Annotated in this window: 57 protein-coding genes, 1 tRNA gene and 2 pseudogenes (1 of these 60 running past the window's edge); 21 read left to right on the top strand and 39 right to left on the bottom strand. The window is 69.0% G+C overall.

Translation table 11 applies throughout. The features are described 5' to 3' along the window. Together A5648_RS05790 and A5648_RS05785 are read left to right on the top strand one after the other, a co-directional pair. On the top strand, positions 1-1,028 hold the 3' portion of the coding sequence (locus A5648_RS05790; protein ID WP_065023622.1) for a PrsW family intramembrane metalloprotease. 100 nt of this gene lie to the left of the window's left edge; 1,028 of the gene's 1,128 nt are visible here — the last part of the coding sequence; the start codon falls outside the window, past its left edge; it ends in the stop codon at positions 1,026-1,028. A 137-nt stretch (positions 1,029-1,165) separates the two neighbouring features. Next, positions 1,166-2,044 carry an alpha/beta fold hydrolase gene (locus A5648_RS05785; RefSeq protein WP_065023621.1) on the top strand — a complete coding sequence of 293 codons (879 nt, stop codon included), beginning with the start codon at positions 1,166-1,168 and terminating at the stop codon, positions 2,042-2,044. A gap of 20 nt (positions 2,045-2,064) precedes the next feature. Here A5648_RS05785 and A5648_RS05780 read toward each other — a convergent pair whose 3' ends face one another. Together A5648_RS05780 and polA are read right to left on the bottom strand one after the other, a co-directional pair. Continuing rightward, positions 2,065-3,246 carry a carboxylate--amine ligase gene (locus tag A5648_RS05780; protein ID WP_065023620.1) on the bottom strand — a complete coding sequence of 394 codons (1,182 nt, stop codon included), beginning with the start codon at positions 3,244-3,246 and terminating at the stop codon, positions 2,065-2,067. A gap of 115 nt (positions 3,247-3,361) precedes the next feature. Then, positions 3,362-6,088: a DNA polymerase I gene (gene polA / locus A5648_RS05775; protein ID WP_065023619.1), complete on the bottom strand. Its 2,727-nt coding sequence runs from the start codon at positions 6,086-6,088 to the stop codon at positions 3,362-3,364. Positions 6,089-6,184: 96 nt separating this feature from the next. Here polA and A5648_RS05770 point away from each other — a divergent pair, with 96 nt between their 5' ends. Then, the gene (locus tag A5648_RS05770; protein ID WP_065023618.1) at positions 6,185-6,628 is read left to right on the top strand and encodes a Zn-ribbon domain-containing OB-fold protein; all 444 of its coding nucleotides are present in this window, start codon (positions 6,185-6,187) and stop codon (positions 6,626-6,628) included. A gap of 60 nt (positions 6,629-6,688) precedes the next feature. After that, the gene (locus A5648_RS05765; protein ID WP_065023617.1) at positions 6,689-7,885 is read left to right on the top strand and encodes a lipid-transfer protein; all 1,197 of its coding nucleotides are present in this window, start codon (positions 6,689-6,691) and stop codon (positions 7,883-7,885) included. Between the two features lie 51 nt (positions 7,886-7,936). Here A5648_RS05765 and A5648_RS22460 read toward each other — a convergent pair. Beyond that, a pseudogene (locus A5648_RS22460) lies at positions 7,937-8,144 on the bottom strand (type II toxin-antitoxin system VapC family toxin); the annotation flags it as partial. A gap of 26 nt (positions 8,145-8,170) precedes the next feature. Next, positions 8,171-8,287, bottom strand: a pseudogene (locus A5648_RS22455) (antitoxin); the annotation flags it as partial. 12 nt (positions 8,288-8,299) lie between these two features. On the opposite strand from A5648_RS22455, the gene A5648_RS05760 reads away from it, so the two are divergent. The 3 genes from A5648_RS05760 to A5648_RS24815 all read left to right on the top strand — a co-directional run bounded on the left by A5648_RS05760 (position 8,300) and on the right by A5648_RS24815 (position 12,471). Then, positions 8,300-8,536 (top strand): DUF167 domain-containing protein, encoded by a 237-nt coding sequence (locus tag A5648_RS05760; protein WP_065023616.1) that lies wholly within the window; start codon positions 8,300-8,302, stop codon positions 8,534-8,536. A gap of 380 nt (positions 8,537-8,916) precedes the next feature. Next, complete coding sequence (gene gjpA, locus A5648_RS05755; RefSeq protein ID WP_065023615.1) at positions 8,917-9,984, top strand: outer membrane porin GjpA; 1,068 nt, start codon at positions 8,917-8,919, stop codon at positions 9,982-9,984. A gap of 48 nt (positions 9,985-10,032) precedes the next feature. Continuing rightward, the gene (locus A5648_RS24815; protein ID WP_065023614.1) at positions 10,033-12,471 is read left to right on the top strand and encodes a PGRS repeat-containing protein; all 2,439 of its coding nucleotides are present in this window, start codon (positions 10,033-10,035) and stop codon (positions 12,469-12,471) included. 61 nt (positions 12,472-12,532) lie between these two features. On the opposite strand, the gene A5648_RS05745 is transcribed toward A5648_RS24815, so the two are convergent. From A5648_RS05745 to A5648_RS05720, 6 genes are all read right to left on the bottom strand, one after another. Then, complete coding sequence (locus A5648_RS05745) at positions 12,533-13,198, bottom strand: GntR family transcriptional regulator (RefSeq protein WP_065023613.1); 666 nt, start codon at positions 13,196-13,198, stop codon at positions 12,533-12,535. Positions 13,199-13,206: 8 nt separating this feature from the next. After that, positions 13,207-13,953, bottom strand: a complete 747-nt coding sequence (gene prcA / locus A5648_RS05740; protein WP_065023612.1) for a proteasome subunit alpha — start codon at positions 13,951-13,953, stop codon at positions 13,207-13,209. Next, positions 13,950-14,849, bottom strand: coding sequence for a proteasome subunit beta (gene prcB / locus A5648_RS05735; RefSeq protein WP_065023611.1), 900 nt, complete (start codon positions 14,847-14,849; stop codon positions 13,950-13,952). Before prcB ends, prcA begins: the two co-directional genes overlap by 4 nt. Beyond that, positions 14,846-15,040 carry a ubiquitin-like protein Pup gene (locus tag A5648_RS05730; protein WP_013828730.1) on the bottom strand — a complete coding sequence of 65 codons (195 nt, stop codon included), beginning with the start codon at positions 15,038-15,040 and terminating at the stop codon, positions 14,846-14,848. Before A5648_RS05730 ends, prcB begins: the two co-directional genes overlap by 4 nt. 87 nt (positions 15,041-15,127) lie before the next feature. After that, positions 15,128-16,636, bottom strand: coding sequence for a depupylase/deamidase Dop (gene dop / locus A5648_RS05725; RefSeq protein ID WP_065023610.1), 1,509 nt, complete (start codon positions 16,634-16,636; stop codon positions 15,128-15,130). 22 nt (positions 16,637-16,658) lie between these two features. Continuing rightward, complete coding sequence (locus A5648_RS05720; RefSeq protein ID WP_234787294.1) at positions 16,659-17,249, bottom strand: TetR/AcrR family transcriptional regulator; 591 nt, start codon at positions 17,247-17,249, stop codon at positions 16,659-16,661. 165 nt (positions 17,250-17,414) lie between these two features. Between A5648_RS05720 and A5648_RS05715 the strand changes: the two genes are divergently transcribed. Then, the gene (locus tag A5648_RS05715; RefSeq protein ID WP_065023609.1) at positions 17,415-17,822 is read left to right on the top strand and encodes a hypothetical protein; all 408 of its coding nucleotides are present in this window, start codon (positions 17,415-17,417) and stop codon (positions 17,820-17,822) included. 9 nt (positions 17,823-17,831) lie between these two features. Here A5648_RS05715 and arc read toward each other — a convergent pair whose 3' ends face one another. Further along, entirely contained in the window at positions 17,832-19,655 is a 1,824-nt protein-coding gene (gene arc / locus A5648_RS05710) for a proteasome ATPase (protein ID WP_065023630.1), read from the bottom strand. A 155-nt stretch (positions 19,656-19,810) separates the two neighbouring features. Here arc and A5648_RS05705 point away from each other — a divergent pair, with 155 nt between their 5' ends. From A5648_RS05705 to A5648_RS05690, 4 genes are all read left to right on the top strand, one after another. Further along, a complete protein-coding gene (locus tag A5648_RS05705) occupies positions 19,811-20,299 on the top strand; it encodes a hypothetical protein (RefSeq protein WP_065023608.1) in 489 nt (162 codons plus the stop codon). Between the two features lie 11 nt (positions 20,300-20,310). Further along, positions 20,311-20,841: a hypothetical protein gene (locus A5648_RS05700; protein WP_065023607.1), complete on the top strand. Its 531-nt coding sequence runs from the start codon at positions 20,311-20,313 to the stop codon at positions 20,839-20,841. A gap of 2 nt (positions 20,842-20,843) precedes the next feature. Next, positions 20,844-21,137 carry a DUF503 domain-containing protein gene (locus A5648_RS05695; RefSeq protein WP_065023606.1) on the top strand — a complete coding sequence of 98 codons (294 nt, stop codon included), beginning with the start codon at positions 20,844-20,846 and terminating at the stop codon, positions 21,135-21,137. Positions 21,138-21,205: 68 nt separating this feature from the next. Next, a complete protein-coding gene (locus tag A5648_RS05690) occupies positions 21,206-21,628 on the top strand; it encodes a hypothetical protein (RefSeq protein ID WP_131810528.1) in 423 nt (140 codons plus the stop codon). A gap of 4 nt (positions 21,629-21,632) precedes the next feature. On the opposite strand, the gene A5648_RS05685 is transcribed toward A5648_RS05690, so the two are convergent. Then, the gene (locus A5648_RS05685; protein ID WP_065023604.1) at positions 21,633-22,466 is read right to left on the bottom strand and encodes a tRNA (adenine-N1)-methyltransferase; all 834 of its coding nucleotides are present in this window, start codon (positions 22,464-22,466) and stop codon (positions 21,633-21,635) included. 65 nt (positions 22,467-22,531) lie between these two features. Here A5648_RS05685 and A5648_RS05680 point away from each other — a divergent pair, with 65 nt between their 5' ends. Both A5648_RS05680 and A5648_RS05675 read left to right on the top strand, forming a co-directional pair. Continuing rightward, positions 22,532-23,344 carry a RecB family exonuclease gene (locus A5648_RS05680; protein ID WP_207511606.1) on the top strand — a complete coding sequence of 271 codons (813 nt, stop codon included), beginning with the start codon at positions 22,532-22,534 and terminating at the stop codon, positions 23,342-23,344. Beyond that, complete coding sequence (locus tag A5648_RS05675; RefSeq protein ID WP_065023602.1) at positions 23,341-24,126, top strand: thioesterase family protein; 786 nt, start codon at positions 23,341-23,343, stop codon at positions 24,124-24,126. The genes A5648_RS05680 and A5648_RS05675 overlap by 4 nt, the downstream gene beginning before the upstream one ends. A gap of 10 nt (positions 24,127-24,136) precedes the next feature. On the opposite strand, the gene A5648_RS05670 is transcribed toward A5648_RS05675, so the two are convergent. From A5648_RS05670 to metH, 5 genes are read right to left on the bottom strand one after another with little or no spacing between them, the layout of a single operon-like run. Beyond that, positions 24,137-24,616 carry a glycine zipper 2TM domain-containing protein gene (locus A5648_RS05670; protein WP_065023601.1) on the bottom strand — a complete coding sequence of 160 codons (480 nt, stop codon included), beginning with the start codon at positions 24,614-24,616 and terminating at the stop codon, positions 24,137-24,139. 45 nt (positions 24,617-24,661) lie between these two features. After that, positions 24,662-25,522 carry an ATP phosphoribosyltransferase gene (gene hisG / locus A5648_RS05665; protein WP_109470691.1) on the bottom strand — a complete coding sequence of 287 codons (861 nt, stop codon included), beginning with the start codon at positions 25,520-25,522 and terminating at the stop codon, positions 24,662-24,664. A 2-nt stretch (positions 25,523-25,524) separates the two neighbouring features. Continuing rightward, the gene (locus tag A5648_RS05660) at positions 25,525-25,806 is read right to left on the bottom strand and encodes a phosphoribosyl-ATP diphosphatase (protein ID WP_065023599.1); all 282 of its coding nucleotides are present in this window, start codon (positions 25,804-25,806) and stop codon (positions 25,525-25,527) included. Positions 25,807-25,812: 6 nt separating this feature from the next. Continuing rightward, positions 25,813-26,514 (bottom strand): HAD family hydrolase, encoded by a 702-nt coding sequence (locus A5648_RS05655; RefSeq protein ID WP_065023598.1) that lies wholly within the window; start codon positions 26,512-26,514, stop codon positions 25,813-25,815. Between the two features lie 3 nt (positions 26,515-26,517). Next, complete coding sequence (gene metH, locus A5648_RS05650) at positions 26,518-30,258, bottom strand: methionine synthase (RefSeq protein WP_065023597.1); 3,741 nt, start codon at positions 30,256-30,258, stop codon at positions 26,518-26,520. A gap of 204 nt (positions 30,259-30,462) precedes the next feature. On the opposite strand from metH, the gene A5648_RS05645 reads away from it, so the two are divergent. Further along, on the top strand, positions 30,463-31,329 hold the full coding sequence (locus A5648_RS05645) for a PAC2 family protein (protein WP_065023596.1): 867 nt from the start codon (positions 30,463-30,465) through the stop codon (positions 31,327-31,329). A gap of 66 nt (positions 31,330-31,395) precedes the next feature. On the opposite strand, the gene A5648_RS05640 is transcribed toward A5648_RS05645, so the two are convergent. Genes A5648_RS05640 through A5648_RS05605 form a run of 8 tightly spaced genes read right to left on the bottom strand, consistent with a single transcriptional unit; the run spans position 31,396 to position 37,708 of the window. Further along, entirely contained in the window at positions 31,396-32,274 is an 879-nt protein-coding gene (locus tag A5648_RS05640; protein WP_065023595.1) for an SDR family oxidoreductase, read from the bottom strand. 40 nt (positions 32,275-32,314) lie between these two features. Continuing rightward, positions 32,315-33,550 carry a cysteine--1-D-myo-inosityl 2-amino-2-deoxy-alpha-D-glucopyranoside ligase gene (gene mshC, locus A5648_RS05635; RefSeq protein WP_065023594.1) on the bottom strand — a complete coding sequence of 412 codons (1,236 nt, stop codon included), beginning with the start codon at positions 33,548-33,550 and terminating at the stop codon, positions 32,315-32,317. 24 nt (positions 33,551-33,574) lie between these two features. Further along, a complete protein-coding gene (locus tag A5648_RS05630) occupies positions 33,575-34,348 on the bottom strand; it encodes a 3'(2'),5'-bisphosphate nucleotidase CysQ (protein WP_082966333.1) in 774 nt (257 codons plus the stop codon). Positions 34,349-34,394: 46 nt separating this feature from the next. Next, a complete protein-coding gene (locus A5648_RS05625; protein ID WP_065023592.1) occupies positions 34,395-35,192 on the bottom strand; it encodes an SCO1664 family protein in 798 nt (265 codons plus the stop codon). Continuing rightward, positions 35,176-35,769 (bottom strand): DUF3090 domain-containing protein, encoded by a 594-nt coding sequence (locus tag A5648_RS05620; RefSeq protein WP_065023591.1) that lies wholly within the window; start codon positions 35,767-35,769, stop codon positions 35,176-35,178. Before A5648_RS05620 ends, A5648_RS05625 begins: the two co-directional genes overlap by 17 nt. Positions 35,770-35,819: 50 nt before the next feature. Continuing rightward, positions 35,820-36,506, bottom strand: a complete 687-nt coding sequence (locus tag A5648_RS05615; RefSeq protein ID WP_065023590.1) for a histidine phosphatase family protein — start codon at positions 36,504-36,506, stop codon at positions 35,820-35,822. Further along, positions 36,503-37,357 carry an undecaprenyl-diphosphate phosphatase gene (locus A5648_RS05610; protein ID WP_065023629.1) on the bottom strand — a complete coding sequence of 285 codons (855 nt, stop codon included), beginning with the start codon at positions 37,355-37,357 and terminating at the stop codon, positions 36,503-36,505. Before A5648_RS05610 ends, A5648_RS05615 begins: the two co-directional genes overlap by 4 nt. A gap of 57 nt (positions 37,358-37,414) precedes the next feature. Then, positions 37,415-37,708: a hypothetical protein gene (locus A5648_RS05605; protein ID WP_064855941.1), complete on the bottom strand. Its 294-nt coding sequence runs from the start codon at positions 37,706-37,708 to the stop codon at positions 37,415-37,417. Between the two features lie 119 nt (positions 37,709-37,827). Between A5648_RS05605 and A5648_RS05600 the strand changes: the two genes are divergently transcribed. From A5648_RS05600 to A5648_RS05590, 3 genes are read left to right on the top strand one after another with little or no spacing between them, the layout of a single operon-like run. After that, positions 37,828-38,853 (top strand): YncE family protein, encoded by a 1,026-nt coding sequence (locus tag A5648_RS05600; protein WP_428844310.1) that lies wholly within the window; start codon positions 37,828-37,830, stop codon positions 38,851-38,853. Beyond that, on the top strand, positions 38,850-39,116 hold the full coding sequence (locus A5648_RS05595) for a DUF5703 family protein (protein WP_064855942.1): 267 nt from the start codon (positions 38,850-38,852) through the stop codon (positions 39,114-39,116). The genes A5648_RS05600 and A5648_RS05595 overlap by 4 nt, the downstream gene beginning before the upstream one ends. A gap of 4 nt (positions 39,117-39,120) precedes the next feature. Continuing rightward, on the top strand, positions 39,121-40,188 hold the full coding sequence (locus A5648_RS05590) for a quinone-dependent dihydroorotate dehydrogenase (RefSeq protein WP_065023589.1): 1,068 nt from the start codon (positions 39,121-39,123) through the stop codon (positions 40,186-40,188). 71 nt (positions 40,189-40,259) lie between these two features. On the opposite strand, the gene A5648_RS05585 is transcribed toward A5648_RS05590, so the two are convergent. After that, the gene (locus A5648_RS05585) at positions 40,260-40,790 is read right to left on the bottom strand and encodes a YbhB/YbcL family Raf kinase inhibitor-like protein (RefSeq protein ID WP_065023588.1); all 531 of its coding nucleotides are present in this window, start codon (positions 40,788-40,790) and stop codon (positions 40,260-40,262) included. Between the two features lie 21 nt (positions 40,791-40,811). Continuing rightward, positions 40,812-42,164: a M20/M25/M40 family metallo-hydrolase gene (locus A5648_RS05580; protein WP_207511604.1), complete on the bottom strand. Its 1,353-nt coding sequence runs from the start codon at positions 42,162-42,164 to the stop codon at positions 40,812-40,814. 95 nt (positions 42,165-42,259) lie between these two features. On the opposite strand from A5648_RS05580, the gene A5648_RS05575 reads away from it, so the two are divergent. Next, a tRNA-Leu gene (locus A5648_RS05575) sits at positions 42,260-42,345 on the top strand. A gap of 181 nt (positions 42,346-42,526) precedes the next feature. After that, positions 42,527-43,210 (top strand): phosphoribosyltransferase, encoded by a 684-nt coding sequence (locus tag A5648_RS05570; RefSeq protein ID WP_065023586.1) that lies wholly within the window; start codon positions 42,527-42,529, stop codon positions 43,208-43,210. On the opposite strand, the gene A5648_RS05565 is transcribed toward A5648_RS05570, so the two are convergent. Both A5648_RS05565 and wag31 read right to left on the bottom strand, forming a co-directional pair. Then, complete coding sequence (locus tag A5648_RS05565) at positions 43,211-43,570, bottom strand: hypothetical protein (RefSeq protein WP_065023627.1); 360 nt, start codon at positions 43,568-43,570, stop codon at positions 43,211-43,213. It abuts the gene before it with no gap. A gap of 63 nt (positions 43,571-43,633) precedes the next feature. After that, positions 43,634-44,431 (bottom strand): DivIVA-like cell division protein Wag31, encoded by a 798-nt coding sequence (gene wag31 / locus A5648_RS05560; RefSeq protein WP_065023585.1) that lies wholly within the window; start codon positions 44,429-44,431, stop codon positions 43,634-43,636. Between the two features lie 356 nt (positions 44,432-44,787). Between wag31 and A5648_RS05555 the strand changes: the two genes are divergently transcribed. Next, entirely contained in the window at positions 44,788-45,588 is an 801-nt protein-coding gene (locus A5648_RS05555; protein ID WP_065023584.1) for a DUF2249 domain-containing protein, read from the top strand. 30 nt (positions 45,589-45,618) lie between these two features. On the opposite strand, the gene A5648_RS05550 is transcribed toward A5648_RS05555, so the two are convergent. From A5648_RS05550 to mraY, 10 genes are all read right to left on the bottom strand, one after another. Beyond that, positions 45,619-45,909: a YggT family protein gene (locus tag A5648_RS05550; RefSeq protein WP_019735026.1), complete on the bottom strand. Its 291-nt coding sequence runs from the start codon at positions 45,907-45,909 to the stop codon at positions 45,619-45,621. 72 nt (positions 45,910-45,981) lie between these two features. Beyond that, the gene (locus tag A5648_RS05545) at positions 45,982-46,629 is read right to left on the bottom strand and encodes a cell division protein SepF (protein ID WP_064855949.1); all 648 of its coding nucleotides are present in this window, start codon (positions 46,627-46,629) and stop codon (positions 45,982-45,984) included. A gap of 118 nt (positions 46,630-46,747) precedes the next feature. Beyond that, positions 46,748-47,455 (bottom strand): peptidoglycan editing factor PgeF, encoded by a 708-nt coding sequence (gene pgeF / locus A5648_RS05540; RefSeq protein WP_065023583.1) that lies wholly within the window; start codon positions 47,453-47,455, stop codon positions 46,748-46,750. A gap of 12 nt (positions 47,456-47,467) precedes the next feature. Next, positions 47,468-48,634: a cell division protein FtsZ gene (gene ftsZ, locus A5648_RS05535; protein WP_065023582.1), complete on the bottom strand. Its 1,167-nt coding sequence runs from the start codon at positions 48,632-48,634 to the stop codon at positions 47,468-47,470. A gap of 249 nt (positions 48,635-48,883) precedes the next feature. Then, positions 48,884-49,861, bottom strand: coding sequence for a cell division protein FtsQ/DivIB (locus A5648_RS05530; protein ID WP_082966328.1), 978 nt, complete (start codon positions 49,859-49,861; stop codon positions 48,884-48,886). Then, positions 49,858-51,342, bottom strand: coding sequence for a UDP-N-acetylmuramate--L-alanine ligase (gene murC, locus A5648_RS05525; protein WP_065023581.1), 1,485 nt, complete (start codon positions 51,340-51,342; stop codon positions 49,858-49,860). Before murC ends, A5648_RS05530 begins: the two co-directional genes overlap by 4 nt. Further along, positions 51,339-52,388, bottom strand: coding sequence for an undecaprenyldiphospho-muramoylpentapeptide beta-N-acetylglucosaminyltransferase (gene murG / locus A5648_RS05520; protein WP_428844309.1), 1,050 nt, complete (start codon positions 52,386-52,388; stop codon positions 51,339-51,341). Before murG ends, murC begins: the two co-directional genes overlap by 4 nt. Positions 52,389-52,482: 94 nt before the next feature. After that, positions 52,483-53,988, bottom strand: coding sequence for a putative lipid II flippase FtsW (gene ftsW / locus A5648_RS05515; RefSeq protein WP_082966332.1), 1,506 nt, complete (start codon positions 53,986-53,988; stop codon positions 52,483-52,485). A gap of 5 nt (positions 53,989-53,993) precedes the next feature. After that, a complete protein-coding gene (murD, locus tag A5648_RS05510; RefSeq protein ID WP_065023578.1) occupies positions 53,994-55,517 on the bottom strand; it encodes a UDP-N-acetylmuramoyl-L-alanine--D-glutamate ligase in 1,524 nt (507 codons plus the stop codon). Between the two features lies 1 nt (position 55,518). Then, the coding region (gene mraY / locus A5648_RS05505; RefSeq protein WP_065023577.1) for a phospho-N-acetylmuramoyl-pentapeptide-transferase at positions 55,519-56,297 on the bottom strand (779 nt) is incomplete at its 5' end.

The following is a 56,297-nucleotide window of genomic DNA, read 5'->3' as shown; positions in this document are numbered from 1 at the left end:
CCGGCACGCTGACCGCGCTGGTGCTGGCCAGCCTGTCGATGCTGGTGGTGCTGTTCTGCTACCGGTGGCTGGACCGCTGGGAGCCCGAGCCCCGTCGGCTGCTACAGCTGGCCTTCCTCTGGGGCGCCTCGATCGCGGTGCTGCTGGCCGTGGGCCTGGAGACCTTCGGGTCCTCGGTGGCCACCGTGCGGCCGCTGGTGTCGAAGACTTTCGACATGGCCGCGATCCAGGCGCCGTTCATCGAAGAGGCCGCCAAGGGCCTGTTTCTGCTGATCATGCTGACCGGCCGGCGGCGCCATGAGCTGAACTCGCTGACCGACTGCATGGTGTATGCGGGCATCACGGCGGTCGGGTTCGCCTGGATGGAGGACATCGTCTACATCGCGCCCGCGGAGTCGCCGGCCCAGATGGCTGCGGTGGCCGTCGCGCGGCTGATCTTCGGGCCGTTCGCCCACCCGCTGTTCACCACCATGACCGCGATCGGGGTGTTCGTCGCGCTGCGCCGCCGCACCTTCTGGTCGAAGGCTGTCGTGATCCTGCTGGGCTATCTGGCGGCGGTGATCATGCACGCCTCGTGGAACGCCTCGCTGGCCGTCGGCGGCGCCCAGTTCTTCCTGGCGACTTACCTGTTCTGGATGGTTCCGGTGTTCCTGCTGATGGTATTGCTGGGCATCTTGAGCCGCCGGCACGAACAGCAGCTGGTCGCCGGCAAGCTGCCCGCGATGGTGGTCGGTGGCCTGATCAGCCCGAATGAAGAGACCTGGCTGGGATCGATCCGGGCCCGCAAGCAGGCGATCCGCGAGGCGCGGCGGATCGGCGGGCAGCCCGCGGCCCGCAGCGTCAAGAAGTTCGCCGCCCAGGTGGTCGAGCTGGCGTTCGTGCGGGATCGCATCGACCGCGGCTTCGGCGATCCGGAGGTGTTCGCGATGCAGCACGAGGACGCCTACGGGGTGGTGGCCGCCCGAGCGGCGGCGCCGGTGCTGCACACGATGGCGGGTTATCGGTCGCCGGGGCTGGTGCGGCGGTAGAAATCCCACTGGGTGTGCGATTTCGTACGCGACGCGCCGGTGTGGGCGTATGGAACCGCACACTCGACGGCTAAGGGCTAGTGCGGGTCGCCGTCAGTGGCGGTAGGGCGGTCGCGCACGTTGTTACCGTTGTTGTGATGACCGGTAGCACCCGCCCGACGCTGAACGGCGGCTTCGAATTCGTCACCGTGGAACCCGGCGTCGACCTCGCGGTGCGCCGATCCGGCCAAGGCCCTCCCGTGCTGCTGATCGGCGGGCTCGGCATGCCGAGCATCACCTGGGACGTCTGTGGCCTTCCGCAGTCCCTCGCCGACGCGGGATTCGAGGTCATCGCCTACAACGCCCGCGGCATCGCGCCGTCCTCGGCGCCGGCCCCGCCGTACTCGGTGGCTGATTTGGGCCGCGACGCCGCCGCCGTTCTCGACCACTTCGACGTGGGAGAGGCGATCGTCGTGGGCTACTCGATGGGCTGCTACACCGCCCAGACGCTGTACCGCGAGCAGCCTGCGCGAGTGCGCGCGCTGGTCTTGTTCGCCGGGCTGCAACCGTCGCCGATTTCAGAAATTGTCGGTGAAATGGAACTCGGACTGATCGACCGCTACGGCGCCGTGCCGCGCGACGTTTTGGTACTCGAACAGCTGCTGACCAGCCTGCATCCCTCGATGCTGCAAGACCCGGCCACCGTGCGGGCCTGGCATCAGGTGCTATCAGCCGGCTACGACAACGAGCCGGCCCCCCAGCAGGGGTTCATCGGACAACTGACCGCATCGCAGCAATGGATCGCCGCCGGCGAACCCACCGCAGCGCAACTGACCACGATCGACGTGCCGACGCTGGTGTTGGCCTTCGAATACGACCTATTCTTTCCGCCGACCAGCTGCGAAACGACGGCCCGGTTCATCCCTAACGCCGAGTTCGCGCAGATCGACGGTGCCGGCCACGGCGGCATCTTCACCGGACCCGGCGACAGCGTCGACCGGATCACCCAGTTCTGCCGCAAACACCGCGCACCCTGATCGCCGACCGGTGGGCCGGCTCAGGAGCCGTCGTCGCCATCCCAATCGTGGTCGTGCAGGAACGCCTCGGGAATGCTCACGCGATACCGCGCGGCGGCGACGAGGATATTTCCCATCGCCAACGGCAGCGCCAAGCTTGGAAGCGGGTCGCGGCGGCTGAAGATGATCCCGTCCGTCCGCCGGTAGGTGCGCAGGAAGCGGCGCACACTATTGCCCTCCAGCGATGATTTGCGCCACCCGTACATCAGCATCCCCGGGCCGATCATCTTGGCCGCACCCGGTGCAGGCGTGATGATGTCGTCGTTGGCTCCGAAAAACGCACGGTCAACCCGTGTTTCCGGGTCGAACAGCAGAATGCCGCTGGTTGTTCGCGGATTGCATTCGACGGTGAAGAGGCCGCGATCGGGCACCTCGATGAAATCGAATGCGATTTGCCCGGTGAAGTTGAATGCCTTGACGAATGTGCGGACCCAGGCGTCGATGGCCTCGTGCTCGATGGAGTCGAAAAGCAGACATGACTGGCCGCCGATGGCGTAGCTCACCGGGTAAGCGACGTGCGCCTTCACCTCGCCGTTGTGACACACCGAATATGAGCAATAGCTGCTGCCGTCGGCCCACTCCTGGGCGATCCAGGGATTTGTCACGTCGAAACTCAGACCGCGCGGGAGCTCTCCTGGATGCACCTTGTGTACGTCTTGCGAACCGCGCGAAAAGACCCGTTTGAGCGCGAACGGTTTGTCGAAATCCAAGGCCTCCAGCTCTCGATGACTACGGACCAGCGCGAAGTCGAGAGTCGGCATGCCCAGCTCCTGCACGGCGACCTGAAACTCGTACTTGTTCTCCAGTTGGGCCTCCAGATCGAAATGCGGGAAGAACAAGACGCAGTCGCTCCCGAACAGTTCGGGGCGCTGTTTGATCGTGTTCCCCAGGATGGCGCTCCCCTCATGGATGGGCACGATTAGGTCCACGCCCTCGTCGCGGACGATGTCTGACAAAGCCTGCGCCCACTCGATCGGCTCATACCTGGGCCTTGGCGTGCGGAACGTCCTTGTGACCGATGTGGAGAATGTCGTGATCGGAAAGAGCATCGAGTCCGCGGTCAACACACGGTGACCGGCAGCGCTCAGCAAGCGAGCCAAATGCAGCGCCAGAAAGGACCTGCCGAAGGTGATCAGCACGGTCTTGCCGTGAATTTCGGACATCACGCCTCCCCTCCGGCTTCGACGCCCCTGGGCGTCGCCGACGGCGTCTCCGATAACACCGGTCGCTGCATCACTCCTGCGCGTTTACCCGACGCGGTACCGGTTCACACCGGGGTCAGTGCGCGGCGGCGTCCCAGGACCGCCCGTAGCCGACCGCGACTTCCAATGGCACGCTCAGCTCGTAGGCGCCGCCCATTTGAGCGCGCACCAGCGCCTCCAGCGGCTCGCGTTCGCCGTTAGCCACCTCGAACAGCAGCTCGTCGTGCACCTGCAGCAGCATCCGGGAGCGCAGACCCGAGACCTTCAGCGCGGTGTCGACGTTGATCATCGCCACCTTGATGATGTCGGCGGCGCTGCCCTGGATCGGGGCGTTGAGGGCGGCCCGCTCGGCGGACTCGCGGACCTGGCGGTTGCTGCTGTCCAGCTCCGGCAGGTAGCGCCGCCGGCCCAGCACCGTCGAGGTGTAGCCGTCCTTGCGGGCCTGCTCGACGACCTGGTGCAGGTAGTCCCGCACCCCGCCGAACCTGTCGAAGTAGGCGTCCATCTGCTCTTTGGCCTCTTCGGTGGAGATCTTGAGCTGCTGAGCCAGCCCGTAGGCGCTCAGTCCGTAGGCCAGGCCGTAGGACATCGCCTTGACCCGCCGACGCATATCCGCGGTCACCTCATCGATCGGCACGCCGAACGCCCGCGACCCGACGAACGAGTGCAGATCCTCGCCGGTGTTGAAGGCCTCGATCAGGCCGGCATCGCCGGACAGGTGCGCCATGATGCGCATCTCGATCTGGCTGTAGTCGACGGTCATCAGCTCGCTGTAGCCATCCCCGACCACGAACGCGTCCCGGATCTGCCGGCCGGCGTCGGTGCGGATCGGGATGTTCTGCAGGTTGGGTTCGGTGGACGACAACCGGCCGGTGGCCGCGATGGTCTGGTTCAGCGTGGTGTGAATACGGCCGTCGGAGGCAACGGATTTCAGCAGTCCATCGACGGTCACCTTGAGGCGGGTGACGTCGCGGTGGGTCAGCAGGTGCTCCAGGAACGGGTGGCCGGTCTTGTCGAACAGGCTCTGTAGCGCGTCGGCGTCGGTGGTGTAGCCGGTCTTGGTCTTCTTGGTCTTGGGCATGCCGAGCTCATCGAAGAGCACCACCTGCAGCTGCTTGGGTGAGCCGAGGTTGATCTGCTTGCCGATCACCGCGTAGGCGGCTTCGGCGGCCTCGCGGATCTCGTCGCCGAAGCGGCTCTGCAGCTGGCTGAGGTGATCGAGGTCAACACCGATCCCGGCGGTCTCCAGGTCGGCCAGCACCCGCTGCAACGGCAACTCGATGTCGTCGAGCAGTCCGCCGGAGTCGATGCGGGCCAGTTCGGCGTCGAGGGCCTCGGCCAGGTCGGTGACGGCGCGGGCCCGCAGCAGTGCGGTCGCCACGGCCTGATCGTCGATGCCGTCGGTGTCGTCGAGCAGCGAGAGTTGTTGCTGCTCATCGGATTCGGCGCGCAGCTCGCGGCGAAGGTAGCGCACCGACAGGTCGTCGAGGCTGAAGCTGCGCTGCCCGGGCCGGACCAGGTAGGCGGCCAGGGCGGTGTCGGAGGTGACGCCGTCGAGAGCCCAGCCGCGGCCGGCGAGGTCATGCATCGCCAGCTTGGCTTCGTGCAGCGCCTTGGGTTTGTCCGGGTCGGCCAGCCAGGCGGCCAGCGCGGCCTCGTCCTCGGCGGTCAGCGTCGCGGTCTCGAGGTAGCCGCCGTCACCGTCTCCGGCGGCGATCGCCAGCGCGGTGGTGTCACTGTCGAAGCTGCGGTGGCTGCCGATGACGGCCAGCCCGGCCCGACGTCCGTCGGCGGCATGGTCTGCCAGCCAGGCTCCGACCGTGCCGGGTTCGAGTGCCCCACCGCGCACCTCGAAGCCCTCGTCCACCTCGGGCTCGGCGGTGGCCAAGGTCTCGAACAGCCGGTCGCGCAGCACCCGGAACTCGAGGTCGTCGAAGAGCTGGTGGATCTGCTCGCGATCCCATGGCACCAGCCGCAGCGTGTCCGGGGTTTGAGCCAGCGGCACATTGCGCACCAGGTCGGTGAGTTCACGGTTGAGGATCACGGCGGAAAGGTTGGCGCGCAACGCGTCTCCGACCTTGCCCTTGACCGTGTCGACCTTGTCGACCAGCCCCTGCAGCGAGCCGTACTCAACGATCCACTTCGAGGCGGTCTTCTCCCCCACCCCCGGGATGCCGGGCAGGTTGTCGCTGGGGTCGCCGCGCAGTGCCGCGAAGTCCGGATACTGCGCCGGGGTCAGGCCGTACTTGTCCACCACGGCCTCGGGGGTGAACCGGGTCAGGTCGCTGACGCCTTTGCGGGGGTAGAGCACGGTCACGTTGTCGTTGACCAACTGCAGCGCATCGCGGTCACCGGTGACCACCAGTACCCGGTAGCCCTCGGCGTCGGCCTGGGTGGCCAGGGTGGCGATCAGGTCGTCGGCCTCATAGCCGGCCTCGGACAGGGTGGTGATGCCCAGCGCGTTGAGGACTTCCTTGGTGATGTCGATCTGGCCGCGGAACTCGTCCGGCGTGCTCGAGCGGGTCGCCTTGTACTCGGGGAAACGCTCGGAGCGGAAGGTCTGCCGCGAGACGTCGAACGCGGCGGCGACGTGGGTGGGGGTTTCGTCGCGCAGCAGGTTGATCAGCATGGCGGTGAACCCGTAGACGGCGTTGGTGGTCAGACCGCTGCGGGTCTTGAAGTTCTCCGCAGGCAGGGCGTAGAAGGCCCGGTAGGCCAGCGAGTTTCCGTCCAGCAGCAGCAACGTCGGTGTGGTCTGGGTGTCTTGCGCAGCGTCGGTCGGGGCGGTCTTGGCTGGGCTCACGGACCCAACTCTATGCACCCGGCACCGACACCCGCCGGCGCCGGTGTAATTGCAACACGTTTCAGTTTTGCCACCGGGGTTGGGTAGGCTGACCGGGTGCCAGATGTAGCCTCGCAACCGGCCATCGACGGGTGGTACGCCACCGACGACGCCGGCCTTCCCCACCTGATCGGCGCCAAGTGTCCGCAGTGCGCCACCTATGTCTTCCCGCCGCGGGAGAACAACTGCCCCAATCCCGCCTGCGATGGCGACGTGCTGGAGCCGGTTGCCCTGTCGCGGCGCGGCACGATTTGGAGCTACACCGAGAACCGGTACCTGCCTCCGGCGCCGTATCCGCCCAGCGATCCGTTCGAGCCGTTCGCGATCGCCGCGGTCGAGCTGGCGGACGAGGGCCTGATCGTGCTGGGCAAGGTCGTCGAGGGCACGCTGGCCGCGGATCTGAAGGTCGGTATGGAGATGGAGCTGACCACGATGCCGCTCTACACCGACGACGACGGCGCGCAGCGCACCGTTTACGCGTGGAAGAAGGTGGACGCATAATGCCACGTGCCGCGACGATGCAGAGCGGAGCTTGCGGAGCGATGAGGAGGAGCGGCACCAATGGCTGAACCGCTGTACATCCTGGGTGCGGGCATGCACCCGTGGGGCAAGTGGGGCCGCGACTTCACCGAGTACGGCGTGGTCGCCGCCCGTGCCGCGCTGGCCGACGCCGGCCTGAACGCCACGCAGATCCAGTTCATCGCCGGCGCGGACACCATCCGCAACGGCTACCCGGGTTTCATCGCCGGTTCGACGTTCGCTCAGAAGCTGGGCTGGAACGGGGTCCCGGTGTCGTCTTCGTATGCCGCCTGCGCGTCGGGTTCGCAGGCGCTGCAGAGCGCGCGCGCCCAGATCCTGGCCGGGTTCTGCGACGTGGCGCTGGTGATCGGCGCCGACACCACCCCCAAGGGCGCGTTCGCCCCGGTCGGCGGTGAACGCAAGAACGACCCGGACTGGCAGCGCTTCCACTTGATCGGGGCGATGAACCCGGTGTACTTCGCGCTGCTGGCGCGCCGCCGCATGGACCTCTACGGCGCCACCTCCGAGGACTTCGCTCAGGTGAAGGTGAAGAACTCCCGGCACGGTCTGTCCAACCCGAATGCCCGCTACCGCAAGGAATCCGCGGTCGAAGACGTGCTGGCCAGCCCGGTGGTCTCTGACCCGCTGCGCCAGCTCGACATCTGCGCCACCTCCGACGGCGCCGCCGCGCTGATCGTGGCCAGTGCCGAGTTCGCGAAGAAGCACCTGGGCTCGCTGGAGGGTGTGCCGTCGGTGCGCGCGGTGTCCACCGTGACCCCCCGCTACCCGCAGCACCTGCCCGAATTACCGGACATCGCAACGGATTCCACCGCGGTGGTGGCGGCCCCCGAGCGGGTGTTCAAGGACCAGATCCTGGACGCGGCCTACGCCGAGGCCGGGATCGGCCCGGAGGACGTCAGCCTGGCCGAGGTCTACGACCTGTCCACCGCGCTGGAGATCGACTGGTACGAGCACCTGGGCCTGTGCGCCAAGGGTGAGGGCGAGCAGCTGCTGCGCAGCGGCGCCACCACCATCGGCGGGAAGGTTCCGGTGAACCCGTCCGGCGGGCTGGCCTGCTTCGGTGAGGCGATCCCGGCGCAGGCGATCGCCCAGGTGTGCGAACTGACCTGGCAGCTGCGGGGTCAGGCCACCGGCCGGCAGGTCGAGGGCGCCACGGTGGGCGTCACCGCCAACCAGGGCCTGTTCGGGCACGGCTCCTCGGTGATCGTCGCCCGGTAGGGTTCCGCGCCCTCACAACAAGTCGTCGGGCCGATCCCAACGGATCCCGAATCAGGCGAATTCGGGATCGTAGGAGACGATTCCGGCCCGATGTTCGGTGGCGAGAGCTGCCAAGTGGGCGTCGTTGGTCAGGTTCCCACCCGCACCTGTCCTGCTCAGCATCTCGGTGAGGATGCCGCAGGGGGCGGGGAAACAAGCCCTCCCTGGTTGAGAGCCGAACGAACGCGAGAAGCGGTACCCAGGCGAACCCGACGGTGTCGGGGCGTCGACGATCTTCATCGGCTGCTACCCACCACGACGCTGACGACGGGTCAGTTCTTCGTCTTCCAGATCCGCGGCGATCTGCAGGGCCCTGTCCAGATTCACCTGCGGGACGCCAAGATCGGCAGTTCGCCTCGATAGCATGCTGTCAATATGAGTCCCAGCGAGACGGTCGTCGTCAAGGTCAAACCGGGCAACCGCAAGGGCCCGCTGGTGGAGACCGACACCGACGGCCAGCTCACGGTCTACGTGCGTGAACCGGCCGTCGATGGCAAGGCCAACGCAGCTGTCATCAAGGTCCTGGCCGAGCATTTCGGGGTGCCGCGCAGTCGCGTCGAACTCGCTTCCGGCGCGGGCGCGCGGGTCAAGCGCTTCCGAATCGATCGGTAGCTCGGGCCCGGCCCGGCACCTCGACACACCGCTCCGAAACCTGAGAAACAGTCGGTGTTCCTGTCGCGTACGTCCAGCTACCGGGGCCTGGGCGCACAAGATACATTCAATAACTAACGTGCTTCGTGGCCCCTGAGTCCGAGGTCAGACGGACGGCGCGGCGCTCCGCGCAAAAGCTACTCACCAGTAGTTACTAGGGCTTCCTAGTGAATTTGCTGCCGTGGAGCAGCTCACTTCTGGCGACTCCGGACCTCTCGTTCACAGCCCGGCTGAAACAAGTTCTAGATTTTTGTATACAAATTAGCTACTTCTCAGATACTGTCTTCTTCGTTCGGCACTGCGCCGTGCATCACATACCCGAAGGAGTCCCCTTGCACGCCATGCTTCGCCCCTACGCCACCGCCGGCGTCGCGATCGCCGGTGTCGGCTTGATCGCGGTGACGCCGGTGTCTGCGCCGGCGCCCGTCCTAATTGATGTCCAGTCCCCGGCGGTGGCGTTGACCAGTGCGTGGGATGACGTGCTCAATGCCGCCTCGGCCAACATGACCAGCCTGTTGAACAACTGGTATCTGGCCCCGGGTGTGGGGATGCAGCAGTTCTGGGCCAATCAGATGGGCTACTGGGAGCAGTTGGCCAATGATCCGGCAGGCAGTACCAATGCCGTCAACGAGGAGATTCAGAAGCATCTGAACGCGGTGATCTCGGGCTGGGCGCTGCAGAACGAGACTGACGCGACCCACGCCACGGTGCTCAGCCACACCATGGATGGCACCCACGCGCTGATGTTCGGTCAGGTGGCCGGTTATATCCCGGCCGATGTGGACAAGACCATGATCATGCCGATCATCGACTACCTGGGGTCGCCGGCCAGTGCGGTGATGATGGGGATGATCGGGCCGATGATCAGCCCGTGGATCGCGTTGCTGAACAGCATCACCGACCACGACAGTCTCGGTGACACCCTGGCCAATATGTGGGGGGCCACCCTGAACGGCGCCACCTTGAATCTGGATGCGTTGCTGCCGATGATCAACGAGGCCGGATACTTCCCGGCCGGGATGAACATGGACCACCTGGATTTCGCCTTCGGTGGGCTGCTGTCCCCGGGTGCGGTGCAGGTGGGCCCGTATCAGGTCCTTGGCCCCGGCGGCGAGGTCGCGGACTCGGTGCCCGCGGTCGGCGGGTCGCTCTTCCAAAGTGTCGGTATCGAATTCAGCGGGGTCCCGGTCCTGGGCACTCTCGATCTCAACAGTGCCGGCATCGGCCCGATCGCCGCCTGGCAGGCCTGGGGCCAAACCGTGGGCGCCCTACTCGGCTCGGGCTGGGACGGCAAGGGCCCAGTGGTGGTCACTCCGCCGCTGGCCGGTGCCGAGCTGCCCCTGCTCGATGACGGTGGTGCCTCAGCAACCGACGCCTTCGGCTGGCTCGGCGACCTGCTCGGCCTCTGATCCCCCAAACCCGTCATCCCCCAACCTTTTAGAGAGGTATCCCTGCACATGAGTCATCACACCAATACGCGCCGTGTCTCCCGGGCGGCCGGCGCCGCCAGCGCCGTCGGCGCATTCCTGGCGTTCGGAATGGCGCCACTGACCGCGGCACCCCCGGCTCAGGCCGATGAATTCGATTGGATCGCTGATCTTTTCGATTCCTCCGCATGGCTGGCTGCCGGACCGGCCGATGGGGAAACGTTCGACTGGACCTCCATGATCGACCAGTGGTTCTACGACCCGATCCACACCTCTATGGAGAACTGGATTAACAGTGACTTCGGGGCGATGGTCAACGGCTGGATCAACACCTCGTCCGGACAGTTCCTGATCGGCGACGGAGCTGCCGGCACCGAAGCCAACCCTGACGGCGGCAACGGCGGCCTGTGGTTCGGAGACGGTGGAAACGGCTGGGACAGTACTGAAGCCGATGTGGCCGGCGGAAACGGCGGCAATGCGCCCGGCTGGCTCGGCGATGGCGGGGCCGGGGGTACGGGCGGTGCCGGCGCTAACGGTGGTAACGGCGGGTCCGGCGGCATCTGGATGGGCAACGGCGGTGCCGGCGGTGCCGCAACCGAAGCCGTGGTCAACGGCGGCACCGGCGGCAACGGCGGCAACGCTTCCGCGTGGTTCTTCGGCAACGGCGGCGACGGTGGCCTAGGCGCGGCCGGAGCAGCGGGTGTTGCGGGAACCTACGCCAACGGCGGTGACGGGAACGGCACCGGCGGAGGCAATGGCGGCAATGGCGGTAACGGCGGGCGCAGCAGCTTCATGTTCGGCAACGGCGGCAACGCCGGCGACGCCGGGGATGCCGGTGCCGGAGGTAACGGCGCCACCGGTACCGCCGACCACGTCAACGGGGGCGATGGCGGCAACGGCGGCTGGAGTGGCGGTAGCGCGGGTGCGGCCGGAGGACGCGGGTCGAGCATCTACACCAGCCCCATGTACGGGCACGTGGGACAGGCCGGTGTGGCCGGCGATGGCGGCGCCGGCGGCAATGGCGGCAACGCCCACCAAGACGACACCGGCCACTACCTCGGCAACGGCGGCAACGGCAGCTTCGGCGGCGATGCCGGTAGCGGCGACGGCGCTCACGGCGGAAACGGCGGAAACGGCGGCACCGGCCTCAACGGCGGCAACGGCGGCAGCGCCGGTAGCAACTGGAACTACACCTCCGGCAACGGTGGTAACGGTGGCAACGGAGGAGACGCCACCGCCGGCCAGGCCGGCAACGGCGGTGAGGGCGGCTACGCCATGGGCGGTGCCAGCGGCAGTGGCGGTAACGGCGGCAACGGCGCCACCGACGACGCCGGCATCAAGACCATCGGCGGCAACGGCGGCAACGCCGGCTTCATCGGCGGTAATCTCACCGGCGGAGCCGGGGGTAACGGCGGCACCGGCACCTACGCCGGCGGTAACGGCGGAGCCGGTGGAGCTGGCGGCGGCAATGGTGGCAACGGCGGCACCAGCACCGGCTGGAACGACGGGACCGGCACCATCTGGAGTCGAGGCGGTAACGGCGGTGACGGCGGCTCCGGCGTCATCGGCTACGCCCCCCGAGCCGGCGGTGCTGGGGGCGCCGGTGGGGCCGGCGGTGACGGCGCCACCGGTACCGGTGTGGTCAGCGTGGGAGGCAACGGCGGTAGCGGTGGTAGCGGCGGAGGTACCTCCGGCGGGAACGCGGCCGGCAATGGTGGCAGCGGCGGCAGCGGCGGCAGCGGTACCGCCTCCGGCGGCAACGGTGGTGCTGGTGGTGCCGGCGGAACCGCGTCTGTCCCCTTTACCGGCGGTACAGGCGGCGTCGCCGGTAACGGTGGGGCTGGTGGTGCCGGTGGCAACAGCAGCGGGGTCGCCACGCCCACCGACAACCCCTACGGCCTCGGACCCAGCCACGCTGGTAACGGCGGGGACGGCGGTCTGGGTGGAACCGGGACCATCGGCGCCAGCGGCAGCGGCGGCGCCGGCGGCACCGGAGGCAATGCCCACGGCACCGTGAACGCCGGCAATGGCGGCAACGGCGGCGCCGGCGGCACAGGTTCGGTCGGCGCGCCCGCGGCCAGCCCCGCGCACGCCTCCGGCGGTGACGGCCACGACGGCGGCACAGCCGGCAACGGCGGCCAGGGTGGCGCCGGCGGCAACGCCGAATCCGGCAACGGCGGCAACGGCGGCACCGGTGGAGCCGGCGGAACCGGCGGCGCGGGCAGCATGGGCGGCAACGGCGGCACCGACTCTGCCGGCAACACCCTGCTCGGCGGCAACGGCGGCGACGGTGGAACCGGCGGCAACGGCGCGGCCGGCGGCGCGGGCGGCACCAGCGCCAACGGCACTAGCGGGGCGACCGGGGCGGCCGGCGCGGCTGGTGTCGGCGGTGCCGGCGGAGCAGGCGGCACCGGCACACCCGAAGGCCAGCCAGGCACCGTCGGCGGCTCGGGACAGCCCGGGTCGTAGGTCAAGCAGGTTCGGGTACGGCCGTCGGGGCACAGACTCGGCGGCCGTAGCCGAATCTGGCTCAGCTAGAAGGCACGTCGCTCAGGACGCCGCGCGTGTTTAACTCGGCGAGCACTACCTGGGCCTGCAATTCGGCTCGGCGCATGCAGGCCGACCGCGCGGCCTCCGGATCGCGCTGGTGGATCGCCGCAGCCTCCGCCTCATAGCTGGGCAGGAATTCCGCATGGTCTTTGGCGTAGCTCCCCCAGAATCCGCGCGGCATGAAGACGCGCGCCGCGCTGATCGCCGCCTGCAGCGGCGGGCCGGCGTATTCCTCGACGATGATTCGACGGAACGCATACGCCGCATCTTGGAACGCCGCGGGGGCCTCGTTGTCTCGCAGAACCCGAAGCGCCGCATCCAGTTCGGCGAGAACACGCGGAGTCGGGTTCGCCGCCGCCCGCGCCGATGCAATGGCGTTCAACGTCCCGTGCAACTCATGCTGTTCGCGGACGACGGCCTCATCGAACCGGCTGACAAAGACACCCCGGTGGTAACGGCTGGCCAACATTCCCTGCTGTTCAAGCTGGTCGATGCCCTGCTGAACCGGCAGCCGACTGACGCCCAGGGACGTCGCGATCGCGTCACGATTGATCCGGTCGCCGGAGCGCAGCTCGCCGGCCAACACCAGGTCGACGATGTGATTGACGACCAGGTCCTTCTCTTTGATCCCGTACTTCTTCGGCACCGCAATCCCTAGCCGGAAGCGTCGCCAGATGTCTCCCCCGACGAATCCGCCTGCGGTAGCAACTCTTCCAGCGTCGCCCGGGCGATCCGGCGGAATGCCCGCTTCGGCCGGTTGGCATCCAAAATGGCCACCTCCAGGGTGCCCGGGCCCAACTCACGCTGTTCGGCACCGTTGCCGGAGTCGGTCTTCTTCAGCGCGTTGACCGCGATGTGCAAGGCGTCGGCCAACTCGGCGTTCTCGGTGTAGGAGTCCTTGAGCGCGGCGATCACCGGCTCGGTGGTGCCACCCATCACCACGAAGTGCGGTTCATCGGTGATCGACCCGTCGTAGGTGATCCGGTACAGCTCAGGGGCTTTGGTCTGCCCCTGGTAGGCCACCCCGGCCACGCACAGCTCGACCTCGTAGGGCTTGGCCTGCTCGGTGAAGATCGTGCCCAGAGTCTGGGCGTAGACGTTGGCCAGCTGGCGTGCGGTGACGTCACGGCGGTCGTAGGCATACCCGCGGGTGTCGGCGAACTGGATTCCGCCGCGACGCAGGTTCTCGAACTCGTTGATCCGGCCCGCGGCGGCGAACCCGACCCGGTCGTAGAGCTCGCTGATCTTCTGCAGTGAGCGCGAGGGGTTTTCGGCGACGAACAGCACGCCGTCGGCGTAGGCCAGCGCCACCACGCTGCGGCCGCGGGCGATGCCTTTGCGCGCGAGCTCGCCGCGTTCACGCATCGCCTGTTCGGGCGAGATGAAATACGGGAAGCTCATTTCTTACCCGCGCCCTTCTTGTTTGCGCCGGCCTTGGGTGTGGACCCCCCACCGCGAGTACGGCTCTCGATGATCTCCCGAGCCAGTTCGGCGACCCGCTCCTCGGGAACGTCGACAGCACCGTCGGCGCCGATCGTCACCGCAGTCGGGTAGATGCCGCGCACCAAATCCGGTCCGCCGGTGGCCGAGTCGTCGTCGGCGGCGTCGTACAGCGCCTCGATGGCCACCCGCAGCGCCGAATCCGAGTCGGTCACCTGTCCGTAGAGCTTCTTCATCGAAGACTTCGCGAACAGCGACCCGGAGCCCACCGCCTGGTAGCCCTCCTCCTCGATGTTCCAGCCCCCGGCGGCGTCGAACGACACGATGCGCCCGGCGTGCTCGACGTCGGCCTCGTCGATGTCATAGGCCACCAGCAGCGGCAGCGCCAGCAACCCCTGCATCGCCGCACCCAGGTTGCCCCGCACCATGATCGCCAGCCGGTTGACCTTTCCGGCGAACGTCAGCGGCACCCCTTCGAGCTTCTCGTAATGCTCCAGCTCGACGGCGTAGAGCCGGGCGAACTCGACGGCGATCGCCGCGGTGCCGGCGATGCCGGTGGCGGTGTAATCGTCGGTGATGTAGACCTTCTGGACGTCGCGCCCGGCGATCATGTTGCCCTGGGTGGAGCGCCGGTCGCCGGCCATCACCACACCGCCGGGGTATTTCAGCGCGACGATCGTGGTGCCGTGCGGCAGCTCAGCGCCTGCGGTCGAACTCAAGCCCGCGCTGCCCGCCGGCAACAGATCCGGCGCCTGGCGGCGCAGGAAGTCCGAGAACGACGACAGGTCTACCGAGTTGGACGGCAGCCCCGGGAGCGCGGATTGGACGGGTAGGCGGTCATGGAAGGGCCAGCTCACTGGCCGCCCTTTTGGACGTACGCGCGCACGAAGTCCTCCGCGTTCTCCTCCAGCACGTCGTCGATCTCGTCGAGCAGGTCGTCGGTCTCCCCGGTCAGCTTCTCGCGACGCTCCTGGCCGGCGGCCGCGGGACCGGTGGGGTCGTCCTCGTCGCCACCGCCACCGCCACGCTTGGTCTGCTCCTGAGCCATCGCTGCCTCCTGCATCTACATCGGCTTGCGCATCACGCGCACGTCGGTTTCTCCACCCTACCGGTCGACACCGCGTCGCCGGCGGGCTTAGGTGGTGAGTTGTTCGACCAGTTCAGCCGCGCTGTCCACCGAGTCCAGCAGCGCCCCGACGTGGGCCTTGCTGCCGCGCAGCGGCTCCAGGGTGGGAATCCGGACCAGCGACTCCCCGCCCAGGTCGAAGATCACCGAGTCCCAGCTGGCCGCGGCGATGTCGGCGCCGAACCGGCGCAGACACTCCCCGCGGAAGTAGGCACGGGTGTCAGGCGGCGGATTGTCTACCGCGTCGAGCACCTGCTGTTCGGTAATCAGCCGCTGCATGGAACCGCGGGCGACCAGCCGGTTGTAGAGGCCCTTGTCCAGCCGGACGTCGGAGTACTGCAGGTCGATCAGGTGCAGCCGCGGAGCCGACCAGCTCAGGTTCTCCCGCTGCCGGAAACCCTCCAGCAAGCGCAGCTTGGCCGGCCAGTCCAGCAGGTCGGCGCACTCCATCGGGTCGCGTTCCAGCTGGTCGAGAACCCGCGCCCAGGTCTCGATGATGTGGGTGGCGCGCGGATCGGGATCGCGGGCGTCGACCAGCTTCGCCGCCCGGTCCAGGTAGATCCGTTGCAGCGCAAGGGCGGTCATCTCCCGGCCGTCGGCCAGCGCGACGGTGGCCCGCAGCGTCGGGTCACGGCTGATCACGTGCACCGCACGCACCGGGCGGGCCAGAACCAGATCACTCAGGTCGATGCCGTGCTCGGGGCCTTCCTCGATGAGGTCGAGCACCAGCGCGGTGGTGCCGACCTTCAGATACGTCGAGGTCTCGGCGAGGTTGGCGTCGCCGATGATGACGTGCAGCCGGCGATACTTGTCGGCGTCGGCGTGCGGTTCGTCGCGGGTGTTGATGATGCCGCGCTTGAGGGTGGTCTCCAGGCCGACCTCGACCTCGATGTAGTCGGCGCGCTGGGAGAGCTGGAAGCCCGGTTCGTCGCCGGCCGGGCCCAGACCGACGCGACCGGACCCGCAGATCACCTGGCGGGACACGAAAAACGGGGTCAGCCCGGCGATGATCGCCGAAAACGGCGTCTGCCGGCTCATCAGATAGTTCTCATGGGTGCCGTAGGAGGCGCCCTTGTTGTCGATGTTGTTCTTGTAGAGCTGCAGCTTGGCGGCCCCGGGCACACTGGCCACGTGGCGGGCGGCGGCCTCCATCACCCGCTCGCCGGCCTTGTCCCAGATCACCGCGTCCATCGGGTCGGTGACCTCGGGCGCGGAGTACTCCGGGTGGGCGTGGTCGACGTAGAGCCGGGCCCCGTTGGTCAGGATCATGTTGGCCGCGCCGACCTCGTCGGCGTCGATGATCGGCGGGGGCCCGGATGAGCGGCTCAGGTCGAAGCCGCGGGCGTCGCGCAGCGGGGACTCCACCTCGTAGTCCCAGCGCGTGCGCTTGGCACGCGGGATTCCGGCCGCCGCGGCATAGGCCAGCACCGCCTGAGTGGAGGTCAGGATCGGGTTAGCGGTCGGATCCGACGGCGAAGCAATGCCGTATTCGACTTCCGTCCCGATGATCCGTTGCATGGCCTCAGCCTAGGCGAGGCCATCAGCGGTGCCCGTTGGTGCGTAGGGTCCGGTGGGCCATCTCCTGGGCCGCGGCGATGATGACGTCCGCGTCCGGTTCGGTCTCGCCCAGGTACGCGGCGTTCAACAGGCCGTCGACGGCGTAGTACAAAAGTCCTGCCGTAGTGGGCGGATCGGCCACCGATGCGGCCCCGGCCTCCACCGCGGCGGCGATGGCATCAGCGAGCAGCGTGATGACCTTCGAATCGGCCAGGCGCAGTTGGCGCAACCCGTCGCCGGAGGCTTGTGAGAACACCGCCCGATGCAGGGCCGCATTGGCGATGTCGTAGCGGATCATCTGCTCGATCAGCACATCGATCGCCGCGGGCCAACCGGGGCCCGGGGGCGTGGCCGTGGTGAGCTGCTCCCGCACGGTCGCCAGGAAGGTCTCCAGGTAGTCGGCCCACAGCCTGGCCAGCAGGTGATCCTTGGAGTCGAAGTACAGGTAGAACGTTCCCTTGGCGACTTGAGCCGCCGCGGTGACTTTTTCCACCGTCAGCTCGGTCGGCCCGTCGGCCAGCAGCAAGCCGCGGGTCACCTCCAGCAACTGACGTTCCCGTTGTTCGGCGGGCAACGTCGTGCGCCGTCTTCGAGATCCCTGCTGCGCCAAGGCACCTCTCCTTTCCGCGACATCGGTGCCGCCGGCCCCGAACACGTTGACAGTGCCGTGAAGCCACCGCTACGGTAACATGACTGACGGTCAGTCACTAGCTTAGCCGGCCGGACGAAGGAGGCTCGCATGGCAACAGCACACGTCACTCAGGACATCGTCGTCGACGAGAGTCGCACCAGCGCCCTGAGCCTGATGGCACTCGGCCGGGTGATCCTCGCCGGCATCTCACTGGTCGCACCGCGGGGATTCGCCAAAATCCTCGGAGTCACGCCCTCCCCCGAACTCACCTACATGACCCGGATCTATGGCGCACGGGCATTCGCGATGGGCCTGGGCTACCTCACCAGCGGCACCAAGGAACGCCATCGCTGGAGGCGGCTCGCCCTGGTGGTCGACACCACCGACACCGTCAACGGCTTCGGCCACCTGGTGCGCCGCGATCTGCCGCTGCGGGCGGCTCTGAGCATGGTCGCCCTCACCGGGACCTATGCGGCTATCGGCGCGACCAAAGTCGCAACAGAGCAGTTCCGGTAGATCCGAGGCTTACAGGTACTGGCCCAGGTTCGACTCGGTGTCGATGGCCCGGCTCGCACTGGAGCTCTTGCCGGTGACCAGGGTGCGGATGTAGACGATCCGCTCGCCCTTCTTGCCCGAGATCCGTGCCCAGTCATCGGGATTGGTGGTGTTGGGCAGGTCCTCGTTCTCGGCGAACTCGTCGACGATCGAGTCCAGCAGGTGCTGGATGCGCAGGCCGGGCTGGCCGGTCTCCAGCACCGACTTGATCGCGTTTTTCTTCGCCCGGTCGACGACGTTCTGGATCATCGCCCCGGAGTTGAAGTCCTTGAAGTACATGACTTCCTTGTCACCGTTGGCGTAGGTGACCTCCAGGAACCGGTTGTCGTCGATCTCGGCGTACATCCGGTCGACGACCTTCTCGATCATGGCCTTGATGCACGCGGCACGGTCGCCGCCGAACTCGGCCAGGTCGTCGGCGTGCACCGGCAACCCCACGGTCAGGTACTTGGAGAAGATGTCTTGCGCGGCTTCGGCATCCGGGCGCTCGATCTTGATCTTCACGTCGAGCCGGCCGGGACGCAGGATCGCCGGGTCGATCATGTCCTCGCGGTTGGAGGCGCCGATCACGATGACGTTCTCCAGCCCCTCCACGCCGTCGATCTCGCTGAGCAACTGGGGAACCACCGTCGTCTCCACGTCCGAGGAGACACCGGTGCCACGGGTGCGGAAGATCGAGTCCATCTCGTCGAAGAACACGATCACCGGGGTGCCTTCGGACGCCTTCTCCCGGGCACGCTGGAAGATCAGCCGGATGTGGCGTTCGGTCTCGCCGACGAACTTGTTGAGCAGCTCGGGGCCCTTGATGTTGAGGAAGTACGACTTGGCCTCGTGGGCGTCGTCGCCGCGCACCTCGGCCATCTTCTTGGCCAGCGAGTTGGCCACCGCCTTGGCGATCAGCGTCTTACCGCAGCCGGGCGGGCCGTAGAGCAGCACACCTTTGGGCGGGCGCAGCGCGTACTCCCGGTACAGCTCCTTGTGCAGGAACGGCAGCTCCACGGCGTCGCGGATCTGCTCGATCTGGCGGCCCAAACCGCCGATGTCGCCGTAGCTGACGTCGGGCACTTCCTCGAGCACCAGGTCTTCGACCTCGGCCTTGGGGATGCGCTCGAAGGCGTAGCCGGCCTTGGTGTCGACCAGCAGTGAGTCGCCGGGGCGCAGCTTGCGCGGACGCCAGTCGTCGGACGCCGCATCCGGATTGCTATCGGGCAGATCCGCGGCCACCAACGGCTCGGCCAGCCACACGATGCGCTCCTCGTCGGCGTGGCCCACCACCAGCGCCCGGTGCCCGTCGGACAGCACCTCGCGCAGGGTTGAAATCTCCCCGACCGATTCGAAGGCGGTGGCCTCAACCACGGTGAGCGCCTCGTTGAGCCGCACCGTCTGGCCCTTCTTGAGCGTGCTGACGTCAATGTTCGGCGAGATGTTCAGCCGCATCCGGCGCCCGGAGGTGAACACGTCGACGGTCTCGTCCTCGTGGCTGGCGAGCAGTACGCCGTAGCCGCTGGGCGGCTGTCCGAGCCGGTCGACCTCCTCACGCAGGGCCAGCAGCTGCTGACGTGCGTCTTTGAGGGTGTCCATCAGCTTGGAGTTGCGCGCGGTCAGCGAATCGATGTGCGATTCGAGCTGCCGCACGTCGCGCCCGACACGGGCGGTGTCCTGCGGGGCGTTGTCCAACTGTTCGCGCAGCACTGCGGCCTCGCGGCGCAGCTCCTCCAGCTCGGCCAGGTCGTCGTCGGGCGCGCCCGTCCCCCCGGACGCATCGAAAGCCTCAGAACGCTTTGAGTCTTCCATGTCGTTCATGTTGCGCTCCTTTCCCGAACTGGAAGTTGAAGCGACGGATACCTCAACGCTACCGGCCATTGTGCATTCGCGTGCGCTGTGGCAATCCGACACACCGGGAAACGCTGTTAGCCTTGGTAACGATTCCAGCCGTCGAAAGGACCTTTGTGACCGCGAAATACCTAGCCACAGGCATCGCAGCAGCCGCGCTCGTCGGGGCGGCCGCAGCAGGTGTGACCTCGGTTGCAACCGTCACCCCGCAGGTGCAGTTGACGGTGTTCGGCGCGCCGCTGCCGCTGGACCCGCCGGCCGCGGTGCCGGCGCCGGAGCAGCTGACCGACGTTCTCAACACGCTGGCCGACCCGGGTATCCCCGCCGCCGGCAAGTCGTACCTGATCGAGGGTGGGCTGGGGCCGGTCGAGAGCAGCATCATGGACCGCAAGATGTCCAAGGCCGCCGCGAACGGCAAGTTCCCGCTGGCGATCAGCGTGGCCAACATCGCCCCGGCCGGCCTCGGCGCGGCCACCGCCGACGTCACCGCCTCCGGGCCGCAGATGGAGCCGCGCACTGTCAACCTGACGTTCGTGGACCAGGGCGGCTGGAAGCTGTCCAAGACCTCGCTGATGACGCTGTCGCAGATGACGTCGTCGAACTGATCGCAGCTGGCATGTTCCGGCAGCGCCTTGCCTTGATCACCGCTCTGGCGGCGGTGCTGGCGCTGTCGGGCTGCACCGGCCACCAGTCGGCGCAGGCGCCGGTCGAGGAGCCCTCGACATCGGGGTCGATGTCGACGGCCGCTGCTGCGCCGGTGTCGGCGATGCCGGCGCCTGAGGCACTGACCGACGTGCTCTACCGGCTGTCCGATTCGGAGGTTCCCGGCGCGGAGAAGGTGGGCCTCGTCGAGGGCGCCAAGCCCACCGATGCCGAGACCATCGACAAGTTCGCCACCGCACTCAAAGACGGCGGATATCTACCGCTGAGCCTCGAAGCCGCCGGGCTGACCTGGTCGGACCGCCACCCGGGCAACGTGACCGCCGACGTCACCATCAACACCGCCAACCCCGACACCGGCGCGTTCACGTTCCCGATGGAGTTCACGCCGCACGACGCCGGCTGGCAGCTATCCCAGGAGACCGCCAAGACGTTGCTGGCGTTCGGCAAAGCGCACGCCGACTCATCTGCGCCTCCCGCGCCCTAGCCATGTGGATCGGCTGGTTGGAGTTCGACCTGCTGCTCGGTGACGTGCATTCGCTCAAGCAGAAGCGGTCGGTAGTGCGCCCGATCGTCGCGGAGCTACGTCGCAAGTTCAATGTTTCAGCGGCGGAGGCGGATTCGACTGATCTGCACCGGCGCGCCGGGATCGGTCTGTCCGCGGTGTCCGGCGAGCGAGCCCATCTGGTGCAGGTGCTGGACGCCGCCGAGCGCCTGGTGGCCGACCGCCCGGAGATCGAGTTGCTGTCGGTGCGCCGCGGGCTGAGCCGCAGCGACGACTGAGGCTGCCACGCAAGCGGTTTCACCGGGGTTGAGGAGGCGATCAGACGATGCCGAGTTGGCGTGACACCGTGAGTGAACAGGCGCAGCGCGACCTTGACGAGCTCACCGCCGCTGCAGTCGACTTCGCTCTGGCTGGCATCAAGGCAGGCGGTGAGTTCCGGCCGTTCGCGTTGGCGGTGTCCGTCGACGGCGAGGAACAGGTGATCGCCCCCGACTACCCCGCATCGGCCGATCTGACCGTCGTCGAACAACTGGCGGCGCACTGGCGAGCCGTCACCGAGGTCAAGGACAGCCTGCGGGCCGCGGTCGTGGCGCTGAACGTCACCTTGACCGAGCAGCGCTGCGACGGAATCGAGTTCAGCGTCGAGCACCGCGACGGCGCGGCGATAGGACTGATCTTTCCGTACACGATCGGCGCCGACGGTGCCGTGGACGTGGAACCGCCGTCGGAGCATGCGATGAACCCACGGCTGTGGGGCCCCGAGGCCTGACCGCTCACACCGGGCGTTTTCGCCCCAGCCGGGTCGGGGTCACCGTGCCCGGCGCCAGCCGGCGGGCGGTGACCAGAAACGCGGTGTGGCCGCGCATCGCGTGTTGCGGTCGGACCGCCAGGCCGACGACGTTCCAGCCGCGCTGCAGCGTCTCCCACGCTCGCGGTTCGGTCCAGCACTGCTGTCCGCGCAGCGCCTCCACCACCTCGGAGAGCTGGGTCACGGTGGCGACGTAGATCACCAGTACCCCACCGGGAATCAGCACCCGCGACACCGTGTCGAGCACCTCCCACGGCGCCAGCATGTCCAGCACCACCCGGTCGATCGATCCGGCCGGCATGTCGCAGTCGGCGACATCGCCCAGCTTCAGTTGCCAGTTGTCGGGCAGGTGCCCGACGAAGGTCTCGACGTTGCGGCGGGCATGCTCGGCGTGGTCGTCGCGCAGCTCGTAGGAGATCACCCGGCCCTGCGGCCCGACGGCCCGCAACAGCGACAGCGTCAACGCACCCGAGCCGGCGCCGGCCTCCAGCACCCGGGCCCCGGGGAAGATGTCGCCCTCGTGAATGATCTGCGCGGAATCCTTCGGGTAGATCACCTGCGCCCCGCGCGGCATCGACATCACGTAGTCGACCAGCAGCGGCCGCAGCACCAGGAACGGATCGCCGTTGGCGGACTTGACCACGCTGCCGTCCGGCAGCCCGATCACCTCGTCGTGCGGGATGGCGCCGCGGTGGGTGTGGAAGTCGCCGCCGGGGACCAGCACCGTGGTGTAGCGGCGGCCTTTGGCGTCGGTGAACTGGGCCCGGTCACCCGCTTGGAAGATCCCCGATTCGGACACAGCCGCTAACACTAAAGCGTGCGCGACGGACCGGTTGTCGGTGCATGCCCGTATGGTGCCTGAGTATGAGCAGGCCCGCGTTGTCCCCGTCACGTGCGGCTGACTTCAAACAGTGCCCGCTGCTGTACCGCTTCCGGGCGATCGACCGGCTGCCCGAGGCCCCCTCGGCGGCGCAGTTGCGCGGCTCGGTGGTGCACGGCGCCCTGGAGCGGCTCTACGCGCTGCCGGCGCCGCAGCGCGGACCGGAGGCAGCCGTGAAGTTGGTGGCCCCGTCCTGGGACCAGCTGATCAGCGCCGAGCCGGGCCTGGGCGAGGGGCTGGACACCGAGAAGCTGCTGGCCGAGGCCCGCAAACTGCTGGCGGGCTACTACCGGCTGGAGGATCCGCGCCGGTTCGATCCGCAGAGCTGCGAGCAGCGCGTCGAAGTCGAGCTGGCCGACGGAACCCTGTTGCGGGGCTTCGTCGACCGCATCGACGTGGCGCCCTCCGGCGGCCTGCGGGTGGTCGACTACAAGACCGGCAGAGCCCCATCAGTCACCGGCCGGCCGTCCGCGGCTGCCGAATCCAAGGCGCTGTTCCAGATGAAGTTCTACGCGGTTGCGCTGCTGCGATCACGCGGGGTGCTGCCCGAAAAGCTGCGGCTGATCTACCTGGCCGACGGTCAGATGCTGGACTACTCTCCCGACCACGCCGAGCTGCTGCGCTTCGAGAAGACCTTGATCGCGATCTGGCGGGCCATTCAGACCGCCGGCGCCACAGGCGATTTCCGGCCCAATCGGTCGCGGTTGTGTGACTGGTGCGCGCACCGCGCGCTGTGCCCGGCGTTCGGCGGGACCCCGCCGTCCTACCCCGGCTGGCCGGCCGACGACGCCGCATGACCGGCAGCTACTACCGTCGGGCACCGGGCACCGACGCGGGAGACGTGTTCGAGTCCACGCAACTCACCGGCAGCGTCTGGGGGCCCAATCTGCAGCACGGCTCACCGCCGCTGGCGTTGCTCACTCGCGAAATCGAAAATCTGATCGCGGGCTCCGGCCAGCGGATCGCCCGGCTGGCCCTGGACATTCTGGGCGCGATTCCAGTGGCTCCGGTGCGGGTACACGCGTGGGTGCAGCGCTCGGGCAGGCGGATCCGGCTGCTGGAGGCCGAGATGCGGTCCTGCGACGACGACCGTCCGGTGGCTCGGCTGAGCGCGTGGGCGCTGGCGACCACCGACACCACCGTGGTGGCCGCCGACCGGCACCCGCCGCTGCCCCAGGGACCGTCGCTGCCGCCGCCGGCGTGGTTCGCCCAGAGCACCGGCTATGCCCGGTCCGTTCAGTGGCGCGCCCAGCCGGACTCCTCCGACGGCGCGGCGGTGGCCTGGCTGAGTCCCCGGGTACATCTGGTCGACGCCGAGCCGACCACCGCCCTGCAGCGGCTGGCCATGGTGGTCGACTCGGCCAACGGCATCGGCGCCGCCCTGGACACCGAGGAATACGTGTTCATGAACACCGACACCGTGGTGCATCTGCACCGGCTGCCGGCCGGAGAAGAATTCGGCTTGCGGGCCCGCGCCTCGATCGGGCCGGACGGCGTGGGCGCGACCACCGCGGAGCTGTTCGACTGCAGCGGGTTCATCGGGACGTCAGCGCAGACGCTGCTGGTGCAGCGACGCTGAACGCCTCAGCTCACACGACCGCGGTGAACGCGGCGATCGCGATACCGCCCGCGACCGCGAGACCGTCCTCCAGCAGTGCGATCGGCAGGTCGCGCCCGCGGGATGCGGCCAGGCGTGTGCGGGCCTCATAGCCGCCCAGCGTGCCCAGGACCGCACCGATGACACCCGCCCCGAGCGCCGACCAGGTGTAGGCCCAGGCCGTGCCGATAACGGCGCCCGCAAAGGCGCCCAAGGCAAGGCGGGCGGCGAACGACGGCGCTGCCGTGCGGGCCGGTGTCTTGGGAAGTTTGTCGGTGACCAGTTCACCGACTGCCAGCACGGTCAGGATGGCGACGCTCACCGGATGACTCAGCCATTGAACCCAGGTGCCCTCCAAATTGATCCAGTGCAGCGCGGCCGCCCACGCCACGACCGCCGGCGCCGTCAGCGCACGCAGCCCGGCGACGACGCCGATCAACAACGCGAGCAGCAGCACAAGGAAATGCGTCACTTCGGGCCTCCTAGGATCCCCCGGACGCTAACACGCCGGCACTGCTCAAAATCGGCAGAAGCGAATGTCCGACGCCAGAATGGCCTTGGCTCCGATGGCGGCCAGTTCGTCCATGATCGCGTTGACCTCGCGGCGCGGGACCAGGGCGCGCACCGCCACCCAGTCCGGCTCGGCCAGCGGGGCGATGGTCGGAGACTCCAGTCCCGGGGTGATCGCGGCAGCCTGCTCGAGAGCCGCACGCGGACAGTTGTAATCCAGCATCAGGTACTGCTGGCCGAAGACCACGCCGCGCACCCGGCCCGCCAGCTGATCACGTGCTGCGGCCGTCTGTTGGCTGCGGCCATTCGGCTTGGCGGCCTCGATGAGCACCGCCTCCGAATCGCACAGCGTCTCACCGAAAGCCACCAGGTCATGTTGGCGCAGGGTGCGGCCCGACCCGACCACGTCGGCGATCGCGTCGGCCACCCCGAGCTGAATCGAGATCTCCACCGCGCCGTCCAGACGGATGACGGTCGCCTCGATCCCTCTGGCCGCCAGGTCTTTCCGAACGAGGTTGGGATAGGCGGTGGCGATGCGCTTGCCGGCCAGATCCGCCACTGCCCAGTCCCGCCCGGCCGGGGCGGCGTAGCGGAACCGCGACGAGCCGAATCCCAGCGCCAGCCGTTCGCGCACCGGCGCAGTGGATTCCAGCGCCAGGTCCCGGCCGGTGACCCCCAGGTCCAACTCCCCCGACCCGACGTAGATGGCGATGTCCTTGGGCCGCAGGAAGAAGAACTCGACTTTGTTGGTCGGATCGATGACCGTCAGATCCTTGGCGTCGCTGCGGCTGCGGTAGCCGGCCTCGGCCAGCATCGCCGCGGCGGATTCACTGAGCGCCCCCTTGTTGGGGACCGCGACACGCAACATGCTCACAGCTTCCGGTAGATGTCGGACAGCGTCAGCCCGCGCGAGATCATGAGCACCTGGGTCCAATACAGCAGCTGGCTGATCTCCCCGGCCAGGGCGTCGTCGGACTCATGCTCGGCGGCCATCCATACTTCGCCGGCCTCTTCCAGAATCTTCTTGCCGACGGTGTGCACCCCGGCGTCCAGCGCGGCGACGGTGGCGCTGCCGGCCGGCCGGGTGGCGGCGCGCTCACCGAGTTCGGCGAACAGCTCCTCGAAGGTCTTCACGAGCAGGGATTGTTTCATGCGCCATCAGCGGCAGTCACGGCGGTTTCCGGCGCCGGCCCGCTGCGGTCCGGCCAGATCGGCGTGGATTTCGGCCAGGCCCGCCGGCTCGAGACCGGCCAGGGTGGTCACCTGACGACGCCGCGGCCCGGGCGGCACCGGGATCGCATTGGGCGCCACCAGCACCGCGCAGCCGGCCGCCTCGGCCGCCGCCGCGCCGGTCGGCGAGTCCTCCACCGCCAGACACCAGCGCGGATCCAGCTCCAGCAGCTCGGCGGCCCGCAGGTAGGGATCCGGTGCCGGCTTGCCCCTGCCCACCTCATCGCCACAGACCACCGCTGCGAAGTAGTGCCGGCCGATGGTGTTCAGCGCCCGCTCGGCCAGCACCCGCGGGGTGTTGGTCACCAGGGCCATCGGCACCGCCGCCGCGGTCAGTCCGTCGAGCAGCTCGCGGGCACCGTCGCACCAGGGCAGGCCGGCGTCGAAGAGCCCGGCGGTGTAGTCGTGCAGCCAGTGCGCCGACTCCGCCATCGCCGCCGCGTCGAGCGGCAGCCCCAGATCGTCGTAGACGATGCGCATGGTGTTCTCCGCGCAACCGCCGACGGTGGCCGCCCGGACCTCCGACGTCAGCACCCCGCCGAGGCGGTCATAGAGGGCATCCATCGCGACATCCCACAGCTTCTCGGAGTCGACCAGGGTGCCGTCCATGTCCCAGAGCACCGCGCGCAGAGCTCAGTCCTCCGGGTTGTAGCCGAGGTTGGAGCCAAGCCAGCGCTCGGCTTCGGGCAAAGTCCAACCCTTGCGCTTCGCGTAGTCGGCGACCTGGTCTTGGGCCAACCGGCCGATCACGAAATACTGCGACTGGGGGTGCGAGAAGTACAGGCCGCTGACGGCGGCGCCGGGCCACATCGCCATCGAGTCGGTCAGCTCGATCCGGGTCCGCTCCTGGACGTCCATCAACTTCCAGATCGTCGCCTTCTCGGTGTGCTCCGGGCAGGCCGGGTAGCCCGGCGCCGGGCGGATGCCCTGGTACTTCTCGGCGATGAGTGCCTCGTTGTCCAAGGCCTCGTCCGGCTGGAATCCCCAGAACTCCTTGCGAACCCGCTGGTGCATCCGTTCGGCGAAGGCCTCCGCCAGCCGGTCGGCGACCGACTCCAGCAGGATCGCGCTGTAGTCGTCGAGGTCCGCCTTGAACTCCGCGATCTTCTCGCCGCTGCCGAGCCCCGCGGTGACGGCGAAGGCGCCGATGTAGTCCGCCAGACCCGTTTCCTTCGGGGCGATGTAGTCACCCAGCGACCGGTTCGGGATGCCGGCCCGGTGCGCACCCTGCTGGCGCAGGTTGTGGAACATCGTCAGCACCTCGGTACGGGACTCGTCGGTGTAGACCTCGACATCGTCGCCCACCGCGTTGGCCGGGAAGAACCCGATCACCGCGTTAGCCGTCAGCCACTTCTCCTCGATCGCGCGGTCGAGCATCTGCTGGGCGTCGTCGTACAGCTTGCGGGCGGCCTCACCCGAAGCCGGGTTGTTGAGGATGTCGGGGAAGCGGCCCTTCATCTCCCACGCGTTGAAGAACGGCTGCCAGTCGATGAACTCGCGCAACTCGGCGAGGTCGTAATCCAGGAACTCCCGGACACCGAGGCCCTGGACGGGCACCGGCGGTGTGTAGCCGTCCCACTCGATCGGCGTCCGGTTCGCACGCGCCTTCTCCAGCGGCACCATCGGCCGCTCGTTCTTCTGGGCGTGCCGTTCCCGCAACGACGCGTAGTCGGCCGCGGTCTGCTCCAGCAGCGCCGGCCGCTGCTTGTCGTCGAGCAGCGCGGCAGCGACCGGCACCGAGCGGGACGCGTCTTTGACCCAGATCACCGGACCGCTGCGCCGCGGCGCAATCTTCACCGCCGTGTGGGCGCTCGAGGTGGTCGCGCCGCCGATCAGCAGCGGGATCTGAAGACCTTCGCGTTCCATCTCGGCGGCGAAGCCCGCCATCTCCTCCAGCGACGGGGTGATCAGGCCGGAGAGGCCGACCATGTCGGCGTCGTACTCGTTGACCGCGGCCAGGATCTTGTCGGCGGGCACCATCACACCGAGGTCGATGACGGTGTAGTTGTTGCACTGCAGCACGACCCCGACGATGTTCTTGCCGATGTCGTGGACGTCGCCCTTCACGGTCGCCATCACGATCGTGCCGTTGGTGTGATCGCCCTCGCCGGGCTGCTTCTCCGCCTCGATATACGGCAGCAGGTACGCCACGGCCTTCTTCATCACCCGGGCCGACTTCACCACCTGGGGCAGGAACATCTTGCCCGCACCGAAGAGGTCGCCGACGACGTTCATGCCGTCCATCAACGGACCCTCGATCACCTCGATCGGCCGGCCGCCCGCGGCGGAGATCTCGGCCCGAAGCTCCTCGGTGTCTTCGTCGACGTTTGCGTCGATGCCCTTGACCAGGGCGTGCGTGATCCGTTCGCGGACCGGGAGGCTGCGCCACTCGGCTGCCGCGGGATCTTCGGCCTTCTCGGAGGAGTTGAACCGTTCGGCGATCTCCAGCAGCCGCTCGGCGGCATCCTCGCGACGGTTCAGCACGACGTCCTCGATGCGCTCCCGCAGTTCGGGGTCGATCGAGTCGTAGGGCACCAGCGCTCCGGCGTTGACGATGCCCATGTCCAGGCCGGCCTTGATGGCGTGGAACAGGAACACCGCGTGGATCGCCTCGCGGACCGGGTTGTTGCCCCGGAACGAGAACGACACGTTCGAGATGCCGCCGGAGATGTGCACCCCGGGCAGGTTCTCCTTGATCCAGGCGCAGGCCTCGATGAAGTCGATGCCGTAGGTCGCGTGCTCCTCGATGCCGGTCGCCAGCGCGAAGCAGTTCGGGTCGAAGATGATGTCCTCGGCCGGGAAGCCGACCTGCTCGGTCAGGATCCGGTAGGCGCGCCCGCAGATCTCCTTGCGGCGCTCCAGGTTGTCGGCCTGGCCCTGCTCGTCGAAGGCCATCACGACGACGGCGGCGCCGTACTTGCGGCACAGCCGTGCCTCGCGGATGAACTTCTCCTCGCCCTCCTTCATGGAGATCGAGTTGACGATCGGCTTGCCCTGCACGTTCTTCAGGCCCGCCTCGATGACCTCCCATTTGGAGGAGTCGATCATCACCGGGACGCGGCTGATGTCCGGCTCGGCCGCAACCAGTTTGGTGAACCGGTCCATCGCGGCGACGCCGTCGATCATGCCTTCGTCCATGTTGATGTCGATGACCTGCGAACCGACCTCGACCTGCTGCAGGGCGACCGACAGCGCGGTGTCGTAGTCCTCGGCCTTGATCAGGTTGCGGAACCGGGCGGAGCCGGTGATGTTAGTGCGTTCACCGATGTTCACGAACAGCGAGTCGTCGGTGATGTTGAGCGGTTCCAGGCCCGCGAGCCGGGTGGCCAGCTCGATCCTGGGCAGCGCGCGCGGTGGCTTGCCCTCGACGACCTTGGCGATCTCGGCGATGTGCTCCGGCGCCGTTCCGCAGCAACCCCCAACCAGGTTGACCAGGCCGGCCTCGGCGAAGTCGGCGATGTAGCCGGCCTGACGCTCCGGGGACTCGTCGTACTCGCCAAAGGCGTTGGGCAGCCCGGCATTCGGGTAGCAGGAAATGTGGGTGTCAGCGATCCGCGCCATCTCGGCGATGTAGGGCCTCATCTCCGGCGCGCCCAGGGCGCAGTTGAGGCCCACCGCGATCGGATTCGCATGCCGGATCGAGTTCCAGAACGCCTCGGTGACCTGACCCGACAAGGTGCGCCCGGACGCATCGGTAATGGTGCCGGAGATGATGACCGGCCAGCGGCGTCCGCGGTCCTCGAACAGCGTCTCGACGGCGAACACCGCGGCCTTGGCGTTCAGCGAGTCGAAGATCGTCTCGATGAGAATGATGTCGGCGCCACCGTCGACCAGGCCGTTGGCGGCTTCGAGGTAGGCGGCGACCAGCTGGTCGTAGGAGACGTTGCGGGCACCCGGGTCGTTGACGTCCGGCGAGATCGACGCCGTCCGCGTCGTCGGTCCGAGCGTGCCGGCCACGTAGCGGGGCTTGTCCGGCGTGCTGTATTCGTCGGCCGCCTTGCGGGCCAGGGCGGCACCGGCGTAGTTCAGCTCATAGCTGAAGTCGACCATGTCGTAGTCGGAGAGCGAGATCGCGTTCGCGTTGAACGTGTTGGTCTCCAGGATGTCCGCGCCCGCCTCGAGGTACTCGCGGTGAATGCCCTCGATGATCTGCGGCTGCGTCAGGGTGAGCAGGTCGTTGTTGCCCTGCAGCGGGGACGGCCACTCGGCGAACCGCTCACCGCGGTAACCGGCCTCGTCCGGACGGTCCCGCTGAATCGCCGTGCCCATCGCGCCGTCGATCACCAGGATCCGCGCGCCCAGAGCAGCCGTCAGCTCGTCGGTGGCGTCGGGCCGGATGTTGGGCGCGAAGGTTTCGGGCTCAGGGGCGGTCATGCGGGGTCCTTCCGTGACGGAAGGCGTCCTTAACTCTGTCGAGCGTGGCGGCCACCGGCAGATTCCGGCGAACCGTTGCAACGCCTCTCGACGCAGAAGAGTCTACGTGCTCACCCGGCGCAGGGACGAACGCCCCGATGAACAAGGCGACTCAGCCGGTGGGAGTAGAGCCCGTGATCAGTGCGCACGCCGTAGGCTGACTTTGTGACCCGACCGGATGACGGCACTGCGTTTCCCGAGCTGCACGACACCATTGTGGTGGCCGCATTCGAGGGCTGGAACGACGCCGGCGATGCCGCCAGCGACGCGGTGCAGCACCTGAACGACATCTGGGAGGCCCGGCTCATCGTCGATATCGACGACGAGGCGTACTACGACTATCAGGTCAACAGGCCCGTGATCCGCCAGCTCGACGGCGTCACCCGCGAGCTGGTGTGGCCGTCGATGCGCGTTTCGCACTGCCGGCCGCCGGGCAGCGACCGCGACATCGTGCTGATGCACGGCGTGGAACCGAACATGCGCTGGCGGACGTTCTGCGCCGAGCTGCTGGCGGTCATCGAGCAACTCGACGTCGACACCGTGGTGATCCTCGGGGCGTTGCTGGCCGACACCCCGCACACCCGCCCGGTGCCGGTGTCGGGGGCGGCGTACTCGGCGGAGTCGGCCACCCGCTTCGGGCTGACCGAGACCCGCTATGAGGGTCCGACCGGGATCACCGGGGTATTCCAGGACGCCTGCGTGGCGGCCGGGATTCCGGCGGTGACGTTCTGGGCGGCGGTGCCGCACTACGTCTCGCAGCCGCCCAATCCCAAGGCGACCGTCGCGCTGCTGCGCCGCGTGGAGGACGCCCTGGACGTCGAGGTGCCACTGGGCGATCTGCCGGCCCAAGCCGAGGAGTGGGAGCTGGCGGTCACCGAGATGGCCAGCGAGGACGACGAGATCGCCGACTACGTGGCCTCGCTGGAGGAACGCGGCGACGCCGAGGTCGACATGACCGAGGCGCTGAACAAGATCGACGGCGACGCGCTGGCCGCGGAGTTCGAGCGCTATCTGCGCCGGCGCCGACGCTGAACCGCCGGGCTCATGCGGCGGTCCCAGCTTCGCCTCTCCTACGTCGAGCCTCGCTGAACCGCCGGGCTACTTTTCCTTTTCCCTGGCCTCGTTGTACGCGCTGGTGGAGCGCCCCAGGGCGGCGACTTCGGCGTCCATCCGCGGCACGATGGTGGCAGCGCCCTTGATGAAGGGGGCTTCCACCGGCCGCAGCGTCAACACCGGCTTGAGCCAGCGCAACACCCCCACCCAGCCCGGGCAGTAGACGCGGCGACGACGGCCCTCGATGCCCGCGACGAAGGCGTCGACACACTTGTCGACGGTGGTGGTCTTGTTCAGCGGCCACGGCAGTTTGGCCAGCATCTCGTCGAAGGCCCCCAGATCGGCCTTGGTATCGCGAACCAAGGGGGTGTCGATCCAGCCCATGTGCGCCGAACCGACCTCGACGCCCTGGTAGGCGACCTCCTGGCGCAGCGCACTGGCGAAGTGCTCGACCCCGGCCTTGGCCACGTCGTAGGACGCCATCCCGGCCAGCGGGGTGAACGCCGCCAGCGAGGACACGATCAGCACGTACCCGCGACGCTCGATGACCGACGGCAGTGCGGCGCGCACGGTGTTGAACACCCCGACCACGTCGACGTCGATAACCCGTTTGAACGTCTCGGGATCGACATTCAGCACCGACCCGTAGCTGGCGATGCCGGCGTTGGCCACCACGGTGTCGATGCCGCCGAAACGCTGCACGGCCTGTGCGGCCACCGACTGCATTTCGCCCAGATCCCGCACATCGGCGACCGCGGTCAGCACCCGGTCACCGAGATCATCGGCCAGCTTGTCCAGGGCCGCCCCATCTAGGTCGGTCACCACCACAGAGGCGCCCTGGGCGTGCAGCCGGCGGGCCAGCTGCTCGCCGATACCGTGCGCGCCGCCGGTAATGAAGATGACTTGGGAGTGAATCGAAACCATGCGGCCAAACTACCCGCGGCGCGACTCGGGACTACAGCGCCTAGAGGGATATGCCCAGCAGGGCGTCGACCGCGGTGGCCACCAGGGCGGGCGCGGCGGTGTCGTGACCGCCGTACTCCAGCGCGTCGGTCGCCCAACCATCTACTGCCGCAAGCGCTTTGACGGTGTCCAGGTCATCGGCCAAGTATCGGCGCAGTCGCCCGACGACGTCGCCGGCGTCCGGGCCGGCGGGCAGCGCGGTCGCCGCACGCCAGCGCTCCAGCCGGGCTCGGGCGTCCTGCAGCGTCGCTTCGTCCCAGAACCGGTCGCTGCGGTAGTGGCCGGCCAGCAGGCCCAGCCGGATCGCCGCCGGCTCCACGCCCTGGGCGCGCAACTTCGACACCAGCACCAGGTTGCCGCGGCTCTTGGACATCTTGTGCCCGTCCCAGCCGATCATCCCGGCGTGCACGTAGTGCCGGGCGAATCGGCGCTCCCCGGTGAGGGATTCGCCGTGGGCGGCGGAGAACTCGTGGTGCGGAAAGATCAGGTCGGATCCGCCGCCCTGGATGTCGAGGCCGGTGCCGATGCGACTCAGGGCGATCGCGGTGCACTCGACGTGCCAGCCGGGGCGTCCGGCGCCGAACGGCGCGGGCCAGCTGGGTTCGCCCGGCCGGGCGGCACGCCACAGCAGGGCGTCCAGCGGGTCGGTCTTGCCGTCGCGGTCGGGGTCGCCGCCGCGCTCGCCGAACAACTCCAGCATGGTGGCGCGGTCCAGGCCGGATTCGTAGCCGAACTGATCGGTGGCGTCGGCGCGGAAGTAGACGTCCGGGTGCTCGCCCTCGACGATGTAGGCCGATCCGGCGGCCAAGAATTTCTCGACTACCTCGACTACCTCTTCGATGGCCTCGGTGGCCGCCACGTAGTGCTGCGGGGGCAGCACGCGCAGCGCGGCCATGTCGGCGGCGAACAGCTCCACCTGGCTGGCCGCCAGACTCTCCCAGTTCACGCCGTCGCGGTCGGCGCGCTCGAGCAGCGGATCGTCGACGTCGGTGATGTTCTGCACGTAGTTCACCTGATGGCCCGCATCCAGCCAGAGCCGATGAATCAGGTCGAACACCAGGTAGGTGGCGGCGTGGCCGAGATGGGTGGCGTCGTACGGGGTGATGCCGCAGACGTACATGGTGGCCGTCGGGCCCGGCGACACCGGGCGGACCTGCCGGTCGGCGGTGTCATACAGGCGCAGCGCCGGGCCGCGCCCGGGCAGGGCCGGAACAGCCGGCGCGGACCACGATTGCATGCCCTCGACTGTAAAGCCCGCTCTCTACAGGACTGTCCGCCGCATCGCGTCCAGCAGCACGGGCGCCACCTCGGGCCGGCACATCAGCAGGTCGGGCAGGTAGGGGTCGGGGCGGTTGTAGCGCAGCGGCGACCCGTCCAGCCGGGTGGCGTGCAGGCCGGCCGCCTGCACCACGCCGGCCGGGGCCGCCGAATCCCACTCCCACTGCCCGCCGGCGTGCAGGTAGGCATCCACGTCACCGCGCACCACGGCCATCGCCTTGGCGCCCGCCGAACCCATCAGCACCGGCTCGACCGGCAGAACCGCCCGGATCAGGCGCACCACCGCGGGCATCCGGGTGGCGCTGACCGCGACCCGGATCGGGATCGGGGTGCCGGCCGGCTCGGCGCCCGAGGTGACCGTGTCGGTGCGGAAGACGACGTTGCCGTGCGCCGGCAGCGAGACCGCGGCGTCGGTGATGGCACCCGGGCCGGCGCCGTCGCGCTGCCACAGCGCGATGTGCACCGCCCAGTCGTCGCGTCCGGGCGTGGTGAACTCGCGGGTGCCGTCGAGCGGGTCGATGATCCAGACCCGGTCGGCGTGCAGCCGGGCCAGATCGTCGGGGGATTCCTCGCTGAGCACGGCGTCGTCGGGGCGTTCCTCCCGCAGCCGGTCGAGGATCAAGCGGTTGGCGCGCGCGTCCCCGGCGTCGCCGAGGCGCCACGGGTGGCCGAATCCCACCTCGTCGCGAACTTCGAGCAACAGCTTTCCGGCCTCGACTGCCAGTTCGGCGGCCAGCGCCGCGTCGGTCAGCGTCACGTGGAAAGTATCCCCGACCACGCCGGGGCGGCCGCTGCCGAGCCGATCAGAACGCCGGCCACGGTATGGGCCGATCACTGTTCGGGCCGGGCATTACCGGGTGCTCCAGCAGGTCTGCCACCCGGCCGCGCAGCGCAGCGATCTCGGCGAAGGTCAGATGCGGCTCCAGGGACGCCGCCAGCGGGCCGTCCAACGCCTCGGCCAGCGCGGAGACCGCCTGCAGCGTCTCGTCGTCGACCGGTTTGCCGGCCCAGCCCCACAGCACGGTGCGCAACTTGTCGTGGGTGTGCAGGCCCACCCCGTGGTCCACGCCGTAGACGACGCCGTCGGTGCCGCACAAGATGTGCCCGCCCTTGCGGTCGGCGTTGTTGATCACCACGTCGAAGACCGCGATGCGGCGCAGCCTGGTGTCGTCGGCGTGCACCAGCACGACCGGGTCGCCGGCGTAGTCGTAGGCCCGCAGTACCGACAGGTAGCCGGCCGGGATCTTGCCGACCGGGATCAGGTCGACCAGGCCCGGCGTGGGCTCCGGATCGGGTTGGTCCACCCACAGCTGCGCCATTCCCGGCCCGGCCGGGCCATCCCGAATAATGGTGTAGGGCACCAGGTTCCAACCCAGCTCCACCGAGATCAGGTGTGCGGCGAGCTCGCGACCGGCCAGGGTGCCGTCGGGGAAATCCCACAGCGGCTGCTCGCCGGCGATCGGCTTGTACACGCAGTGGACGCGGTGCTCCCCCAGCGTCGCCTCGCACAGGAAGGTGGCATTGCTCGCCGAGCGGATGCGGCCCAGGATCTCCAACTCCCCGGAGCGCAACGCCTCCCGACCGTCAGAGCTCGGCGTCATCGGGCTCATCGTCGGGCCCGAAAGCGCCCCGCCGATAGCCGTTGGTGCGGACGCAGATGTGACCGGCCGGATCCAGCGGTTCGTCGCACAGCGGGCAGGGCGGGCGGCCCGCCGAAATGACCCGGTTGGAGCGGGTGGCGAATTGCCGCGCCGACTCCGGCGTCAGGAACACCCGCACCGCATCCGGGCCCTCCTCGGTGTCGTCGAGCACCACCGAGGCATCGAATTCGGTATCGCTGACCGCGAGCAGCTCCACCACCACGGTCTGCGCCTCGGAGTCCCAACCCAGCCCCATGGTGCCGACCCGGAATTCGGCGTCCACCGGCGTCACCAGCGGGTTCAGGTCCTCGATCTCGGTGGGCTCGGGCGGTACGGGCGTACCGAAACGACGGTTGACCTCCAGCAACAGCGCACCGATCCGCTCGGCGAGCACCGCGACCTGCTGCTTTTCCAGCACCACCGAGACCACCCGCTCGTCGTGCACCGCCTGCAGGTAGAACGTGCGATTCCCGGGTTGGCCGACGGTCCCGGCCACGAAGCGGTCGGGAGTGCGGAAGACGTGGATTGCTCGGGACATGGCATCTCCAAAATACCGGCAGTCGGCAACCACACCGGGATCTGCGTGGACTAGGTGGTGGACCCGCCGACGACGGCGTCGCTCGACGAGCCGTCGGCGGGCGGCGAATCCTTGACGGCGGCGGCCAGCGAGGGCCCGGTGTGGTTGAGATGGATGACGAACGGGCGCAACGGCGTGTAGCGGATAACGCTCGCCGAGGCCGGGTCGGCGACGATGCGCTGGAACCCGTCCAAGTGGACGCCGAGTGCGTCGGCGACGACGGCCTTGATGACGTCACCATGCGTACAGGCCAGCCACAGCACATCGCCGCCGTGCTGCTCGGCCAGCTGCCGATCATGGTCGCGGACCGCGGCGACCGCCCGGGTTTGAACCTGCGCCAAGCCCTCGCCGTCGGGGAACACCGCCGCGCTGGGCTGGGCCTGCACCACCCGCCACAACGGCTCGCCGGTCAGCTCGCTCATCTTGCGCCCGGTCCAGGCCCCGTAGTCGACCTCGGCGAGCCGGTCGTCGATCACCGGTTCCAGCTCGAGCGCGGCGGCCAGCGGTTCCAGGGTGCTGCGGCAGCGCAGCAGCGGTGAGCGCACCAGCGCCTTGATCGGCAGCCCGGCGAGCCGGTCGACGAGCTGTGCGGCCTGCTCGCGACCCTTCTCGTCGAGGTCGACGCCTTCGGAACGCCCGGCCAACACGCCGGCGGTGTTGGCGGTCGAGCGGCCGTGCCGCAGCAGGATGGCGGTCATGGCTGGGCCGCCAGCACGCCGGTGGCCAACAGAACCAGGATCGTCGTTCCGGCCAGGACCCGATACCCGACGAACCAGTACATGCTGTGGGCGACCAGGAATCGCAGGAACCAAGCCACCGCCGCCCAGCCCACCGCGAAGGCGATCAGGGTGGCCACCAACAGTTGCGGCCCGCTGGCGCTCATCCCGGCACCGGCCGGGTGAAACGCGTCGGGAAGTGAGAACAACCCGGAGGCGAACACCGCCGGAATGGCCAGCAGGAACCCGAAGCGGGCGGCCAGTTCCCGGTCCAGGCCGGCGAACAGCCCGGCGCTGATTGTCGCGCCGGACCGCGACACCCCGGGCACCAGTGCCAGGGTTTGCGCGGAACCCACCAGGACGGCGTCGCGCCAGGTCAGCTGTGCGGCGTGGCGAGTCTGCCGCCCGAAGTACTCGGCGGCGGCGATCACCGCCGAGAACACCACCAGTGCGGTGGCCACCACCCACAGGTTGCGGACCCCGGAGCGGATCTGGTCGGTGAACACCAGCCCCAGCACGCAGATCGGGATGGTGCCGATGATGACGTACCAGCCCATCCGGTAATCGGTTCGGCGGTCGGCGGCCAGCGGGGTCTTGGTCATCCCCGAGGCGACCCCGGACAGCCAGGCCGTGGCGATGCGCGCGATGTCCTTGGCGAAATAGACCAGCACGGCCACTTCGGTACCGAGCTGGGTCACCGCGGTGAACGAGGCTCCGGCGTCGCCGGCGAAGAACAGCCGCGACACCAACGCCAGGTGTCCCGAGGACGAGACCGGCAGAAATTCGGTGAGTCCCTGGACTACCGCCAGGACGACGACCTGGGGCCATGACATCGCCGGCTCGAGTACCGACACGACCTCAGACACGTCAAAGACCGTACCGGCCGGGGCTCAGCGGGTCAGGTCGGCTACCACGTCACGGACCGCGGCGGTCAGGCTGCGCTCGTCGGCGAGGTCGATGTCGAACATCTTCCGGCTCGCGGTGGCCACCACGTCCTCGTCGTGCGGGACCGGGCACTGCAGCTGCGGCCGGTAGATGTCGACCACCAGTGATTGCTGCTCGACGCGGAAGGAGAAGCTGCGGCCGTCGCCGACCTCACCGAACCCGCTCGCGAACGCGCCGGTCCAGATCTCCTCGATGAAGAATTCTGAACATGCCAGTTGCCAGTCTTCGGCCACAGTCATGGCCGCGAGATTACACGTAAGCGAACTTATTGTTGCCGGGACATGCTGATCGGCTGTCAGCGCCTTCCTTAGAATCGGGTTCGCCCCCCGACCGCGACGAGCCAGAAGAGCTGCCCGTGCTGAAGCACTCCCCCCGCCGGCCCTTGCCGGGCCTGCTGTTCTCGCTGCTGCTGGTGCTCAGCGCATGCTCGTCCAATCCCGTCACCGCGCCGCCGCCGACCATCCCGCCGGCACAACCTGCTGTCTCCCCCGCGGTGTCGGGGCGCCCGGCCGGTACGGTGCGGCCGCTGAGCGCCCCGGCCACCGGCGCGGTGTTCGACGTCGCCACCGGGCTGCTGGTGGTGCTGTGCCCCGGAGCCGACCCGCAGGCGCCCGCCACCGTCAATCTGATCGGCGCACCCGGCCAGCCCGCCCTGGCGCTGCCGGGCCCGGCCACCGCGGTGACCGGTGACGGCGCCGGTGTCGCCTATCTGTCCGGCCGGGGCGGCTACTTCACTGTCGACCTGACCACCCGACGCATCGAACGGGTCGCCGTCGACGATGCCGCCGAGGCCGACTTCACCGCGATCGCGCGGCGCAGCGACGGCACCCTGGTGTTGGGCACCGCCGACGGCGCGGTCCACACCCTGGCCTCCGGCGGCACCCGCACCGCCGAGCGGGCCAAGATCTTCGCCCGAGTCGACGAGCTTGTGACCCAAGGCGACACCGCCGTCGTGCTGGACCGCGGTCAGACGTCGGTGACCACCATCGGCGCCGACGGCAAGCCGCAGTACGCGCTGCGCGCCGGCCAGGGCGCGACGACGCTGGCGGCCGCGGCAGACGGACCGGTACTGGTGGCGGACACCCGCGGCGGCCAGCTGCTGGTCTACGGCGCCGACCCGCTGATCCTGCGGCAGGCCTACCCGGTGCCGCAGGCCCCCTACGGGGTGGCGGGCTCCGGGGGGTTCGCGTGGGTGTCGCAGACCGCGACGAACACCGTGGTCGGTTACGATCTGACCACCGGAATCCCCGTGGAGAAGGTTCGGTACCCGACCGTGCAGCAGCCCGACACCCTGGCCTTCGACGACACGTCGGACACCTTGTATGTGGTGTCGGGTGCCGGAGCCGGGGTGCAGGTTATCGAGCATGCGGCACGGCAACCTTGACCGCGCTGCGCTCGCATCGGCTGCCGCCGGGTTGGGACGGCGAGCTGTCCGATGAATACGAATGGATTCCGCTGCGGCTGCCGCCGGAGATCACCCGCATAGGTGCCTCGACCCGGTTGTCGATCGAGGCCGAGTATCGAGGTTGGGAGTTGACCCGGGTGCGGTTGTACACCGATGGAAGCAGGCGGGTGTTGTTGCGCCGCAAAAAGTCCCAGTTGAACGCGGTCAACGGCAACCGCTGCGTCGACCAGCCAGGGTTGTAAGCGGATGGGTTGGTACGGCGTACTGCGCCGCGCGCTTTTCCTGGTGCCCCCGGAACGCATTCACACCATCACGTTCGCCGCGTTGCGCGGCGCCACGGCGCCGTCGCCGGCCCGTCGGGTGCTGCGGCGCCGGCTGGCGCCCCATGACCCGGTGCTGGCCAGCACGGTGTTCGGGGTGCACTTCCCCGGTCCGCTCGGGCTGGCGGCCGGGTTCGACAAGGACGGTGTCGGGCTGAAGGCTTGGGGCGCATTGGGTTTCGGTTATGCCGAGGTGGGCACCGTGACGGCGGCGCCGCAGCCCGGCAATCCTGCGCCGCGGCTGTTCCGGCTGCCCGAGGACCGCGCCCTGCTCAACCGGATGGGGTTCAACAACCACGGGGCCGGCGCGCTGGCCGCCCGGCTGGCCCGGCAGCACGCCGACGTGCCGATCGGGGTCAACATCGGCAAGACCAAGATCACCCCGGCGGAGGGCGCGGTCGCTGACTACCGCGCCAGCGCCCGGCTGCTCGCGCCGCTGGCCGCCTATCTGGTGGTCAACGTCAGCTCGCCGAACACCCCGGGGCTGCGGGATCTGCAGGCGGTCGAAGCGCTGCGGCCCATCCTGGCCGCGGTGCGCGCCGAGACCACCCGGCCGGTACTGGTGAAGATCGCACCGGATTTGGCCGACGACGACCTCGACGCCGTCGCCGACCTCTGCGTGGAGCTGGGGCTGGCCGGCATCGTGGCCACCAACACCACGGTGTCCCGCGACGGCTTGGCCACCCCGGGGGTGGCCGAACTCGGGCCGGGCGGCATCTCCGGCCCACCGGTGGCCCGGCGAGCGCTCGAGGTGCTGCGTCGGCTGTACGCCCGCGTCGGTGACCGGTTGACCCTGATCAGCGTTGGCGGGATCGAGACCGCCGACGACGCCTGGGAGCGGATCACCGCCGGCGCCTCGCTGCTGCAGGGCTACACCGGGTTCATCTACGGCGGCGGCCTGTGGGCCCGCAACATCCACGACGGCCTGGCCCAGCGGTTACGTGACGGCGGGTTCGCGTCACTCTCCGAGGCCGTGGGGAGCTCGGCCAAGTAACCGCGAGCAGACGCGAAAGCCCCCAAATCGAGGCCGAAATGGGGGCTTTCACGTCTGCTCGGCGGGATTCGCTACTTCTGTTCGTAGGTGCCGACGATCACCGCACGGGCGATCGCCTGCATGAACAGGTTGAACCCCAGATAGGCGGGGCTGGCGTCCTCGGCCAGCTCCAGCTTCTCCACCTTCACCGCATGCACCGCGATGTAGTACCGGTGCGGGCCGTGGCCGGCCGGCGGCGCGGCGCCCACGTAGCGGCGCATCCCGGCGTCGTTGACCAGGGTCAGCGCATCACCGGGCAGCAGGCTGCCGTCGCCGACGCCCTCCGGCAGCTCGGTGCAGGTGGCCGGCAGGTTGGCCACCGCCCAGTGCCAGAACCCGGATGCGGTCGGCGCATCGGGGTCATAGACGGTGACCGCGAAGCTGCGGGTCTCCTCCGGGAAGCCCGACCAGCTCAGCTGCGGGCTGGCGTCCTGTCCGCCGGCGCCCATGATTCCGCTGACCTGCGCGGTGGCCAGCGGTTGGCCGTCGGTGACCGACGACGAGGTCAGCGTGAACGTCGGCAGCTTGGGCAGCGCGGCGTAGGGGTCGGGGGCGGCACTCATGGCGTGGTCCTCTCGTTTTGATCAACAGTGTGTCAGGAAGTGTTCGAGTACCCGGGTACCGAACGTCAGGGCGTCGACCGGAACGCGTTCGTCGACTCCGTGGAACAGCGCGGAGAAGTCGAGATCCGGCGGCAGGCGTAGCGGAGCGAATCCGAAGCACCGAATACCCAATTGGGCGAACGCTTTTGCGTCCGTTCCACCGGAGAGCATGTAGGGCACGGTCCGGGCGTCGGGGTCGCAGAACAGCAGCGCGGCGTTCATCGCCTCCACCAGGTCGCCGTCGAAGGTGGTCTCGACCGGCGGCAGGTTGGTGACCCATTCCCGGGTCACGGCCGGACCGATCAGTTCGTCGACCTCGGCTTCGAACGCCGCCTGGCGCCCGGGCAGCACCCGACAGTCCAGCACCGCCTCCGCCGTCGCGGGGATGACGTTGGCCTTGTAGCCGGCCTGCAGCATGGTCGGGGTGGCGGTGTCACGCAGGGTGGCGTTGACGATGCGGGCGATCGGCCCGAGCTTCTCGATCATCCCTTCCAGGTCCGGCGAGTCGACGTCGATGGCGTGGCCGGTCTCCTCGCTGACCGCGGCCAAGAACTGCTCGACGGCCTCGGTGAGCACCAGCGGGAACCGGTGTCGTCCCAGCCGCGCCACCGCCTCGGCCACGGCGGTGACGGCGTTGTCGTCGTTGACCATCGAGCCGTGCCCGGCGCGTCCGTGGGCCCGCAGCCGCATCCAGCACAGCCCCTTCTCGGCGGTCTCGATCAGATACAGCCGGCGCTCCCCGCCGTCGCGGCGCGGCACGGTCAGCGAGAAACCGCCGACCTCACCGATCGCTTCGGTGACGCCGGCGAACAGGTCCGGCCGGTTCTCGACCAGCCAGTGCGCGCCGTATTTGCCGCCGGCCTCCTCATCGGCGAGGAAGGCGAAGACCAGATCCCGCGGCGGGGTGATGCCGGCGCGGGCCAACTTCCTGGCCACCGCGATCATCATCCCGACCATGTCTTTCATGTCGACCGCGCCGCGGCCCCACACGTAGCCGTCGGTGATCGCACCGGAGAACGGGTGCACACTCCACTCGCTGGCCTCGGCGGGCACCACGTCGAGGTGGCCGTGGATCAGCAGCGCGCCGCGGCTCGGGTCGCTGCCCGCCAGGCGGGTGAAGACGTTGCCCCGGCCCGGCGCGCCGGACTCGACGTACTCGGTCTGGTAACCGGCCTCCTGGAGCTGCGCGGCCACCCACCGGGCGCACTCGGCTTCGCCCTTGGTGGTGTCCGGCTCACCGGTGTTGGTGGTGTCAAAGCGGATGAGCGCACTGACGAGATCCACTACTTCGTCGGCAGGATCAGGGCAAACCGTCACAGTTACCTTTCCTACCACTTCGCCACATCGGCCTTGATCTGACGCCGTGTGGGCTGGGTTGGGTCCGGGCAGCGGCATCCGTTAGCCTTAGCTGCCCGGCCCGAACCGGGTTGGTCCGAGTGGCGGAATGGCAGACGCGCTAGCTTGAGGTGCTAGTGCCCTATTAATGGGCGTGGGGGTTCAAGTCCCCCCTCGGACACAATCGCGATTGAGTCGCGTCAGCGGTGACGGGTGTTTGGGTTGCGGTTTTCCTAGACCAGCCCGCGAGACTGCAATCATGCAGGGAAAACTTAACTTTTTCCTGCGTGTACGCAATCTCGGCGCGGGCTACGCTCCGCGCCGGAGCCTGGGCCGCCGGGCGTCGTAGGCTCGATGGGGAGATGACTCAACCAGGCGCCTGGACCCATACGGCGGCTCGCACGTTCCGCGACCGCCACGACGCCGGCCGGTTTCTGGCCGAACAGCTGGTCGATTTCCGCCGCGCCGATAATCTGCTGGTACTGGGTCTGCCCCGCGGCGGCGTGCCGGTCGGATGGGAGGTCGCCGCCGCCTTGCAGGCGCCGCTGGATGTGTTCCTGGTCCGCAAACTCGGTGTGCCGCGGTGGCCGGAACTGGCGATGGGCGCGTTGGCCAGCGGCGGGCTGGTGGTGCTGAACGATCACGTGGTCGCCGACCTCGGTATCAGCAGCGAGGCGCTGCAGACGGTGGTCGACCGCGAGTCGGCCGAGTTGCAGCGGCGGGAACGCGCCTACCGCGGTAATCGGCCGGCCGCCGATCTGCACGGCCGGGTGGTGATCCTGGTCGACGACGGGATCGCGACCGGCGCGAGTGTGCTCGCAGCGGTCCGAGCGGTCCAGGCGGCCGAACCGGCCAGGACCGTCGTCGCAGTACCGGTCGGCCCACTCTCGGCGTGCCGCAAGATCTCCCAGGAGGCCGACGAGGTCGTATGCGCGACGATGCCCGCCGCGTTCGACGCGGTCGGACAGAGCTACATCGACTTTCGTCAGGTCACCGACGACGAAGTCCGCGACCTGCTGGCCACGCCGACCACCGTGGCCGGTTAGTTAGTCGGCCGGATGCGGCACGGGCTCGTCGGTGTTGTCCTCGACCGCCACGCCGTCGTAGTCCTCGATGGCGTCGGGGTCAACGGTTTCCGCCACCTCGGTCGTGCCGTCGTCGATGTCGTTGTCGGCGTCGATGAAGGCCTCGGAGTCGTCGGGGACTTCGGCCGCGTCCGGGACCTCTTCCGGCGCGGCCGCCGGGCTGTTTTGGCGCCGTTCCCGCAGCGCGTCCACGATCAGTAACAGCACGCCCAGCAAGCTCGCCCCGATACACACCCATGCCACCAGCGCATTACTGGTGACCACGGCGAATACCAACGCAGCAAGTCCTATTGCCGCCAATACCAGTGCGATGATCAGCATCGACTCACCTCCCACCCGACGAGCAGACTACTCGGTTCCGCCGTGCCGGTTCGGTTCCGCCGGTCAGTTGGTGCCGCGGTTGAAATGGTTGAACCCGCCGCCGTCGCTGGTCGCACTGGTGTCGACCGGTGCCGCCGAGCCGCGTTGACCCAACTCCTCGAGCTGGGATTCCAGGTAGGTCTTGAGCCGGGTGCGGTATTCGCGCTCGAAGGTGCGCAGCTGCTCGAGGCGGCCTTCCAGCACGGTGCGCTGCTGGTTGATCGTGCCCATGATCTCGGAGTGCTTGCGTTCGGCGTCGGCCTGCAGTGCATCGGCCTTCTCCTGGGCCTGGCGCAGCTGGGTCTCCGAGCGCGTCTGCGCGTCGGCCAGCATGGCGTCGGCCCGCTGGCGGGCGTCGGCGACCGTCGTCTCCGCGGTCTGCCGGGCCTCGCTGACGATCTGGTCGGCGTTGGCGCGGGCGTCGGCCATCAGCTTCTCGGACTCGGCCCGGGCGGTGCCGGTGAGCCGGTCGGCGGTGTCCTGGGCCAGGCTCAGCACCCGCGCCGCCTTGAGGGCCTGGTCTTCGGAGCTCGACTCCGGTGCGGCCGGCTGCGGCGGAGGCGGCGCCGCCGGCTCGGGGGACGGCTCGTAGACCGGGATCGCGGTGGTGGCCTGCGCACCTCCACCGGCGCGGGCAGCAGCCAGATCCTGGTCGAGCTCGCTGACCCGCTGCCGCAGGTCGGCGTTCTCCTCGATGAGCCGCGTCAGCTCGGTCTCCACCAGGTCGAGGAAGGCGTCGACCTCGTCCTCGTTGTAGCCGCGCTTCCCGATCGGCGGTTTGCTGAACGCGACGTTGTGTACGTCTGCCGGTGTTAGTGGCATCGTCTGCCCCCTTGGTCAGGTAGGTAGCACCGATCGGGCAAGGTTAGGTCGACCGGGAATACGCTAGCCGTGTTGTAACTGCCGCCCATCCTGTCACATCAGACGCTGCGCTCGGCAATGAGAATGATATTAAGAGTGAATTTCAAATTGCTGCCACAGAAATCACGTTCCGGCAAATATCGCTGGTGGGGCTCATCACTGTCCTGCCGGTGAGCCGCGCCGCGAGCACGAGTCGCCCCGCGGGGTACCGGCCCGAGCGCCGTGGTCGTATTATTCACAACACCCACCCGTAAATATTGACGGCAGGTCGCCGCAAGGCCGGCGCAGGCGATGACCGATCGGAAGGACACCCGAGGATGACAATCAATGACGTGGTCGTGGCGACCAGCGCGGCGGATTCGGCGGCGGTCGACGAGGTGCGGTCGCGCTATGCCGAGCTGCTCGGGCGCCAGGCCGCCCTCGGGGCAGCGGTGTTCGCCGCGGTCGGGACGGCCGGCCCGGGCTTCGACGACGCCCACCGCGCGGTCCAGGCCTTCATCGAGCAAGGGGTGCGCCCGCAGCTGCGGGCCGCCGTGGAGCTGATTTACCCGGCTTCGGCCGGTGTCGAACGATCGCGGCTACTGGTCGAGGGCCTGCTCGGCGAGACCCAGCTGATCGAGCAGGCCACGGCGCGCATCGCCCGCGACACCGACCGGGTGCAGATCGCCGCGCACGTCGAGGCGCTGCGCGTGCTGCTGGAGGCGCTGCTGGGCAAGGTCGCCGACCTGCTGCTGCCCGCGCTCGCCGAGGCCAGCGGAGTCGCACTGGCCGATCTGGCCGCCCAGCTGCCGGCGCTCCCGTCCGAGTTGGCCCAGCCCGGCCCGGCCGGCGGCGGCCACGGCCACGGCCACGGTCACGGCCATGGCGGGTGCGGCTGCGGCGAAGAGGACGAGGAGATGCCCGAGCTCGACGTGCGCGAGATTCCGCATGCGATCCGGCATGCGACGGTGTTCGGGGCCTTCGATGCGGTCCCGGTCGGCGGCTCGATGCTGCTGGTGGCGCCGCACGACCCGATTCCGCTGCTGCACCAGCTCGCCGAGCGCAGCGGCGGCAGGATCGCGGTCGCTTACGAGGAGCGCGGCCCGGAGGCCTGGCGGCTGCGGCTCACCCGGGTCTGAGGCCCGGCCAGGGCTGTCAGGCGGCGTCTTTCAAGCGGCGTGCTGCAGCGCCAGTTCCATCCCGACGAACGCGATCAGCAGCAGCACCATGATCGATAGGTCGATGCGCACTGCGCCGATGGTCAATTGCGGGATCAGGCGCCGCAGCAGCTTCACCGGTGGATCGGTGATGCTCATGATCAGCTCCAGGATCACCACGGTGGCGCCGCGCGGGTGCCAGTCCCGGCTGAAGGAGCGGATGAACTCGATGACGATCCGGGCGATCAGCAACAGCCAGAAAACGAACAGCGCGATACCGAGAATCGTGAAGAACAGCGCCAACAGAATGCGACCTTACTGACGAGGGTGTGCCCGCATCAGCATCGCGCTGACCGGCCCGACTGCCGTCCCAGCCTACCGATAGGCGTAGAAGCCGGTTTCGGCGATCCGACGGCGTTCCTCCGGCGACACGTCGACGTCGGCCGGCGACAGCAGGAACACCTTCGTGGCGACCTTGTCGAACGAGCCGCGCAGGGCGAAGGCGAGGCCCGCCGCGAAGTCGACCAGCCGCTTGGCGTCGGCGTTGTCCATCGACACCAGGTCCATGATCACCGGGGTGCCGTCGCGGAACCGCTCGCCGATGGTGCGGGCCTCGCTGTAGTCCTTGGGGCGCAACGTGGTGATCTTCGACAGCGGGCTGCTCTCGTCGAACATCATCGCCATCCGGCGCGGGTCCATCGCCAGGGCACCGCGGGTCGAACCGCGCAGCGAGGCGAAACGCGAGCGTTCGAAGTCGCGGGGCCGGTCGAAATCGCGGCCCCGGTACCGCGGCTCGTCCTCGTAGCCGCCCCGGTACCCGCCCGGCGCCTCGTCGTAGTCGCGGTCGTCGAACCGATCGTCGTAGCGGCCCTCGGAACGGCCCGCGACGCGGTCGAAGACGTCCGCCCGGGGTGAATAGTCGCGCGACGAGGCGCGGTCATCGCCGTCGTCGTAGTAGTCGTCGTCGTAGTCCTCCATTGGAGCCATCCCGAAGTAGGCCTTGACCTTGTGGAGTGTGCTCATCCTTGGACCCTTCTCTGATGACTGTGATGAAGGTGTGACTGAAGTGACTAATAACGGTGACGGTAACGGCCGGGAACGCCTTGGCGCGGCAACGACACGCGGACAGGCGCAACCCGTTTCATTCCAGCCACACCAGCGAGGCGAGTCGGCCGGTGCGTCCGTCGCGGCGGTGGCTGAACAGGTTCGCATCCGCCGCCGTGCAGCGCGGGTCGACATCGATCGCTTCGACGCCCAATTCCTTTAATTGCCGGGCGATTCCAGCGCGCAGGTCCAGTCCGGGCGTGCCGGCCGAGGTGCGTGTGCGACTGCCCGGCAGGGCCGCCTCGACCTCGTCGGCCATTGCGGCGGGGACCTCGTAGTGCGGCCCGCTGACCGCCGGGCCCAGCAACACGGAGATGTCGCCGGCCTGCGCACCGGCCGCGAGCATGCCCTCCAACGCCCGAGCCACCACGCCGTGCTGCGCGCCGACCCGGCCGGCGTGCACCGCGGCGACCACCCCCGCGCGCGCATCGGCCATCAGCACCGGGACGCAGTCGGCGGTCACCACCACCATCGCCAGCCGGGGCACGCTGGTGATCAGCGCGTCGGTCGCCTCCAGGGCGGTGTCGCGGGGGCCGTCGACGAACTCCACGTGATCGCCGTGCACCTGGTTCATCCACACCAGGCGATCGGGACCCAGGCCGGTGGCCTTTGCCAACCGGGATCGGTTGGCCGCCACCGCATTCGGGTCGTCGCCGACGTGGTCGCCCAGGTTGAAGCTGTCGAATGGAGCCTTCGACACCCCACCGGCCCGGGTGGTCGTCACCCGCCGGACGCGAAAGCTCACGAGGCCCGCGGGCTAGTGGCGCATGAACGGCGGGACGTCGACGTCGTCATCGTCGCAGCCGTCGTCACCGTTGCGGCCGCCGCCGACGCTGACCGTCGCACCGTTGGTGGGGGCGGGCACGCTCACCGCGTCGACCGGGTCGAACAGCGACGAGGTGACCTTGCCGGCCTGCCCGGGGGCCACCGCGTGCCGGGCCTGACCGGGCGCGCTGGTCACCGGCTTGCGGCCGGAGCCGGCCGAGTCGAAGCCGGCCGCGATCACCGTGACGCGGACCTCGTCGCCGAGCGAGTCGTCGATCACGGTGCCGAAGATGATGTTGGCCTCGGGGTGAGCGGCGTCCTGCACCAGCGAGGCCGCCTCGTTGATCTCGAACAACCCCAGGTCGCTGCCGCCGGCGACCGACATCAGCACGCCCTGGGCGCCCTCCATCGAAGCCTCCAGCAGCGGCGAGTTGATCGCGACCTCGGCGGCCTTGAGCGCCCGGCCGTCGCCGCGCGCCGACCCGATACCCATCAACGCGGTGCCCGCACCGCTCATGATGCCCTTGACGTCGGCGAAGTCGACGTTGATCAGCCCCGGGGTGGTGATCAGGTCGGTGATGCCCTGGACACCGTTGAGCAGCACCTCGTCGGCGCTGCGGAAGGCGTCCATCAGCGAGACCTGGGCGTCGCCCATCTGCAGCAACCGGTCGTTGGGGATCACGATCAGGGTGTCGCAGCTCTCCCGCAGCGTGGTGATGCCGTTCTCGGCCTGGGTGCCGCGCCGCTTGCCCTCGAAGGAGAACGGCCGGGTGACGACGCCGACGGTCAGTGCCCCCAGCTTGCGCGCGATGCTGGCCACCACCGGGGCGCCGCCGGTGCCGGTGCCGCCGCCCTCGCCGGCGGTGACGAACACCATGTCGGCGCCGCGTAGCAGCTCCTCGATCTCGTCCTTGGCGTCTTCGGCGGCCCGGCGGCCCACTTCGGGGTCGGCGCCGGCACCGAGGCCGCGGGTGGAATCCCGGCCGACGTCGAGTTTGACGTCGGCGTCGCTCATCAACAATGCCTGGGCGTCGGTGTTGATCGCGATGAACTCAACGCCCTTGAGGCCCTGCTCGATCATCCGGTTGACGGCGTTGACGCCGCCACCACCGATACCCACGACTTTGATGACGGCCAGATAGTTGTGCGGTGGGGTCATCGTTCGTCTTCCTCCCTGGTGGGATTGGATTCCTCTTGGGCCTATCTGCGGAACTCCCGGAGCTGCCGTGGTGTTACTGACCCTGGCCAAACCCTCAACCTCAACCACAGGCTTAGAGTTATGTCAAGTTGTTCCGTGCAACCGCCACAGTAGGGCCGTCGCGCCCGTCAACAGCGCAGACGCGCCGAGACACGCCGGGCGAATTTTCCTGTCAGACGGGAGGTTCCCCGTCGCGATCCGCGCCGCGCGTCAGCGCACGGTCGGCAGGTCCGGACTCGACACGTCGTAGGTGTGCCCGGGCTGGGTGAGCAACGCCGCGAGTTTCTGGGCCTTCTCCGCAGTGCGATCGGTGCTGCCCCAGACCACCACCCTGCCGTCGGTCAAGGTCAGGGTGATCGAGGCGACCGACGGGGCGGCCACCCGGCTGACCTGCCCGGCGACCTCCGGGGCCAGCGCGGTCATCACCTGCAGCGCGGCCCGGCTGGCCGGGTCCGTCGGCCCGGGGTTGTCGACGTCGAAGATCGGCAGCATCGCCGTTGGCGCCGCCGTCGCGAAGTCGACCCCGTCCCGGTCGAACAGGTGCGGGCCGTCCGGAAAGTCCTTGTACACCACCGCGACCCGCTCGATCACCGAGATGCCCAGCGCCGACGGGTACTGCCGCTGCACCCGGGCGCTGGCCACCCGCCGGATCGTGGCGACCCGCTCGGCGACACCGCCGGTGTCGACCTGCAGCAGCGGAGTGCCCAACTGCACCTTGGCGACGTCGAGCACCTCTTCGCGGGTCACCGCCGCGATGCCGGTCACCTCGATGTCGCGCACCGACATCACCGGCGTGAAGTACAGCACCAGCCCGAGCCCGACGACGACAACCACCGTGAGAAAGGTGGCCAACGCCATCTTCAGGCCCCGCACCGTGCCGCGCGGAACACCTTTGGCCGGCTCGGCCGAACCGGTGCGCAGCCGCCGCTTGGCTTCCCGGCGGGCCTGTTCGATCGCCTCGGCGCGGGCCTGGGCCTCGCGCCGCTCGGCTCGTTCCCGCCGCGCCCGCCGCCGCGGACCCTCGACTTCGGCCGGCTCCTCGGCTTCCTCGCCGGGTTCTTCGGTGCCTTCGGGGTCTTCGGGGCCTTCGGGGCCTTCGGCGACGGTGATGTCTTCGGTGTTCTCGCCCGCGCCGACCCCCACCGGGTCATCCGCTGGGACATCCGGGGTTTCAGGTGGCTCGCTCACAGCACGCCTGGGCGGCCGGGAAAGGTCCGGGCGGCCCGCGCCCGCAGCGCGGTCACGATCTCCGGGCCCAGCAGAGTCACATCGCCGGCGCCCATGGTGACGATCACGTCACCGGGACCGGCGGTCGCGGCAACCGCTTCGGGCACCGCGGCGAAATCCGGTAGATAATGCACCGGCACACTCACGTGCTCGGCGACGCTGGCCCCGCTCACGCCGGGCAACGGCTGCTCGCGCGCACCGTAGACGTCGAGCACGAATACCTCGTCGGCGCCGTCCAGCGAGTGACCGAACTCGGCGGCGAAAGCCTTTGTCCGCGAGTATAAATGCGGCTGGAACACCACCAGGCTACGGCCCATCCCGCGTTCGGACAGCAGGGCGCGCACGGCGGTCAGGGTCGCGGCGATCTCGGTGGGATGGTGGGCATAGTCGTCGAAGACCTGCACCGAATCGCCGTTGCCGGCCGAGCCCACCAGCTCAAACCTGCGCCGTACCCCGTCGAACCCGGCCAGGCCGTCGAGCACCGCATCCAGCGGCGCGCCGACTTCGATCGCGGCCAGCAGCGCCCCCAACGCGTTGAGGGCCATGTGCCGCCCGGGCACGGCCAGCCGCATCGCCGCGCGGTGGGTCGATCCGGCCAGCGCGATCTCGGCGACCGCACCCGTGCCCTGTTGCTCCCAACTCAGCAGGGACCCGGCCAGCTCTGGTCGTCCGGGGGCCTCGGTGCCGTAGCGCAGCACTCGGATGCCTTGGGCCGCAGTGCGATCAGCCAGCTCAGCGGCGCCGGGATCGTCCACGCACACCACCACTGCCCCACCGGGCGTGATGCGCTCCACGAACGAGTCGAACACCTGGGTGTAGGCCTCGGCACTGCCGAAGAAGTCGAGATGATCGGCTTCGATGTTGGTCACCACCGCGACGTTGGGGGTGTACTCCAGCAGCGAGCCGTCGCTCTCGTCGGCCTCGGCGACGAACAGCGGTCCGCTGCCGTGGTGGGCGTTGGTGCCCGCTTCAGCACCGGCAGAACCCAATTCGCCCCCGACCGCGAACGACGGGTCCAGCCCGCAGTGCTGCAACGCGACCACCAGCATCGAGGTGGTGGTGGTCTTGCCGTGGGTGCCGGTGATCATCAGCGTGGTGCGCCCGGCCATCAGCTTGGCCAGCACCGCGGGCCGCAGCACCACCGGGATGCCGCGGCGGCGGGCCTCGACGAGTTCGGGGTTGGTCTTGGGGATCGCCGCGTGGGTGGTGACCACCGTGGTGACACCGCCCGGCAACAGATCCAGGGCCGAGGCGTCGTGGCCGATCCGGACCTGCGCGCCGCGGGCCCGCAGCGCATGCGTACCGCGGGACTCCTTGGCATCCGATCCCGACACCAGGCCGCCGCGGTCCAGCAGGATGCGGGCGATGCCGGACATGCCCGCTCCCCCGATACCGACCATGTGCACCCGGCTCAGCTCCGGCGGCAGTTGTTCGGCGCTCATGCCGGGCTTCCCGACCGCCCGGCAACCGCGACCTCCAGCGCGACGGAAGCGACCCGCCGCGCCGCCTCGGGGTGCCCGGCCAGGGCGGCCGCGCTCGTCATCGCCGCCAGCCGCGCCTCGTCGACGAGCAGCCCGGCGACCGTGCCGGCCACGAATTCCGGGGTCAGCGCGGCGTCGTCGACCAGCACCCCGCCGCCGGCGTCCACCACCGGCAGCGCGTTGAGCCGCTGCTCTCCGTTGCCGATCGGCAGCGGCACATACACCGCCGGCAACCCGACCGCCGAGACCTCGGCGACCGTCATCGCCCCGGACCGGCAGATCGCCAGGTCGGCGGCCGCATACGCCAGGTCCATCCGGTCCAGATAGGGCACCGCGACATAGGGCGGATCGCCCGGGCCGGGCTCCGGCAGGTCCAGGGTGTTTTTCGGCCCGTGCGCATGCAGCACCGAAACCCCGGCCGCGGCAAGGTGTTTGGCTGCTGCGGCCACGGCCTGATTGATCGATCGGGCGCCCTGGGAGCCGCCGAACACCAGCAGCACCCGGGCGTCGTCGGGGAAGCCGAAGTGGGCGCGGGCCGCCGAGCGCAGCGCCGCCCGGTCCAGCGTGGTGATCGCTGCCCGGACCGGCACCCCGACCACCTCCGGCCGCGCCAGCCCGCAATCGGCGACGGCCGAGAGCACCCGCTGTGCGCCTCGGGCCCCGACCCGGTTGGCCAGTCCGGCGCGCGCGTTGGCTTCGTGGATGACCACCGGGACCCGGCCCCGGGCGGCCAGGTACGCCGGCAGCGCCACATAACCGCCGAATCCGATCACCACGTCGGCCTGCACGGCGCGCAGCACCGCCCGGGTCTCCCGGACCGCCCGCAGCACCCGCAGCGGCAGCCGGGCCAGATCGGCGTTGATCTTGCGGGGTAACGGCACCGGGGTGATCAGCTCCAGGTCGTAACCGCGCGCGGGCACCAGTCTGTTCTCCAGGCCGCGGATGGTGCCCAGCGCGGTGATCCGGACGCGCGTATCCAGGGCGCTCAGCGCGTCGGCGACGGCCATCGCGGGCTCGACGTGGCCGGCGGTACCCCCGCCGGCCAGGACCACCGAAATCGGCGCACCGCGGTCCGGCTTGCTGACCGAGTCGTTCACGCCCCTAATGCTGACCTTCCAATGCGCGTGCGCGCCCGCCGGTCGGACGCCGCTCGGCCGACGCCGCCCGGCGGCGTTGGCCGCCTCCATTTTGCCCTGCGCGAACCGCACCCCGACTCGCCGCCCGGTTGGACTTCTGCTGGGGCCGCCCGGTGGCACGTCGGGGTCCGGCCGGTTGCGGCCGGGAGCGCAGTCGGTCGCGCAGCGCCTCGATCCGGGTCGGGGTGTAGGGCTCCGGCAGCGGCAGCCGCAGGATCCGGTTCATCCGGTCGTCGGCGCCGGCGCGCAGCGCGGCAACGGCCTCCGGTTCGTGCCGGGCCGCGTTGGCCATGATGCCGATCATGAACAACGTTGTGGCCGTGGATGTCCCACCGGCGGAGATCAGCGGCAGCTGGATGCCCGTGACCGGCAGCAGACCGATCACGTAGCCGACGTTGATGAACGACTGGCCGATCACCCACATCGTGGTGGTGGCGGTCAGCAGCCGCAGGAACGGGTCGGCGGAGCGCCTGGCGATGCGCATGCCGGTGTAGGCGAACAACCCGAACAGTGCCAGCAGCCCGAACCCGCCGATGAAGCCGAGCTCCTCGCCGATGATGGCGAAGATGAAGTCGTTGTGCGCGTTGGGCAGATAGTTCCACTTGGCGGTGCCCTGGCCCAGTCCGTCGCCGAAGACCCCGCCGTTGGCCAGCGCGAACTTCGCCTGCCGGGCCTGGTAGCCGGCGCCTTGCAGGTCGGCATCGGGGTCCAGCCAGGACCGCACCCGGTCGGAGCGGTAGCCCTCGGTCACCGCCATGATCGCGGCGGCGACGACGATGGCGGCCAGTGAGGTGGTGAAGACCCGCAACGGCAGGCCGGCGTACCACAGCAGCGCCAGCAAGATGATGCCCAGCGAGACCGTCTGGCCCAGGTCGGGTTGGATGACGATCAGCACCAGGGCGACCCCCGCGGCAGGCACCAGCGGGACCAGCATCTCGCTCAGCGTCGCGCGCTCCATGCGCCGGGCCGCCAACAGGTGTGCACCCCAGATGGCGAAGGCGATCTTGGCCAGCTCCGAGGGCTGCATCGAGAAGCCGTAGATGACGAACCAGCCCCGCGAACCGTTGGACAGCGTGCCGATACCGGGGATCAGCACCAGCACCAGCAGCACGATGGTGAAGGCGTAGCCGGCAAAAGCCGTGCGGCGCATGAACCGTACCGGCATCCGCAGCGCCACATAACAGCCGAACAGCCCGATCACCGTCCACAGCACCTGCTTGCCGAAGATTCGCCACGCCGAACCGTCGACACCGTAGGACTCCACTCCCGATGCGGACAGCACCATGATCAACCCGAGCGTGGTCAGCAGGGCGGCGATGGCGACGATCAGGTGAAACGAGGTCATGGGCCGGCCCAGCCAGGCGCCGAAGCGGGTGCGTGGCTCGGTCTTGGCCGGCTTTTCGGCAGTCGACTCCGCGGTGGCGTCCGCGCCGTCGGCTGCGGCATCGCGCCGCCGCAGCCGGGCCAGCAGGCCGATCACACCGACCCTGCCGCGGAGCGCGCGGCGGCCGCGAACGCATCGCCCCGGGCGGCGTAGCCGGAGAACTGGTCGAAGGATGCCCCCGCCGGGGCCAGCAGCACCGTGTCGCCGGGCCGGGCCAGACTGCGGGCGGCGCTCACCACCGCCGTCATTACCCGGGCACTCAGCGACTCATCAGACCCATCAGCTACTTGCGCAACACGAGTAACTGGAGACACGGCAGTATCACCCATATCAATATCCTCGCCTGTCACAACGTGGACGACGGGGACATCCGGTGCGTGTCGTGATAACGCGTTGGCAACCTCGCCGCGATCGCGGCCGATCAGCACCGCCCCGGCCAGGTGGCCGGCGATCCTGGCGACGGTCGCGTCGACCGAGGCGCCCTTGAGCAGTCCGCCGGCCACCCAGACCACCCGCGGATAGGCCAGCACCGACGCCTCGGCCGCGTGCGGGTTGGTGGCCTTGGAATCGTCGACGTAGCTGATGCCGTCGGCGACGACGACCAGTTCGGCGCGGTGCCGGCCGACCTGGAACCCGGCCAGCGCCTCGGCGATCGCCGTCGCCGGCACCTCCACGCTGCGGGCCAATGCGGCCGCGGCCAGCGCATCCAGCGTCCCGACCGGCCCGGGCACCGGTATCGACGCCACCGGCGCAAGGACCAGATCACCGGCGCCGGCTGAGACAAAGGCCCGATCGACCAACATGTCGTCGACGACCCCGAGCTCGCCGGCTTTCGGCTCACCGAGCCGGAAGCCCGCCTTGACCGCGGCAGGGGCCGAACCCAACAGCGCAGCCGCGCGGGCGTCGTCCATGCCGACCACCGCGACCCGGCCGGCGAGCGCGCGGGCCTTGTCGGCGGTGTAGGCGGCCATGCTGCCGTGCCAGTCCAAATGGTCTTCGGCGATGTTGAGCACCACGCCGGCCTCCGGGCGCAGCGACGGCGCCCAGTGCAACTGGAAACTGGACAGTTCGACGGCCAGCAGTTCGGATTCATGCGACGGTCCCAGCTTCGGCTCTCCTCCGTCGAGCCTCGCTGAACCGCCGGCCGGCTCCCCCAGCACGTCCAGCACGGGACTGCCGATGTTGCCACACAACTGGGCGCGCCGGCCCGCCGCGCACAGCATGGCGTGCAGCATCGACGTCGTGGTGGTCTTGCCGTTGGTGCCGGTGACCACCAGCCAGCGCCGCGGTGGCCCGTAGTGGCCGGCCGCGTCCAGGCGCCACGCCAATTCGACGTCGCCCCAGATCGGTACGCCGGCGCCGGCCGCCGCGGCCAGCACCGGGGTACTCGGGCCAAACCCGGGGCTGGTGACCACCAGGGTGTAGTCGGCGATGCGCGCCGCGGCCTGCGCCGGGCTGGCCGTGGTGACGTCGGTGTACCGGCGCAGCGCGGCCGGGTCGTCGTCGCAGAGCGTGACCTCCAGTCCCAGCGGCGCCAGCGCGCCCAGCACCGCCCGGCCGGTCACCCCGGCGCCGGCGACGAGCACCCGCGCGCCGGGCTCCAGCTCGGTCAGCACCTCAACCGCCGACCGCGGTGAACCACTCGCCGTAGAACATGGAGACGCCCAGCCCACAGGCGATGGCCGTCAGCAGCCAGAATCGGATGATCACGGTGGTCTCGGCCCAGCCGGCCAACTCGAAGTGGTGATGGAACGGGGCCATCCGGAACACCCGGCGCCCGGTGCTGCGGAACGCCAGGATCTGCACCACGACCGAGGTGATCTCGGCGACGAAGAGCCCGCCGAGCACCACCGCGAGGATCTCGGTGCGGGTGGTGATCGACAGGCCGGCGATCACCCCGCCCAGCGCCAGCGACCCGGTGTCGCCCATGAAGATCTTGGCCGGTGCGGCGTTCCACCACAGGAATCCGATGCAGGCGCCCGCGGTCGCGGCGGCGATCAAGGCCAGGTCCAGCGGATCGCGGACGTTGTAGCAGCCCAGTCCGGGCGCGCTGGCGCAGGCATTGCGGTGCTGCATCACGGTGATCAGCACGTAGGCGGCGCTGACCATCGCCATGGACCCGGCGGCCAGTCCGTCCAGACCGTCGGTGAAGTTGACCGCGTTGGACCAGGCGCTGACGATCACGATGACGAACAGCACGAACACCACCGCAGGCAGTGTCACCGTGGCGATCTCACGCACATACGACAGCTGCTGAGAGCCCGGGGTCAGCCCGGCCTCGTTGCGGAACCCGAGCACCAGCAGACCGAACAGCGTCGCCGCGGTCACCTGCCCGACGGTCTTGGCGGTCTTGTTCAGGCCCAGGTTGCGCGCTCGCCGGATCTTGATCAGGTCGT

Origin of the sequence: Mycolicibacter sinensis (assembly GCF_001673565.1) — a bacterium.
Lineage (GTDB): Bacteria > Actinomycetota > Actinomycetes > Mycobacteriales > Mycobacteriaceae > Mycobacterium > Mycobacterium sinense_C.
This window is presented reverse-complemented; position numbering and strand designations above follow the sequence as displayed.

Coding starts and splice junctions, on each gene's coding strand:
- A5648_RS05785 (WP_065023621.1), top strand. CDS start 1,166: ATGACCGGTAGCACCCGCCCGACGCTGAACGGCGGCTTCGAATTCGTC.
- A5648_RS05780 (WP_065023620.1), bottom strand. CDS start 3,246: ATGTCCGAAATTCACGGCAAGACCGTGCTGATCACCTTCGGCAGGTCC.
- A5648_RS05765 (WP_065023617.1), top strand. CDS start 6,689: ATGGCTGAACCGCTGTACATCCTGGGTGCGGGCATGCACCCGTGGGGC.
- A5648_RS05760 (WP_065023616.1), top strand. CDS start 8,300: ATGAGTCCCAGCGAGACGGTCGTCGTCAAGGTCAAACCGGGCAACCGC.
- gjpA (WP_065023615.1), top strand. CDS start 8,917: ATGCTTCGCCCCTACGCCACCGCCGGCGTCGCGATCGCCGGTGTCGGC.
- A5648_RS24815 (WP_065023614.1), top strand. CDS start 10,033: ATGAGTCATCACACCAATACGCGCCGTGTCTCCCGGGCGGCCGGCGCC.
- prcA (WP_065023612.1), bottom strand. CDS start 13,953: ATGAGCTTCCCGTATTTCATCTCGCCCGAACAGGCGATGCGTGAACGC.
- A5648_RS05730 (WP_013828730.1), bottom strand. CDS start 15,040: ATGGCTCAGGAGCAGACCAAGCGTGGCGGTGGCGGTGGCGACGAGGAC.
- dop (WP_065023610.1), bottom strand. CDS start 16,636: ATGCAACGGATCATCGGGACGGAAGTCGAATACGGCATTGCTTCGCCG.
- A5648_RS05715 (WP_065023609.1), top strand. CDS start 17,415: ATGGCAACAGCACACGTCACTCAGGACATCGTCGTCGACGAGAGTCGC.
- arc (WP_065023630.1), bottom strand. CDS start 19,655: ATGGAAGACTCAAAGCGTTCTGAGGCTTTCGATGCGTCCGGGGGGACG.
- A5648_RS05700 (WP_065023607.1), top strand. CDS start 20,311: ATGTTCCGGCAGCGCCTTGCCTTGATCACCGCTCTGGCGGCGGTGCTG.
- A5648_RS05695 (WP_065023606.1), top strand. CDS start 20,844: ATGTGGATCGGCTGGTTGGAGTTCGACCTGCTGCTCGGTGACGTGCAT.
- A5648_RS05680 (WP_207511606.1), top strand. CDS start 22,532: ATGAGCAGGCCCGCGTTGTCCCCGTCACGTGCGGCTGACTTCAAACAG.
- A5648_RS05675 (WP_065023602.1), top strand. CDS start 23,341: ATGACCGGCAGCTACTACCGTCGGGCACCGGGCACCGACGCGGGAGAC.
- hisG (WP_109470691.1), bottom strand. CDS start 25,522: ATGTTGCGTGTCGCGGTCCCCAACAAGGGGGCGCTCAGTGAATCCGCC.
- A5648_RS05660 (WP_065023599.1), bottom strand. CDS start 25,806: ATGAAACAATCCCTGCTCGTGAAGACCTTCGAGGAGCTGTTCGCCGAA.
- metH (WP_065023597.1), bottom strand. CDS start 30,258: ATGACCGCCCCTGAGCCCGAAACCTTCGCGCCCAACATCCGGCCCGAC.
- A5648_RS05640 (WP_065023595.1), bottom strand. CDS start 32,274: ATGGTTTCGATTCACTCCCAAGTCATCTTCATTACCGGCGGCGCGCAC.
- mshC (WP_065023594.1), bottom strand. CDS start 33,550: ATGCAATCGTGGTCCGCGCCGGCTGTTCCGGCCCTGCCCGGGCGCGGC.
- A5648_RS05625 (WP_065023592.1), bottom strand. CDS start 35,192: ATGACGCCGAGCTCTGACGGTCGGGAGGCGTTGCGCTCCGGGGAGTTG.
- A5648_RS05620 (WP_065023591.1), bottom strand. CDS start 35,769: ATGTCCCGAGCAATCCACGTCTTCCGCACTCCCGACCGCTTCGTGGCC.
- A5648_RS05615 (WP_065023590.1), bottom strand. CDS start 36,506: ATGACCGCCATCCTGCTGCGGCACGGCCGCTCGACCGCCAACACCGCC.
- A5648_RS05610 (WP_065023629.1), bottom strand. CDS start 37,357: ATGTCATGGCCCCAGGTCGTCGTCCTGGCGGTAGTCCAGGGACTCACC.
- A5648_RS05605 (WP_064855941.1), bottom strand. CDS start 37,708: ATGACTGTGGCCGAAGACTGGCAACTGGCATGTTCAGAATTCTTCATC.
- A5648_RS05590 (WP_065023589.1), top strand. CDS start 39,121: ATGGGTTGGTACGGCGTACTGCGCCGCGCGCTTTTCCTGGTGCCCCCG.
- A5648_RS05585 (WP_065023588.1), bottom strand. CDS start 40,790: ATGAGTGCCGCCCCCGACCCCTACGCCGCGCTGCCCAAGCTGCCGACG.
- A5648_RS05570 (WP_065023586.1), top strand. CDS start 42,527: ATGACTCAACCAGGCGCCTGGACCCATACGGCGGCTCGCACGTTCCGC.
- A5648_RS05565 (WP_065023627.1), bottom strand. CDS start 43,570: ATGCTGATCATCGCACTGGTATTGGCGGCAATAGGACTTGCTGCGTTG.
- wag31 (WP_065023585.1), bottom strand. CDS start 44,431: ATGCCACTAACACCGGCAGACGTACACAACGTCGCGTTCAGCAAACCG.
- A5648_RS05555 (WP_065023584.1), top strand. CDS start 44,788: ATGACAATCAATGACGTGGTCGTGGCGACCAGCGCGGCGGATTCGGCG.
- A5648_RS05545 (WP_064855949.1), bottom strand. CDS start 46,629: ATGAGCACACTCCACAAGGTCAAGGCCTACTTCGGGATGGCTCCAATG.
- ftsZ (WP_065023582.1), bottom strand. CDS start 48,634: ATGACCCCACCGCACAACTATCTGGCCGTCATCAAAGTCGTGGGTATC.
- murC (WP_065023581.1), bottom strand. CDS start 51,342: ATGAGCGCCGAACAACTGCCGCCGGAGCTGAGCCGGGTGCACATGGTC.
- murG (WP_428844309.1), bottom strand. CDS start 52,388: ATGGCCGTCGCCGACGCGCTGAGCGCCCTGGATACGCGCGTCCGGATC.